General features: G+C 54.0%; 56 protein-coding genes, 1 tRNA gene and 1 riboswitch (1 of these 58 running past the window's edge). Of the genes, 40 read left to right on the plus strand and 17 right to left on the minus strand.

What is annotated here, in order from left to right:
- Positions 1-87: 87 nt before the first annotated feature.
- Positions 88-1011 (minus strand): AraC family transcriptional regulator, encoded by a 924-nt coding sequence (locus QZQ46_RS03830; RefSeq protein WP_296826984.1) that lies wholly within the window; start codon positions 1009-1011, stop codon positions 88-90.
- A 145-nt stretch (positions 1012-1156) separates the two neighbouring features.
- Between QZQ46_RS03830 and QZQ46_RS03835 the strand changes: the two genes are divergently transcribed.
- From QZQ46_RS03835 to QZQ46_RS03850, 4 genes are all read left to right on the plus strand, one after another.
- The gene (locus QZQ46_RS03835) at positions 1157-1393 is read left to right on the plus strand and encodes a hypothetical protein (RefSeq protein ID WP_296826986.1); all 237 of its coding nucleotides are present in this window, start codon (positions 1157-1159) and stop codon (positions 1391-1393) included.
- A 243-nt stretch (positions 1394-1636) separates the two neighbouring features.
- A complete protein-coding gene (gene rpsU, locus QZQ46_RS03840; RefSeq protein ID WP_020311403.1) occupies positions 1637-1816 on the plus strand; it encodes a 30S ribosomal protein S21 in 180 nt (59 codons plus the stop codon).
- A gap of 25 nt (positions 1817-1841) precedes the next feature.
- The gene (locus QZQ46_RS03845) at positions 1842-2291 is read left to right on the plus strand and encodes a GatB/YqeY domain-containing protein (RefSeq protein WP_296826989.1); all 450 of its coding nucleotides are present in this window, start codon (positions 1842-1844) and stop codon (positions 2289-2291) included.
- Between the two features lie 161 nt (positions 2292-2452).
- A complete protein-coding gene (locus QZQ46_RS03850) occupies positions 2453-4354 on the plus strand; it encodes a glutamine synthetase (RefSeq protein ID WP_296826991.1) in 1902 nt (633 codons plus the stop codon).
- A gap of 76 nt (positions 4355-4430) precedes the next feature.
- On the opposite strand, the gene QZQ46_RS03855 is transcribed toward QZQ46_RS03850, so the two are convergent.
- Complete coding sequence (locus QZQ46_RS03855) at positions 4431-5186, minus strand: exodeoxyribonuclease III (protein WP_296826993.1); 756 nt, start codon at positions 5184-5186, stop codon at positions 4431-4433.
- 202 nt (positions 5187-5388) lie between these two features.
- On the opposite strand from QZQ46_RS03855, the gene QZQ46_RS03860 reads away from it, so the two are divergent.
- The 24 genes from QZQ46_RS03860 to QZQ46_RS03975 all read left to right on the plus strand — a co-directional run bounded on the left by QZQ46_RS03860 (position 5389) and on the right by QZQ46_RS03975 (position 27523).
- Positions 5389-7026: a phosphoglucomutase gene (locus tag QZQ46_RS03860; RefSeq protein WP_296826994.1), complete on the plus strand. Its 1638-nt coding sequence runs from the start codon at positions 5389-5391 to the stop codon at positions 7024-7026.
- Between the two features lie 130 nt (positions 7027-7156).
- Positions 7157-7429 (plus strand): ACT domain-containing protein, encoded by a 273-nt coding sequence (locus QZQ46_RS03865; protein WP_062412024.1) that lies wholly within the window; start codon positions 7157-7159, stop codon positions 7427-7429.
- 11 nt (positions 7430-7440) lie between these two features.
- Entirely contained in the window at positions 7441-8799 is a 1359-nt protein-coding gene (locus tag QZQ46_RS03870; protein WP_296826998.1) for a PFL family protein, read from the plus strand.
- A 30-nt stretch (positions 8800-8829) separates the two neighbouring features.
- A complete protein-coding gene (locus tag QZQ46_RS03875; RefSeq protein ID WP_296827000.1) occupies positions 8830-9867 on the plus strand; it encodes a glycosyltransferase family 4 protein in 1038 nt (345 codons plus the stop codon).
- A gap of 40 nt (positions 9868-9907) precedes the next feature.
- On the plus strand, positions 9908-11053 hold the full coding sequence (wecB, locus tag QZQ46_RS03880; RefSeq protein WP_296827002.1) for a non-hydrolyzing UDP-N-acetylglucosamine 2-epimerase: 1146 nt from the start codon (positions 9908-9910) through the stop codon (positions 11051-11053).
- A 183-nt stretch (positions 11054-11236) separates the two neighbouring features.
- On the plus strand, positions 11237-11512 hold the full coding sequence (locus QZQ46_RS03885; protein ID WP_296827004.1) for an AtpZ/AtpI family protein: 276 nt from the start codon (positions 11237-11239) through the stop codon (positions 11510-11512).
- 21 nt (positions 11513-11533) lie between these two features.
- Complete coding sequence (locus QZQ46_RS03890) at positions 11534-11902, plus strand: ATP synthase subunit I (RefSeq protein ID WP_296827006.1); 369 nt, start codon at positions 11534-11536, stop codon at positions 11900-11902.
- A 19-nt stretch (positions 11903-11921) separates the two neighbouring features.
- Complete coding sequence (atpB, locus tag QZQ46_RS03895; protein ID WP_256179560.1) at positions 11922-12593, plus strand: F0F1 ATP synthase subunit A; 672 nt, start codon at positions 11922-11924, stop codon at positions 12591-12593.
- Between the two features lie 66 nt (positions 12594-12659).
- Entirely contained in the window at positions 12660-12917 is a 258-nt protein-coding gene (atpE, locus tag QZQ46_RS03900; RefSeq protein ID WP_044503966.1) for a F0F1 ATP synthase subunit C, read from the plus strand.
- 39 nt (positions 12918-12956) lie between these two features.
- A complete protein-coding gene (gene atpF, locus QZQ46_RS03905) occupies positions 12957-13454 on the plus strand; it encodes a F0F1 ATP synthase subunit B (protein ID WP_296827008.1) in 498 nt (165 codons plus the stop codon).
- Between the two features lie 4 nt (positions 13455-13458).
- The gene (locus tag QZQ46_RS03910) at positions 13459-14025 is read left to right on the plus strand and encodes a F0F1 ATP synthase subunit delta (RefSeq protein WP_296827010.1); all 567 of its coding nucleotides are present in this window, start codon (positions 13459-13461) and stop codon (positions 14023-14025) included.
- Entirely contained in the window at positions 14025-15560 is a 1536-nt protein-coding gene (atpA, locus tag QZQ46_RS03915; protein ID WP_296827011.1) for a F0F1 ATP synthase subunit alpha, read from the plus strand. The genes QZQ46_RS03910 and atpA overlap by 1 nt, the downstream gene beginning before the upstream one ends.
- 3 nt (positions 15561-15563) lie before the next feature.
- Positions 15564-16427 (plus strand): ATP synthase F1 subunit gamma, encoded by an 864-nt coding sequence (gene atpG, locus QZQ46_RS03920; RefSeq protein WP_296827013.1) that lies wholly within the window; start codon positions 15564-15566, stop codon positions 16425-16427.
- A 58-nt stretch (positions 16428-16485) separates the two neighbouring features.
- Positions 16486-17904, plus strand: coding sequence for a F0F1 ATP synthase subunit beta (gene atpD / locus QZQ46_RS03925; protein WP_296827015.1), 1419 nt, complete (start codon positions 16486-16488; stop codon positions 17902-17904).
- Positions 17905-17907: 3 nt separating this feature from the next.
- A complete protein-coding gene (locus QZQ46_RS03930; RefSeq protein ID WP_296827017.1) occupies positions 17908-18330 on the plus strand; it encodes a F0F1 ATP synthase subunit epsilon in 423 nt (140 codons plus the stop codon).
- 360 nt (positions 18331-18690) lie between these two features.
- The gene (gene glyQ, locus QZQ46_RS03935; protein WP_296827019.1) at positions 18691-19569 is read left to right on the plus strand and encodes a glycine--tRNA ligase subunit alpha; all 879 of its coding nucleotides are present in this window, start codon (positions 18691-18693) and stop codon (positions 19567-19569) included.
- 1 nt (position 19570) lies between these two features.
- The gene (glyS, locus tag QZQ46_RS03940; RefSeq protein WP_296827021.1) at positions 19571-21619 is read left to right on the plus strand and encodes a glycine--tRNA ligase subunit beta; all 2049 of its coding nucleotides are present in this window, start codon (positions 19571-19573) and stop codon (positions 21617-21619) included.
- Positions 21620-21753: 134 nt separating this feature from the next.
- Positions 21754-22314, plus strand: coding sequence for a hypothetical protein (locus QZQ46_RS03945; RefSeq protein ID WP_296827023.1), 561 nt, complete (start codon positions 21754-21756; stop codon positions 22312-22314).
- A 187-nt stretch (positions 22315-22501) separates the two neighbouring features.
- The gene (gene rplS, locus QZQ46_RS03950; RefSeq protein ID WP_296827026.1) at positions 22502-22843 is read left to right on the plus strand and encodes a 50S ribosomal protein L19; all 342 of its coding nucleotides are present in this window, start codon (positions 22502-22504) and stop codon (positions 22841-22843) included.
- A gap of 206 nt (positions 22844-23049) precedes the next feature.
- Positions 23050-24054: a biotin synthase BioB gene (gene bioB / locus QZQ46_RS03955; protein WP_296827028.1), complete on the plus strand. Its 1005-nt coding sequence runs from the start codon at positions 23050-23052 to the stop codon at positions 24052-24054.
- 334 nt (positions 24055-24388) lie between these two features.
- The gene (locus QZQ46_RS03960; RefSeq protein ID WP_296827030.1) at positions 24389-24949 is read left to right on the plus strand and encodes a shikimate kinase; all 561 of its coding nucleotides are present in this window, start codon (positions 24389-24391) and stop codon (positions 24947-24949) included.
- Positions 24946-25908 carry a 6-phosphofructokinase gene (pfkA, locus tag QZQ46_RS03965; RefSeq protein WP_296827032.1) on the plus strand — a complete coding sequence of 321 codons (963 nt, stop codon included), beginning with the start codon at positions 24946-24948 and terminating at the stop codon, positions 25906-25908. Before QZQ46_RS03960 ends, pfkA begins: the two co-directional genes overlap by 4 nt.
- Positions 25909-26151: 243 nt before the next feature.
- On the plus strand, positions 26152-26817 hold the full coding sequence (locus tag QZQ46_RS03970) for an amino acid ABC transporter permease (RefSeq protein WP_296827034.1): 666 nt from the start codon (positions 26152-26154) through the stop codon (positions 26815-26817).
- On the plus strand, positions 26804-27523 hold the full coding sequence (locus tag QZQ46_RS03975) for an amino acid ABC transporter ATP-binding protein (RefSeq protein WP_296827036.1): 720 nt from the start codon (positions 26804-26806) through the stop codon (positions 27521-27523). The genes QZQ46_RS03970 and QZQ46_RS03975 overlap by 14 nt, the downstream gene beginning before the upstream one ends.
- Positions 27524-27628: 105 nt before the next feature.
- Here QZQ46_RS03975 and hemL read toward each other — a convergent pair whose 3' ends face one another.
- The 7 genes from hemL to QZQ46_RS04010 all read right to left on the minus strand — a co-directional run bounded on the left by hemL (position 27629) and on the right by QZQ46_RS04010 (position 35010).
- Positions 27629-28918 carry a glutamate-1-semialdehyde 2,1-aminomutase gene (hemL, locus tag QZQ46_RS03980; RefSeq protein ID WP_296827038.1) on the minus strand — a complete coding sequence of 430 codons (1290 nt, stop codon included), beginning with the start codon at positions 28916-28918 and terminating at the stop codon, positions 27629-27631.
- A 12-nt stretch (positions 28919-28930) separates the two neighbouring features.
- Positions 28931-30202, minus strand: a complete 1272-nt coding sequence (hemA, locus tag QZQ46_RS03985) for a glutamyl-tRNA reductase (RefSeq protein WP_296827040.1) — start codon at positions 30200-30202, stop codon at positions 28931-28933.
- A 2-nt stretch (positions 30203-30204) separates the two neighbouring features.
- Positions 30205-31194: a porphobilinogen synthase gene (hemB, locus tag QZQ46_RS03990; protein ID WP_296827042.1), complete on the minus strand. Its 990-nt coding sequence runs from the start codon at positions 31192-31194 to the stop codon at positions 30205-30207.
- Positions 31191-32711, minus strand: coding sequence for a uroporphyrinogen-III C-methyltransferase (gene cobA / locus QZQ46_RS03995; protein ID WP_296827045.1), 1521 nt, complete (start codon positions 32709-32711; stop codon positions 31191-31193). The genes hemB and cobA overlap by 4 nt, the downstream gene beginning before the upstream one ends.
- A gap of 12 nt (positions 32712-32723) precedes the next feature.
- Complete coding sequence (gene hemC, locus QZQ46_RS04000; protein WP_296827047.1) at positions 32724-33659, minus strand: hydroxymethylbilane synthase; 936 nt, start codon at positions 33657-33659, stop codon at positions 32724-32726.
- On the minus strand, positions 33649-34296 hold the full coding sequence (locus QZQ46_RS04005; protein WP_296827049.1) for a bifunctional precorrin-2 dehydrogenase/sirohydrochlorin ferrochelatase: 648 nt from the start codon (positions 34294-34296) through the stop codon (positions 33649-33651). Before QZQ46_RS04005 ends, hemC begins: the two co-directional genes overlap by 11 nt.
- A gap of 150 nt (positions 34297-34446) precedes the next feature.
- Positions 34447-35010 (minus strand): flavodoxin family protein, encoded by a 564-nt coding sequence (locus tag QZQ46_RS04010; protein ID WP_296827051.1) that lies wholly within the window; start codon positions 35008-35010, stop codon positions 34447-34449.
- 286 nt (positions 35011-35296) lie between these two features.
- On the opposite strand from QZQ46_RS04010, the gene QZQ46_RS04015 reads away from it, so the two are divergent.
- The 6 genes from QZQ46_RS04015 to QZQ46_RS04040 all read left to right on the plus strand — a co-directional run bounded on the left by QZQ46_RS04015 (position 35297) and on the right by QZQ46_RS04040 (position 42506).
- Positions 35297-36862 (plus strand): gluconokinase, encoded by a 1566-nt coding sequence (locus QZQ46_RS04015; protein WP_296827052.1) that lies wholly within the window; start codon positions 35297-35299, stop codon positions 36860-36862.
- Between the two features lie 26 nt (positions 36863-36888).
- Positions 36889-38301 carry a decarboxylating NADP(+)-dependent phosphogluconate dehydrogenase gene (gnd, locus tag QZQ46_RS04020; protein ID WP_296827054.1) on the plus strand — a complete coding sequence of 471 codons (1413 nt, stop codon included), beginning with the start codon at positions 36889-36891 and terminating at the stop codon, positions 38299-38301.
- Between the two features lie 14 nt (positions 38302-38315).
- Positions 38316-39635, plus strand: coding sequence for a gluconate:H+ symporter (locus QZQ46_RS04025; RefSeq protein ID WP_296827056.1), 1320 nt, complete (start codon positions 38316-38318; stop codon positions 39633-39635).
- Between the two features lie 35 nt (positions 39636-39670).
- Positions 39671-40528, plus strand: coding sequence for a MurR/RpiR family transcriptional regulator (locus QZQ46_RS04030; RefSeq protein WP_296827058.1), 858 nt, complete (start codon positions 39671-39673; stop codon positions 40526-40528).
- 299 nt (positions 40529-40827) lie between these two features.
- Entirely contained in the window at positions 40828-41589 is a 762-nt protein-coding gene (locus QZQ46_RS04035; RefSeq protein ID WP_296827060.1) for a dihydroorotate dehydrogenase electron transfer subunit, read from the plus strand.
- Entirely contained in the window at positions 41589-42506 is a 918-nt protein-coding gene (locus tag QZQ46_RS04040; protein WP_296827062.1) for a dihydroorotate dehydrogenase, read from the plus strand. The genes QZQ46_RS04035 and QZQ46_RS04040 overlap by 1 nt, the downstream gene beginning before the upstream one ends.
- A 169-nt stretch (positions 42507-42675) precedes the next feature.
- Here the strand turns inward: QZQ46_RS04040 and QZQ46_RS04045 are convergent, their stop codons facing one another.
- The 7 genes from QZQ46_RS04045 to QZQ46_RS04075 all read right to left on the minus strand — a co-directional run bounded on the left by QZQ46_RS04045 (position 42676) and on the right by QZQ46_RS04075 (position 49491).
- Positions 42676-43329 carry a methionine ABC transporter permease gene (locus tag QZQ46_RS04045; RefSeq protein ID WP_044503940.1) on the minus strand — a complete coding sequence of 218 codons (654 nt, stop codon included), beginning with the start codon at positions 43327-43329 and terminating at the stop codon, positions 42676-42678.
- Positions 43310-44353, minus strand: a complete 1044-nt coding sequence (locus tag QZQ46_RS04050) for a methionine ABC transporter ATP-binding protein (RefSeq protein ID WP_296827064.1) — start codon at positions 44351-44353, stop codon at positions 43310-43312. The genes QZQ46_RS04045 and QZQ46_RS04050 overlap by 20 nt, the downstream gene beginning before the upstream one ends.
- 84 nt (positions 44354-44437) lie before the next feature.
- Positions 44438-44535: riboswitch (SAM riboswitch) on the minus strand.
- A gap of 60 nt (positions 44536-44595) precedes the next feature.
- Positions 44596-45828 (minus strand): aminopeptidase, encoded by a 1233-nt coding sequence (locus tag QZQ46_RS04055; RefSeq protein WP_296827066.1) that lies wholly within the window; start codon positions 45826-45828, stop codon positions 44596-44598.
- A gap of 24 nt (positions 45829-45852) precedes the next feature.
- A complete protein-coding gene (locus QZQ46_RS04060; RefSeq protein ID WP_296827068.1) occupies positions 45853-47187 on the minus strand; it encodes an MATE family efflux transporter in 1335 nt (444 codons plus the stop codon).
- Positions 47188-47250: 63 nt separating this feature from the next.
- Entirely contained in the window at positions 47251-47517 is a 267-nt protein-coding gene (rpsT, locus tag QZQ46_RS04065; protein WP_044503935.1) for a 30S ribosomal protein S20, read from the minus strand.
- 90 nt (positions 47518-47607) lie between these two features.
- Complete coding sequence (fba, locus tag QZQ46_RS04070) at positions 47608-48573, minus strand: class II fructose-1,6-bisphosphate aldolase (RefSeq protein ID WP_062412060.1); 966 nt, start codon at positions 48571-48573, stop codon at positions 47608-47610.
- 36 nt (positions 48574-48609) lie between these two features.
- Positions 48610-49491: an RluA family pseudouridine synthase gene (locus QZQ46_RS04075; protein ID WP_296827070.1), complete on the minus strand. Its 882-nt coding sequence runs from the start codon at positions 49489-49491 to the stop codon at positions 48610-48612.
- A 324-nt stretch (positions 49492-49815) separates the two neighbouring features.
- Between QZQ46_RS04075 and dnaG the strand changes: the two genes are divergently transcribed.
- From dnaG to QZQ46_RS04105, 6 genes are all read left to right on the plus strand, one after another.
- A complete protein-coding gene (dnaG, locus tag QZQ46_RS04080) occupies positions 49816-51609 on the plus strand; it encodes a DNA primase (protein ID WP_296827072.1) in 1794 nt (597 codons plus the stop codon).
- 27 nt (positions 51610-51636) lie between these two features.
- Complete coding sequence (rpoD, locus tag QZQ46_RS04085) at positions 51637-52887, plus strand: RNA polymerase sigma factor RpoD (protein ID WP_296827137.1); 1251 nt, start codon at positions 51637-51639, stop codon at positions 52885-52887.
- Between the two features lie 56 nt (positions 52888-52943).
- Complete coding sequence (locus tag QZQ46_RS04090; RefSeq protein ID WP_296827074.1) at positions 52944-53762, plus strand: RibD family protein; 819 nt, start codon at positions 52944-52946, stop codon at positions 53760-53762.
- Positions 53763-53774: 12 nt separating this feature from the next.
- Positions 53775-54149 carry a pyridoxamine 5'-phosphate oxidase family protein gene (locus QZQ46_RS04095; protein WP_296827076.1) on the plus strand — a complete coding sequence of 125 codons (375 nt, stop codon included), beginning with the start codon at positions 53775-53777 and terminating at the stop codon, positions 54147-54149.
- 585 nt (positions 54150-54734) lie between these two features.
- Positions 54735-57128 (plus strand): ferrous iron transport protein B, encoded by a 2394-nt coding sequence (gene feoB, locus QZQ46_RS04100; RefSeq protein ID WP_296827078.1) that lies wholly within the window; start codon positions 54735-54737, stop codon positions 57126-57128.
- Positions 57129-57149: 21 nt separating this feature from the next.
- Entirely contained in the window at positions 57150-57299 is a 150-nt protein-coding gene (locus QZQ46_RS04105; protein WP_296827080.1) for a FeoB-associated Cys-rich membrane protein, read from the plus strand.
- Between the two features lie 354 nt (positions 57300-57653).
- On the opposite strand, the gene QZQ46_RS04110 is transcribed toward QZQ46_RS04105, so the two are convergent.
- Positions 57654-57671, minus strand: a tRNA-Ile gene (locus QZQ46_RS04110) (it continues 57 nt past the right edge of the window).

Raw genomic sequence — 57671 nt, forward strand, 5'->3', positions numbered from 1 at the left:
AGATAGGCCCTTATAGGGCCTGAGCAAACCACCAGTTAAACTGGTGGTTTTGATTGTGTCTGTGAAATTATCGGCTTCAGCAGGCTGTTAGAGTGTCGAAGGTTTCCCTTCCGGGCGGTTTGAGCAGCGGTTTCGATATTCCCGCGGCGTATGGGTGTAAAAACGCTTAAAGGTCTTGGCGAAGTGGCTCTGACTGTCAAAGCCGCAGTCAGCTGCGATTTCTGCAATGCTTTTCGTATGGTCGTTCAAGAGTTCTTCTGCGCCCTGCATGACCCGGTATTTCAAAACGTATTGGATGGGTGACAGCTGAATCGTCTTTTGAAAGCAGCGCAGGCATTCCCGGTCGCTGATGGCGGCTTCTTTTGCAATGGCGCGGACTGTGAGCGGTTCTTTGAAGTGGCCGTGGATGTAGGCCAGCATCTGCTTGATGCGCTGTGTGTCAAGGCTTTTCGGCCCGTACTGAGGCTCTGTATCGAGACGCAGGGCTCGGTGGAGATAGAGGCAGATCTTCGACAATTGTTCCCGGACGGCAAATTCAAAGCCGTATTCGTCGGAAGCCATGGCCGTAAAGGCTTTTTGAAAGAGCTCGGCTAGGGCATGGTCTTGTTCACCGTCGCTGTAAAAGGCTGAAAAGGCGGGGCAGGAGAGTAGGGGGCGGATGTATTTGGCGGCTAAGGCCGAATCCTCGGCTCCGGTGACCAGGGACGGGCTGAAAACGAAGGAGCGCAGATCGCATTCGGGATCGGCTATGGCGTAGTGAAGGGTGTTGCCGTTGATGACCAAGATATCGCCTTTTTTCAACAAAAAGGTTTTAGAGGGGATCTTGGCCGTCATTTGCCCTTCGGCAATATAGATGATTTCCAGTTCGTCGTGCCAGTGCCAGGCGACGTTGTCCCCCTGGTCTTTCCGGTAGTGGACGGCGTAGCCGGCACAGGGAAAGGCCGTATTCCCATGGGGCTTCAGTTCTTGGGACAGGCCGTTGACGTGGATGGCGCAATCCTGTGACAGCATGAGGCATACCTCCTTATTTGGCTGTTTTGTTATAGTATACGGCTAAATCGGCGTTGTATCAAGTGGGATATGACGGTATCCTTATAATTAAGAAGACGATTAAACGATGACTCTCAAGGAGAACCGTCAGGGAGGTGCAGTCAGTATGGTACTACGATTTTACTTTATTCCCAATATGGAAAAATTTGCGGCCCTCGTCGCCGCAAGCTGCGGAAAGGTCCTGCTGCGGAAGGACGATGCCTTTTGCAGTCTCAAAGACGATGACCGGGCACTGGCCTTTATAAAAGGCGAAACGGCGAAGGGACGGCGGATAGAGATCCATGTGGCCGATACGCGGGATTATTTCGCTTTCGTCAACTTCATGGTCGGTGCCTGTCTTTAAGATCAAAGGTATATGCGTTTAGTAACGGATGAATGTATTGTGTAAAGAAACACCTAGCACAGCGTATAGTTTTAACCGACTTGGAGTGAGGTCTGATAAAAGACGCCTTTATGGGCATTGATGAATTTATGATAAGTCATATCAGAACCTCAGAAGTTATTGACAAACAGCCATAATCTGAGTATAATTTCATTGTGTGCAGTAACAGCACTCCCTATCATACCTTGGAGGGAGGGATAACAGATGGCAGAAATCAGAGTTGGTAAAAACGAAACGTTGGACAGCGCTCTTCGCCGTTTCAAACGTTCTTGCCAAAAGGCAGGTGTTCTTTCCGAAGTTCGGAAACGTGAACACTACGAAAAACCGAGTGTACGGAGAAAGAAAAAGTCCGAAGCAGCACGGAAACGGAAGTACAGAGCATAATCGTTAATGTAAGAAGGGTGATACCATGTCTCTTAAGAACGAACTTCTTCAGGACATGAAAGAGGCAATGAAAGCCAAAGAAGCCGGTAAAACGGCGTTGTCCGTCATTCGCATGGTCCGTTCGGCCATTCGCAACGCGGAAATCGACGGCGGTCATTGCGAACTCGACGATGCCGGTGTCGGCGCCGTCATTGCCAAAGAAATGAAACAACGCAGGGAGTCATTAGCTGAATTCGAAAAAGCCGGCCGCGCCGACTTAGTCGAAGAAACGAAGGCTGAAATGGCAGTGCTGGAAAAGTACATGCCCAAACAGCTTACGGAAGATGAAGTCCGCCAGATCGTCACAGACGCCGTCCGGGGCCAGGAAGGCCTGCAGATGGGTGCTGTCATGAAACTCGTCATGCCGAAAGTGCAGGGACGGGCTGATGGAAAAGTTGTTTCACAGATTGTTCGAGAAATTTTACAACATCGTTGATTGCCATAGATTCCTTAAAAATCTATTGACAAATAGACTGAATGATTGTATGATTTTACCATGATTTGAAAACAAAATAAATCATGAAACAAGAGTCAAGGAAGACTCCGAATCCCAGAACGGGATCGGAGTCTTTTTTTTCACCTAAAGGAGGAGTCATAATGACAAAAGATGAGTTGGTATACGTAATTCCGGCAGGTCAGTATGGTAAAGAAGGGGTGCTCGCTTTATTGGAACAGCATCCGGAAATCAAATTTGTGTCCTTGGTCGGGATCGATTTGGCAGGCAATGATACGGACGAAAAGATCCCTATCAGTGTCTTCTTCGATGACTACGATAAATTCTTCAATGCCACGGCCTTCCAGACCGACGGTTCGTCCGTTGTACTGCCGGGGATTGCCATCTTGTCCAATGCCCGTGTCGACATCAAAGCCGACCCGGCTGTCAACTGGTTTGTCGACTACAACGATGACAACATCGATCCGGAAACGGGAAAACCCGTCGGCACGCTCCGTATTCCCAGCTTCCTGCGTCACGCTACGGGCTTCATTGACTCCCGGTCGATCCTCCGCAATACCTGTGACTATGTAAGCGACCAGCTCTTAGCCCTCATTAAGCAGTACGGCCTGCCCGGCACGTCGGTCAATGTCGACGACATCGAAAAGATTGTCCTCACGACGGCGACGGAATTGGAATTCTGGGTCAAGACGCCGAGCCAGGACGTAGCGACCCGCCTCTTGTCGGCTTCGCAGAAACTGCAGGAACAGTACTGGCAGCGGACTCACGGCGTCGTCCGTACGGCCCTTGAACAGACTGTTGAACGCCTGGAAAAATACGGCCTCGAACCGGAAATGGGTCATAAGGAAGTCGGCGGCGTCAAAGCCCAGATCGACGATTCCGGTAAATTGACCTTCGTCCTCGAACAGCTCGAAGTCGACTGGAAGTTTGCCAACGACCCGGTTCAGACGGCAGACAATGAAATTGCAGCCCGTATCATCGTCCGCGAAGTATTCCGCGAAAACGGCCTCGAAGTTACCTTCCAGGCAAAACCGATTCACGGCGTTGCCGGCTCCGGTGAACACACCCACTTCGGCATCGGCGCCATCATGAAGAACGGCAAATTCGTCAACCTCTTCAACCCGGAAGACATGAAGCGCGACTTCTTATCCGTCGTCGGCTACGGCGCCATCATGGGCATGCTCAAGCACTATGAAGTCATGAATCCCTTCGTCTCGGCTACAACGGACTCTCTCAATCGCTTGAAACCGGGCTTTGAAGCTCCGGTCTGCATTGTAACGGCTCTTGGCGGCGATCGTCCGGACGTCCAGACCCGTAACCGTTCGGTCCTCATCGGCCTCATCCGCAATATCGCAAGCCCGGCGGCTACGCGTTTTGAACTGCGTTCGCCAAACCCCTTCACCAATACCTACATCGCCATTGCCATGGGTTATCTGGCTGCCCTTGACGGCATCAAGTACGCTATGGCCAGCGGCAAGACGACGGATGAATTGTTGGCTGAATTGTCCAAGAAGCCCGGTGAAGATGCCGATTACCTCGAAAAAGACCGGGCTTACCGCTCGGAAGTCGATGTCTTTGAAACCTATACCAGTGAAGAACGAGATGCCATGTTCGGCAAAGCTCCGCGCACGGTATGGGAAAACTTCAAGGCCCTCGATCTCCATCCGGAAAAAGTAGAAACCCTGGCCTGCGATGCCTTCCAGAAACGCCTCATGGAATCCTTTAGACTGGGCGCCCTCAACCGCTGGGCTCTCGAACTCCAGTACCGTCTCATTCCGGAAAACCTCTCCAAGGTCATTGCTGCCAAACAGCTCCATGCTGACGGCGACAGCAATGCCTTAGAAGTCGAACGCTGGACCAAGATCAACGCCTTGCGTACGGAATTGGGCCGCGATACGGAAAAGAGCCTGTCCATTTTCTCGAAGATCAAGGAAGCCTTGGCTGCCAAAGACTATGACACGGCTTCTGATTTGATGGTCGAAATGAGCGACAAGATGGACCTCCTCACGGATATGTACTACGAATATTCTTACAACGCTTTCTAAGGACCGACGTCCTTCCTAAACGAAACGAGCTGTTCCGCATTGGCGGGACAGCTCGTTTTTTGCTATTATATATGTTTTATTTTATAGTCAGGCCGACGGGGCAGTGGTCGCTGCCGAGAATGTCGGTATAAATCGACGCCGATTCCAGGCGGTCGTCGAGGTCGGTCGTCGTCAGGAAGTAGTCGATTCGCCATCCGGCATTGTTTTGACGGGCCCTGAAGCGATAGCTCCACCACGAATAGACGCCTTCCGTATCGGGGTAGAAGTAGCGCCACGTGTCGGTGAAGCCGGCGGCCAGAAGGTCGGTCATCTTCTGCCGTTCTTCGTCGGAGAAGCCGGCGTTCTTGCGGTTGGTCTTGGGGTTCTTGAGGTCGATTTCCGTATGGGCCACGTTGAGGTCGCCGCAGACGATGACCGGTTTTTCTTTATGGAGGGTCAGGAGATAGTCCTTGAAGTCGTCTTCCCACTGCATGCGGTAGGGCAAGCGGGCCAGTTCGCTCTGCGAATTAGGGGTGTAGCAGGTGACGAAGAAGTAATCGTCGAATTCGAGGGTGATCAATCGCCCTTCATGGTCGTGTTCGTCTTTATCCATGCCGTAGCGGACCGACAAGGGCTTGATGCGGGTGAAGATGGCCGTGCCGCTGTAGCCTTTGCGGTCGGCATAGTTCCAATACTGTTCGTAGCCCGGCAGGTCGATGTCGATCTGGCCTTCTTGGAGCTTCGTTTCCTGCAGGCAGAAGAGGTCGGCGTCGAGGTCGTTAAAGGTATCTAAGAAGCCTTTTTTCATGACGGCTCGCAGGCCGTTGACGTTCCAGGAGATAAATTTTGTCATAGAAACCACCTTTCTTTTTTAGATATCCTCGATGATGAGCCATTTTTATCTAGGATAATGATGCGATTTTTGTTATAATGGGAACAAACGAATTGCCGCGATGAGATGCTTTGATGGCAGTATCCGCAAGGGTATTGGCAGCACTCTTTCTTATTGTATAAAATCGTTGAATCCTTGTCAAAACAATGAAGCAGGTGATAGTATGGCAGTACATGAATCAGCAGGCACAAAAGTAAGACCCGAAGACTATATCGATTTGGACGCCATGACAAGGGCGTATCATTCGATTCATCCTGACGCAGCCGATCCTCATCAGCAGGTTCGTTTCGGTACGTCGGGCCACCGCGGCCAGGCCGGCAGCGGCAGTTTTACGGAAGACCACGTAGCGGCCATTGCCCAGGCAGTTTGCAATTTCCGCAGTCAGTTCGGAGCTGACGGACCCTTGTTCGTCGGTGCCGATACCCACTATTTATCGAAATTGGCCTTTGAAACGGTCTTATCGGTATTAGCCGCCAACAAGGTCACGGCCTATATCGATGCCGACGACGACTTCATTCCGACGCCGTCCGTATCGCGGGCCATCCTGCGTTTTAATGACCATCGAAAAGAAAACCTCGCTGACGGCCTGATCTTAACGCCGTCCCACAATCCGCCGGAACACGGCGGCATCAAGTACAATCCGACGACGGGGGGGCCTGCCGGCTCCGATATGACCAAGGCCATCGAAGCCGAAGCCAACCGCATCCTGGCCGGACACAATGCAGAGGTCAAATCCATGCCTTATGAAGAAGCAGCTAAAAGCGACTTTGCCGTTCCTTATGATTATAAGGAGTTATACGTCGCCGAACTGTCGTCCATCATCGACATGGAAGCCATCCGCGATGCCGGCCTTCCCATTTTGGTCAACGCTCTCGGCGGCTCAGGCATGAATTACTGGCATCGCTTGTCGGAACGGTACCATCTGAACCTGGATTTTGTCAACGATACGTACGACCCGCAGTTCACCTTTATGAATTATGACCACGACGGCAAGGTCCGCATGGACTGCTCGTCGGCTTATGTTATGTCGGCCGTCACCGGTCAGGCAGCGGACTACCGCCTGATCTTGGCCAACGACCCGGATTATGACCGCTTCGGCATCGTCTGCGGCACGGACGGTATGATTACGGCCAACGCCTTTTTGACCGTCGCCGCTCACTACCTCATGACCCACCGCCATTTCGATGGTCTGGGCATCGCCAAAACCGTCGTCACGACGGATATGCTGGCCCGGGTAGCGAAAAAACTCGGCGTGCCCCTCTATGAAGTGCCCGTCGGCTTCAAGTATTTCGGCCCCCTCTATGAAGGCGGACAGATTGCTTTTTCCGGCGAAGAAAGTGCCGGCGCCTCGTTCATCGCCAAAGACGGCAGCGTCTGGACGACGGACAAGGACGGCATCATCCTGTGCCTCTTGGCAGCGGAAATTTACGCCGTTACGGGAAAATCGCCCCTGGCTTACTATGAAGACCTCTGCAACGAACTGGGCCGGCCTTTTACCATGCGCAGCGACGCACCGGCAACGCTCGAAGAAAAGGACAAGATCAGTTCTTTGACGGAAAAAGACGTGACCGAAAAAGTCTTGTGCGGCAGCCCCATTACGGCCGTCCTGTCCCGTTCGCCTTATGGTGATTCGGCTATCGGCGGCGTCAAGATTACCACCGATGACGGCTGGGTAGCAGCCCGCCCGTCGGGAACGGAAGATATGTATAAGCTCTATGCCGAAAGCTTCGTGTCTGAAGAACAGGCCGGAAAGCTTCTCGAAGAAGGCAAGGCCCTCATCAGCAAGGCCTTGGATGCATAAATAATTATTAAAGCGAAACGATTTGTCAATTTTGGGTATCACGGGCCTTTTCATAGGCAGAAATTGGCATTTACTGCGTTACCTGTGCTATAATGGGGAGCGTAGAATCTAACTCAAAGGGGTGGCAGCTGTGAAAGTTGTAATCACGGTGGTCGGCGTGGACCGTACGGGTATCATCGCCGCCGTCAGCCAGATCATGGCGGAACATAAGGTAAATATACTGACCATTAATCAGGTTATTTTAGAGGGCATTTTTAATATGGCCATGATTGTCGATATGGACTCTGCCGATATTGACTTAGATACCCTTCAGGATCTGCTCAAGCAGAAGGGCGAAGCCCTCGGCGTCGAAATCAGAGCACAGAACCAGGCTATTTTTGACGCCATGCATCGTGTGGGCTAAGGAGATGGAATATGCTGACAATCCATGACGTACTTGAAACGAATCAGATGATTCAAAAGAACAACCTTGACGTCCGGACGATTACCATGGGCATCAGTCTCCTCGACTGCTGCGCCAGCGACGGCAAGACCTTGTGCAACAATATTTACGATAAGATTACGCGCTATGGGGAACACCTGGTAGAAACGGGGGAAGCCATTTCCCGTGAATACGGCGTGCCCATCATCAATAAGCGCGTTTCCGTAACGCCTATCAGCCTCGTCGCCGGGGCCAGCGATATGAAGAGCTATGTCGATATCGCCCGGACCCTCGATAAGGCGGCTAAGACGATCGGCATCAACTTTATCGGCGGCTTTTCGGCCCTCGTCGAACGGGGCATGAGTAAAGGCGACCGAATCCTCATCGACTCCATCGCTGAAAGCCTGGCTGTGACCGACCTGGTCTGCAGCTCTGTCGCCGTCGGCTCGACCAAGGCCGGCATCAACATGGACGCCGTCGCCGAAATGGGGCGGGTCTTTAAGGATTTGGCCGAACGGACGAAGGAACAGGACGCCTTAGGCTGTGCCAAATTGGTCGTCTTCTCCAATGCCGTTGAAGACAATCCCTTCATGGCCGGCGCCTTCCACGGCGTGACCAACGGCGATTCCTGCATCAGCGTCGGCGTCAGCGGCCCCGGCGTCGTAAAGGTAGCTCTGGAACAGGTAAAGGGCCAGCCCTTTGACGTCGTTTCCGAAACGATTAAAAAGACGGCCTTTAAGATCACCCGTGTCGGCCAGTTGGTCGCTATGGAAGCTTCGAAGCGGCTCAACATGCCTTTTGGCATCATCGACTTGTCCCTGGCTCCGACGCCGGCAGTCGGTGACAGCGTGGCCTCGATCCTTGAAGAAATGGGCCTTGAAAGCTGCGGTGCCTGCGGTACGACGGCAGCTTTGGCGCTCTTAAACGACGCCGTCAAGAAGGGCGGCCTCATGGCGTCGTCCCGTGTCGGCGGTCTGTCCGGCGCCTTCATTCCCGTCAGCGAAGACAAGGGGATGCTCGAAGCTGTCGGCCGCGGCAGCCTGAGCCTTGAAAAGCTCGAAGCCATGACCTGCGTCTGCTCTGTCGGTCTCGATATGATTGCCATTCCCGGCGATACGCCGGCATCGACGATTTCGGCTATCATCGCCGATGAAGCGGCTATCGGCATGATCAACAACAAGACGACGGCGGTCCGCGTCATTCCCGTACCGGGGAAGGGCGTCGGCGACAACGTCGAGTTTGGCGGCCTTCTCGGCCATTGCCCGATTATCAATGTCAATAAATATAAGTCAGATGAATTTATTGCCCGCGGCGGCCGCATTCCGGCGCCCATGCGCAGTCTGACCAACTGATGATAGATTAACGGAAAGTAGGCGTGTGTTGTGCTCCAATATGTTGTACCCTTTATCATTGCCTTGGTCGTTTCCTACATCTTGACGCCGGGCGTCAAAAAGGTAGCTATCAAGGTCGGGGCCGTGGACAGGCCCAATGCAAGAAAGGTACATACTCATGTCATCCCGCGGCTCGGCGGACTGGCAATCTATATCGGCTTTATGGCAGCCGTTCTGTTCTGCGTGCCCCTGCACCGTGAACTCATCGGGATGCTCCTGGGCTGTACGGCTATCGTCGCCATCGGCATTTGGGATGATATCTGCAACATTCCGGCCCGGGTCAAGCTCGTCGGCCAGATTGCCGCAGCCTGTATTCCCGTAGCCTTCGGCATTCAAATCGAATGGCTGACCAATCCTTTCGGGGATATCCTGGTCCTGCCGGAAATCATCGCCGTTCCGGTGACGATTTTCTGGATCATCGGCTTCACCAATACGGTGAACCTCATCGACGGCCTCGACGGCCTGGCAGCCGGCGTCGCCTTTATCGCGTCGATTTCGATGTTCCTCCTGGCCGTGAACCTCAATCAGTTCCTGCCGGCCCTCATCATCGTATCCATGGCCGGAGCAGCCCTGGGATTTTTGCAGTATAACTTCAATCCTGCCAAAATCTTCATGGGGGATACCGGGAGCATGCTTCTCGGATATACCCTGGCCGTCTCAGCCGTTCTCGGACTGGTCAAGACGGCGGCGACAGTGGCGCTGGTCGTGCCCATCATCGCCTTAGGCCTTCCCATTCTCGATACGACCTTCGCCATCATCCGTCGCCGGATGAGCGGCGTTCCTATATTTCAGCCGGATAAGGGTCACCTGCACCATCGTCTCCTGGCCCTGGGTATGACACAAAAGCAAGCCGTACTGATCATGTACTTTGTCAGCATGATCCTAGGCATCGTAGCCCTCTTCGTAGCCAATGTGAGCTATCAGACGGGGATTGTGACTGTCTTGGTCGTTCTTGCCGTTATCATCTACTCGGCAAAACGCATTGGCATACTGCGTAAATCAACGACCGATTCGACCCGTAAACCATGACGGGGAGAATCGGTTCGTCATATAAGGAGGAATTTTTATTATGATAAAGGTAATGACTGTATTCGGCACGCGGCCGGAGGCGATTAAAATGGCACCGGTCGTGAAGGAACTACAGAAACATGCCGACAGCATTCAGACGGTCGTTGCCGTCACGGCCCAGCATCGGCAGATGCTCGACCAGGTCTTGGAACTCTTCCGCATTACGCCGGACTACGACCTGGACATTATGGCCAAGGGCCAGACCTTATACGATATTACGACAAAATCGCTCATGGGCCTGAAAGATGTCCTGGCCAAGGAAAAACCCGACTTGGTCCTCGTTCACGGTGATACGACGACGACCTTTGCCGGCGCCCTGGCTTCTTATTACCAGCAGATTCCCGTAGGCCACGTCGAAGCCGGCCTGCGGACAGGGGACATCTACTCGCCCTTCCCGGAAGAGATGAACCGCAAGCTGACCGGTGCCATGGCAGCCATCCATTTTGCGCCGACCTCGACGGCTCGGGCCAATCTCGTCCGTGAAAATGTAGATCCGTCTCATATATATGTAACGGGCAATACGGTCATCGATGCCTTGATGACGACCGTTGCCGGAGACTATGACTTCGGCGACCAATTGAAATCGGTGGACTTCAAGAACCATCGGGTCATCCTCTTGACGACCCACCGCCGGGAAAATCTGGGCGAGCCCATGCGCCATATCTATAAGGCCCTGCGCCGCATCATCGAAGAAATTCCCGATACGGAAATCGTCTTTCCCGTCCACCGCAATCCCAAGGTTCGCAAGGTCGTCGAAGATGAGCTGTCCGGCATCGATCGGATCCATCTCATCGATCCCATGGAATATGAACCCTTTGCCAACCTCATGAGCCTCAGCTCTCTGGTGCTGACCGATTCCGGCGGCATTCAGGAAGAAGCTCCGTCTCTTGGAAAACCGGTCCTGGTCCTGCGCAACACGACAGAACGGCCGGAAGCCGTTGAAGCCGGTACGGTCCGCCTCATCGGGACGCATAAGGACGTCGTCTATGAAGAAACGAAGCGCCTCCTTACGGACAAGGCTGCTTACGAAGCCATGAGCAACGCCGTCAATCCCTATGGTGACGGCCAGGCATCGCGGCGTATCGTCGAAGCCATCCTCCACGTTTTTGCCGGTAAAGAAGCCGTTCCTGACGACTTCATCCGCTGAAAATAGTGGTTGATTATATTGAGAATAGCTTTTAGCTATGTACTCGTTTTTTCTTTCAATTTGTGTTGATTTTCCCGTTTTTCCGTGCTAAAATAAGCAATAATCGCGGCTGAACGCAGGTTTTCTATGTCTGCTGCGATTGAGGAAAGACTGCTATCGCCTGAGCAGGAGTGTGTGTGTGCTATGAGACGAAATAATAGTTCTCACAGTGACAAAGGGACTTCCATGAGGCTCCTGGATATGGTTGCCATCGCCGCATCTCTCGGACTGTCGCTTTTTGTCTGCATCTGCGTCGGCGTCGCCATCGGCCGCTTTATCGATGTCTACACGGGTACATCGCCGTGGGGCTTGATACTGTTTTCGCTTATCGGCGCCGTTTCCGGGTTTTGGACGCTTTATAAAAAAGCCCTGTCCTATGAACGGGACGAATCCCGCCGGAATCAGCAATCGCGCCGGTGAGAAACGCGGAGGATGGAGTCTATGGAAGCTTTTTACGCCTATGTGAAGGCAACAATTTGCAAACTCATTGGTTTTACATGTATCGTCACGGCCGTGCTCTTACTGGGCGGCTGGTGGCAGTACATAAGTGGCTGGTGTATCGGCAGCGGCTTGAACATCGTGTATTTTTTCATGCTCAGCAGCCGTTCGGTACGGGCCTTGAAATTGCCGCCAGAGCAGGCGGCGGCATTCATCCGCGGCGGTGCCGTGTTCCGGCTGATTTTCGTCTGCCTGGCCGTCATCGTTATCCTGCAGTTCCCGTCTATTTCCCTGGGAGCTGCCGTGGCCGGTATCTTTTCGTACCGCGTCCTGATCTTTGCAGATGTGTTGACCGCACGCTTCAGACGGTAAAGGAAAGGAGGTATTGCGTATGGAATTACATGCAGGGCATCATGTGGTCGTTCAGCTTCTGGGCTTGAATGTCAACCTGGATACGCTGATGATGACCTGGCTCGTCGCAGCACTGGTTATCATTGTCACAGTCTCTGCCACAAGGGGACGTTCCCTCGTGCCGTCGGGCCTGCAAAATGCCATGGAAATGGTCATCGAATCCCTCCTCGATCAGTTCAGGGAAACGTTGGGACCGAAATACGGCCAAGTCGTATCGGTCTTATTGACCATGTTCCTATTCATCCTCTTCGCCAACGAATTGGGCATGATTCCGAACCCGGAAATCCTGGCTTCGCCGACGAATGACTTGAATACGACTGTCGCCCTGGCACTGGTATCTTCTTTTATGGTCCACTTCATGGCCTTGAAGAACCAGGGGTTCAAAAAACATTTCAAGAGTTTCTTTAAACCCTTCGCGCCATTTGTTATCATCAATCTGATGGAAGAAATTACCAAACCGTTAACGTTGGCCTTCCGTCTATTTGGCAATATCCTGGCCGGGGAAATTTTGTTGGAAGTCCTGTACTTCCTCGTGCCTATCGGTATTCCGATCATCTGGCTGGTATTCAGCTTGGTCATCGGTCTCATTCAGGCATTTATCTTTACAATCCTGACCACGTCTTATCTGGCTCCGTCTTTTGCAGACGACTAATCGTGCCGGATACTGTTTTACATTGAAATTTTCATCTTATTCACAGAAACTAGGAGGTTATTTATTATGGAAAAAGCTATCGTATTGGCATTGTCCGCTTTTGGTGCATGCTTAGGTATTGGTTTGGCAGCTCTCGGCGCTGCTATCGGTGACGGTCATGCCGCATCGAAGATGCTCGAAGGTACGGCTCGTCAGCCTGAAATGGGCGGCAAACTCTTGGTCAACATGCTTATCTCCATCGGCCTGATCGAATCCATGCCGATTATCGCAGCTGTTATCTCCATCGTATTGGTATTCGCCAATCCGTTCGTCAGCCTGCTTTAATCTGAATGATTCTACTATACAGCCGGGGAGGGAAGTACATTGGTTAGTATTAATGGTACCTTGCTGTTCCAGTTTATCAACTTCTTCGTCTTAGTTGCTATTTTGGCGAAGTTCGCTTACAAACCGCTGCTCAAAGTCCTGGAAGACCGCCGCAATAAGATTGCCTCCGATCTCAGCGACGCAGCGAAAGCCAAGGAAACGGCTGAAAAGATGAAAGCCGATTATGAAGCTCAGATCCGCGATGCCCGTGCAGAAGCGCAGGAAATCGTCGATAAAGCTGTAAAGCAGGCCAATAAAGAAGCACAGGCCCAGCTCGAAGCCATTCGCGATCAGATCGCCCGGGAAAAACAGATTGCCCAGACGGAAATTGCGAATGAACGGGAAGCGGCTATTCGAGAAATGCGTAAGGAAGTAGTGACACTGTCGATGGCTGTGGCAGAAAAACTGCTCAAGAAAAATATCGATGACGATATGAACGCAAAACTCGTAGCCGACTGCATTGACCAGATCCAAACGCAGCGCGTAAAGGGGAACTGATCCTATGATACCCGAAACGATCTACAGCAAATACAGCCAGGCTATGTTTGACATTGCCAGCGAACAAAAGAAGCTTACCGAGTTCGGAACAGAATTAAAAAGCGTACGGGATACGTTCCAGGAAAACCCCGATTTGTGGAAATTCCTGAATCATCCCCTCGTACCGCAGCAGTCCAAAAAGGACACACTTAAAAAGATTTTTGGAGACAGCGTGTCGCCGATCGTCATGCAGTTCATGTACGTCATGATCGACCGGCGCCGTGAAGCGGCTCTGCTTTTGGGTATCGACGGGTTTATCGATTTGGCCCGCAAGGCTCAGAACATCGAAGTGGCCAAGATCCACGTCGTCAAACCGCTTTCCAAAAAAGAACAGACCAAGCTCGTAGCCAGCCTGGAAGCCATGACGGGTCAGCAGATCGAACCGCTGTACTACGTCGATCCGTCGCTTATCGGCGGTATGGTCATCCAAATTGGCGACAAATTAATAGACGGCAGCCTCAAGCGGCATCTGCAGGATATGCAGAATAGCCTGCTCCAGGCTGACGCGACGAATGGGGTGACGGACGAATAATGAATATGAAGCCAGAAGAAATTACGGCTATAATCAAAAAACAAATCGAAGATTATAACGTGGAAATGAACGTCGACGACGTCGGCACCGTCTTGGAAGTCGGGGACGGCATTGCCCATGTGTACGGTTTGGAAAAAGCCATGTCCGGGGAATTGCTGGAACTGCCGCACGGCGTTTACGGCATGGCCCTGAACTTGGAAGAAGATAACGTCGGTGCCGTATTGCTCGGCGATGACGCCCTCATCAAAGAAGGCGACACCGTCCGCCGTACGGGCCGCGTTATGCGTGTCCCTGTCGGCGAAAACATGGTCGGCCGCGTCGTCAATCCCTTAGGGATGGCTATTGACGGCAAAGGGGAAATCAAGACGACGGAATCTCGTCTTATCGAAGTCAAGGCCTACGGCATTGCCGACCGTCAGCCGGTCAAGGTGCCGCTCCAGACGGGGCTTAAAGCTATCGACTCCATGGTTCCGATCGGCCGTGGCCAGCGTGAGCTCATCATCGGCGACCGCGGCACGGGCAAGACGGCCATTGCCATCGATACCATTTTGAATCAGAAGGACACAGGCGTCATCTGCGTCTACGTAGCCATCGGTCAGAAATCGTCGACCGTTGCCCGCGTTGTCCGTACCTTGGAAGAACACGGCGCTATGGCCTATACCATCGTCGTCGCCGCTACGGCTTCCGATGGGGCTCCGCTCCAGTACCTGGCTCCGTATTCCGGCGTATCCATCGCTGAATACTTCATGCTCCAAGGGAAAGACTGCCTCTGTGTCTATGACGATTTGTCCAAACACGCTCAGGCATACCGCGCCATGAGTTTGCTTCTCCGCCGTCCGCCAGGACGTGAAGCTTACCCGGGTGACGTATTCTACTTACACTCCCGTCTTCTCGAACGCGCTGCCAAATTGTCTGATGAATTGGGCGGCGGCTCGATTACGGCTCTGCCGATCATTGAAACCTTGGCCGGTGACTTGTCGGCTTACATTCCGACCAACGTCATTTCCATTACCGACGGTCAGATCTTCCTCGAAACGGAAGCCTTCAACTCCGGTATCCGCCCGGCTATCAACGTCGGTCTCTCCGTATCCCGTGTCGGCGGCTCGGCTCAGATTAAAGCCATGAAGAGCATTGCCGGTACGCTGCGCCTGAATCTTGCTCAGTACCGCGAATTGGCAGCTTTTGCCCAGTTCGGGTCCGACCTCGATAAGAACACGAAAGCTCAGATCGACGCCGGCGAACGGACGATGCAGCTCCTCATTCAGCCGCAGTATAAACCGATGGCCGTTGAAGATCAGGTCATGCAGATTTACTTGGCCGTTAAGAACTACCTGATGCCTGTCCAGGTCGATGAAGTTGCTGAATTTGCCGACGGCTTCATTAAATTCATGCACAGTAACTATCCGGAAGTCGGCGAAAGCATCAAATCGACGAAGGAACTCGGCAAAGAAGCGGAAGAAACCCTCAAAAAAGCCATTGCAGAATACCTCAAGCAGTACGGTACTTCTCACGAACTGGTCAAAGAGGAGGAATAAGTTATGCCGAGTGCACGCGAAATAAATCGACGGATTAAATCCGTTACTAATACTCAGCAGATCACCAAGGCCATGAAGATGGTCTCTTCCGTGCGACTGCGCCGTGCACAGGAACGGGCGCTGGCTACGGCCCCGTATACCGAAAAAATGGAAGGCATGCTGCGCCGCTTGTCGGCGGCATCCCCCGATTCCGGGAATCCCTTGTTCCAGTCCCGTGATGACGTCAAGAAGACGTGCTATATCATCATCGGCGCCGACAAGGGCCTGGCCGGGGCTTTCAATGCCAACATCAACAAGACCATGGTATCCGTCTTAAAGGATAAGCCGCGCAGTGCGTCGGTCCTTTTCGTCTCCGGCCGCAAACCGGCAGAGTACTTAAAGCATCTGCGCATTACGCCGGACGAAAAATGGTCCGGTTTTTCGGATAAGCCGCAGCTGATCAACGCCCAGGAAATCGCCCACTTGGCGACGCAGAAGTTCCTCGACGGCGAAGTCGATGAAGTCTATGTCATCTATACGCACTTCAAAACGGCCTTGTCCCAGGAAGCGAAAATCGTAAAGATGCTTCCCATCGAAGAGGACGAACAGGGGGGAGACCACGCCCTGATGGAAGAATACTTGTATGCTCCCAACGCGGCCCATGTTCTCAATTCCCTGCTGCCTCAGTATTTAGATCTGTTTGTTTACAACAGCCTCCTTCAGTCGGCTGCCAGTGAACTCGGTGCCCGCATGACGGCCATGACGTCGGCTACGGACAACGCCGGTGAGCTGATTGAAAAACTGACTGTTACCTACAATAAAGTCCGCCAGGCTGGTATTACCAACGAACTGACGGAAATCGTAAGTGGCGCCAACGCCTTGAAATAAGACGTGATTCTCGTCACGCGCTGCTGTTACAATTCTTGAAAGAGAGGAGAACCTCTTCATGAGCAATAAAATTGGGAAAGTAGTCCAGGTCATCGGCCCGGTCGTCGACGTGCGGTTTGCTTCCGAAGCAGACCTGCCGGCCATCTACAACGCCATTCACATCACGGGCGGTGAAGGCGACCAAAAGATCGACCTCATTGTAGAAGCCATGCAGCACTTGGGTGACGACGTCGTCCGCTGCGTTTCCATGGACTCCACAGATGGCCTCGTCCGCGGCATGGCAGCCGAAAACACCGGCGACCCGATCAAGGTCCCTGTCGGCAAAGGCGTTTTAGGCCGTATCTTCAACGTCCTCGGCAATACCGTCGATAAGGTCGACGCGAAAGTCGAAGCCGATGATTACTGGCCGATCCATCGTCCGGTTCCGAAATTCGAAAACCAGGCGACGGAAACAGAAATCTTTGAAACGGGGATTAAAGTCGTCGACCTCATCTGCCCCTATGCTAAGGGCGGTAAAATCGGTCTCTTCGGCGGTGCCGGCGTCGGCAAAACCGTCCTCATCATGGAATTGATTCACAACGTTGCTACGGGCCACGGCGGTTACTCCGTCTTCACCGGCGTCGGTGAACGTACCCGTGAAGGCAATGACCTTTGGAATGAAATGAAGGAATCCGGCGTTATCGACAAGACGGCTCTCGTCTACGGTCAGATGAACGAACCGCCAGGAGCTCGTATGCGCGTCGGCCTGACCGGTCTTACCATGGCCGAATACTTCCGCGATAAAGAACACAAGGACGTTCTGTTGTTCATCGACAACATCTTCCGTTTCATTCAGGCAGGTTCCGAAGTATCGGCTCTGCTCGGCCGTATCCCGTCGGCCGTCGGTTACCAGCCGACCCTCGGTACGGACGTCGGCGCCCTTCAGGAACGCATTACGTCGACGAAAGACGGTTCCATTACGTCGGTTCAGGCCGTTTACGTTCCTGCCGACGACCTTACCGACCCGGCTCCGGCTGCTACCTTCGCCCACCTCGATGCGACGACGGTTCTGTCCCGTCAGATCGCCGAACTCGGTATTTACCCGGCCGTCGATCCTTTGGATTCTACGTCTCGTATCCTCGACCCGAACATCATCGGCGACGACCATTACAATACGGCCCGTGCCGTACAGGAAATCCTCCAGAAGTACAACGACCTGCAGGATATCATCGCCATCCTGGGCATCGACGAACTGTCAGAAGAAGATAAGCTGACCGTTGCCCGTGCCCGTAAAGTACAGCGTTTCCTCAGCCAGCCTTTCGCTGTTGCTGAACAGTTTACCGGTCAGGAAGGCCGCTATGTACCGCTGAAAGAAACGATTGAAGGCTTCAAAGAAATCTTGTCCGGTAAATGTGACGACATGCCTGAACAGGCATTCTACATGGTCGGCAATATCGAAGAAGCTTATGAAAAGGCTAAGACGCTGAAAGGGGAATAGTCCATGGCAGAAGCAGGAAAGACCCTCCATTTGGAAGTCATAACGCCCGATGCTGCCGTACTCTATGAAGACGTGGACTTCGTCCTCGTCCGCGCCTTGGACGGCGATTTGGGTATCATGCCCAACCATGCGCCGCTCATCGCGTCTCTGTCGATTTGGCCCTTGTACTACGATAAGGACGGAACGCGCGACTGCGTTACCGTCGCCGGAGGCTTCCTCGAAGTCCACGGCAATACGGTTACCGTCATTACGCCGGCTTCGGAAAAGCCGGAAGATATCGACATCGACCGGGCTATCGAGTCGGAAAAGCGTGCCGAAGCCCTGTTGGCCAAACACGCTGCCGACCTCGATGAAACCCGGGCCCAAGCGTCCCTGCAGCGCGCTTTGCGCCGCATCGACGTAGCCCAGAAATACGGCAAGCAATAGCTGGTACCAGAGTGAAAAGGATTGTCTCCTAAAGGTTTTATGCCTTTAGCGACAATCCTTTTTTGTTTCGCAGAAAGAATTGACTTTTACCCTTAAGTTTGCTATGATAAGGGACGTACAATTACATAGGCGATGCAAGAGAACAAGTACGTATCTTATCAGCGAGGCCGGGACAGTGTGAGCCGGCTGCCGATGCGGAAGGCGCTCTGAAGGCCGCGGCCGGAAGTCATTCGATGTGTATGGCCGATCAATCAAGCGGGTCTTTTGGACCAATCAGGGTGGAACCGCGGGTACGTATACTCGTCCCTGTAACATACTATCTATGTTACAGGGACTTTTTTGCATGTAGGAGGGAATACGATGAATTTTCAAGACATGATATTCGCATTGAAGAACTTCTGGTCTTCTCAGGGCTGTATCATTTACGAACCGTATGATGTAGAAAAAGGGGCAGGGACCATGAACCCGGCGACGTTCCTGAGAACGCTCGGCCCGGAACCGTGGCACGTAGCCTACGTCGAACCGTCGCGCCGTCCGGCTGACGGCCGCTATGGCGACAACCCGAACCGTCTCTATCAGCACCATCAGTTCCAGGTCATCTGCAAACCGTCGCCGGACAACATTCAGGAACTCTATTTGAAGAGCTTGGAAACGCTGGGCATCAACCCGGCTGAACACGACATCCGCTTCGTCGAAGACAACTGGGAATCGCCGACCCTCGGCGCCTGGGGCCTTGGCTGGGAAGTCTGGCTCGACGGCATGGAAGTTACGCAGTTTACTTACTTCCAGCAGGTCGGCGGCATCGACGTCGCTCCCGTATCGTCGGAAATCACATACGGCATGGAACGGTTGGCTATGTACATCCAGGGTGTAGAAAACGTCTACGATCTGCAGTGGAACGAAACGGCGACGTACGGCGACATCTTCCATCAGAATGAAGTCGAACAGTCGACGTATGCCTTTGAGCTGAGCAACGCCGACCTCTTGTTCCACCTCTTCGATGAATATGAAAAAGAAGCCATGCGGGTCATCAAAGCCGGCTTCGTCCTTCCGGCCTACGACTACGTATTGAAATGCTCGCACACGTTCAACCTCCTCGATGCCCGCGGCGCCATCAGCGTCAGCGAACGTGCCGCCTTTATCGGCCGCGTCCGCAACATGGCCCGGGCCTGCGCTAAAGCGTACCTGGAACAGCGTGAAAAATTAGGATTCCCAATGCTTGCCAAGGAGGAAAAATAAGATGAGCAAAGATTTGTTACTTGAAATCGGCACGGAAGAAATCCCGGCTCATTATATGCCGAGTATCCTTCGTCAGGTCAAAGACTTGGCGGAAACATCGTTTGGCGAAGCGAATATCGCCTATGAATCGGTCCGCACCTTGGGCACGCCGCGCCGCATCGCCCTGTTGATGAAAGGCGTTGCTGAAAAGCAGGCCGACGTATCAGCTAAGCACAAGGGACCGTCGGTCTCCATCGCCTATGACGGCGAAGGCAAACCGACCAAGGCTGCCATGGGTTTTGCCCGCGGTCAGAAAATTGACGTCGCCGATTTGACCGTTGAAGACGGCTACGTCTACGCCAACGTCACCAGCGTCGGCGCTGAAACAAAGGGCCTTCTGCCGGATATCATGAAGGGCATCGTAACGGGTCTTAACTTCCCGAAGAGCATGCACTGGGGGAGTCTCGACTTCCACTTCGTCCGTCCGATCCGCTGGTTCGTCGCCCTCTTCGATACGGAAGTCATTCCTTTTGAACTGGCCAACGTTCAGTCTGGCAAGGTCAGCCGCGGCCACCGCTTCCTCGGCACCGGCGACTTTACCATTGAAAATCCGGCCTCCTATGAAGCCGTCTGCGAAGAACACTTCCTCATCGTCGACCCGGAAAAGCGCCGCCAGCTCATCCTCGACGGCCTCCAGAAACTGGCTGACGAAAAGGGCGGGACGGTCATCATGGACGAAGACCTTCTCGAAGAAGTCGTCTACCTCGTCGAATATCCGACGGCTCTGTGCGGTGAATTTGATGAAGACTATCTGAAGCTGCCTGAAGCGGCCATCATTACGCCTATGAAGGACCACCAGCGTTATTTCCCCATGCGCGATGGGGAAGGCAAGCTCATGAACCTCTTCCTGACCGTCCGCAACGGCAACGACTACCACTTGGAAACGGTCCAGCACGGCAACGAACGCGTCCTGCGGGCTCGTCTCGACGACGCCAAGTTTTTCTTTGAAGAAGATAAGAAACATAAATTAGTCGATTACACGGAAAAATTGAAGAAGATCGTCTTCCAGGACGGCCTCGGCACGCTCCACGACAAGGCTCAGCGCCTGGCACAGATTACGGTATTCCTCAATCAGAAACTCGACCTCGGTCTCGATGACGCAAAACTCCGGCGGGCCTCGGAACTGGCAAAGGCCGACCTGGCCACTCAGATGGTCATGGAATTTACGGAACTCCAAGGCGTCATGGGCAAGGAATATGCCCTCATCGACGGTGAAGACGAAGGCGTTGCCGAAGCTATCAACGAACAGTATCAGCCGCGCTTTGCCGGCGACGAACTGCCGGCTACCGACATGGGCCGAATCCTCGGCATTGCCGACAAATTCGACACCATTACGGGCATGTTCAGCCGCGACTTCATCCCGACGGGCTCTCAGGACCCCTTTGCCCTGCGCCGTCAGACCATCGGTATCTTGAACATCGTCATGGATGCCGGCTGGAATATCAACTGCCACGAAGTCTTCGCCTTCATCCTGAACCTCCTCGGCGTTACCGGTGAAGATGCCGCGACGGTCATGGGTCAGCTCGACGATTACTTTACCCTGCGCCTGAAGAATATCTTTCAGGATAAGGGCATGGATTATCACATCATCGACTGCGTCCTCAGTTCTGACACCCTCAACGCCAATGAAGCTGCCCGCCGCGCTCAGGCCCTCATCGATGCCGACATCATGAGCAAGACGGATCTTCTCCAGGCCTTCACTCGTGTCAGCAACATGATCAAAGGCGCCGACGACATCGACGTCGATCCCGACCTCTTTGAAACCGACGAAGAACGGGCCCTCTACAGCGCCTGCCAGGCCATGCAGGTAAACTTGCCGCAGCAGTACGCCGTCTATGACTATCAGAGCGTAGCCGATACCTTGTCTGAAGGCATTGCCGTCATCAATGAATTCCTGGACAACGTCCTGGTCATGCATAAAGATGAAGCCGTCAAGGAAAACCGGCTCCACCTTCTGGCCTTGACCTACAGCCTCATTCAGCCTATCGGTGATATCAAGAAATTATCGTAAGCTGCCTTTCTTGTACAGCGAATTTTGAATATGGTATAATAGATAACAGATGCAGCCCGCCTGCATCTGTTGTTTATTTTTGAAAGCCCTCTTTTCAAAGCTCTATCGCACAAGAAAATAAAGGAGTGATATCCATGAAATTAAAGAACGTTGCCCTCTTAGTCGCTGCCCTGACCTGTATCGCAGGCTCTACGGCATTGGCTGCTGAAAAAGTCAGCATCAAGAGTGCCAATACCGATAGCTATGACGTCGTCCAGGTCATGACGACTAAGGACAAGAACTATTACCAGTATTACAACAGTAACTATCAGTATGCCGTCGACATCCCGCGCAGCGCGACGACAGCCGATATGACTGTTGACGGGGACGGAGCTTATTTCCAGGACTCCAAGGATGATGCCGTGTTCCGGACCTATGCCGCTAAGAATACCATGAACTTTTCCATCGACGAATTGTACAACATGGCTGTCGGCATGAACGAATCACCGGAACTGACGACCAACATCAAGACCAAAGACAGCTATGCCATCGGCTGGACTGACGGCAAGACGTCTTACTATCACGAACTTTACATCAACGACAAGAATAAGACCTATGTGGCCTTTACCGTAACCTATCCGACGGATAAGCGCGATAAGTACCAGGCCATCATCTCCCACATGTCCCGCACCTTCCTGCCTAACGTACAGATGTAGGCCCTAAGGGTCAGTTTGTTTTTTGGCGATTTGCGAGAAAAAAGGCTTTACACAAGGGATTTTTTATGATATAATTCCCTTGTTATTTTAGGCAGTCCGCTGCCCGATATGATCGGTATCATATGACGATTGCCGCGTACCATGGCGGCAACGGGGTAAGAATGTCTTATTAGGAGGAAAAAGAGCAATGAACATTATCAGCGTACTTGAACAGGAACAGCTTCGTGACGATATCCCGGCATTTCGCCCTGGTGATACTGTCAAAGTTCACGTAAAGGTTGTCGAAGGCAATCGTGAACGTATCCAGATTTTTGAAGGTGTCGTTATCGGCCGTCAGAACGGCGGTGTCCGCGAAACTTTCACTGTCCGCCGTATTTCCTATGGTGTCGGTGTTGAACGTACTTTCTTGGTACACTCGCCGCGCCTGGCTAAAATCGAAGTCGTTCGCCACGGTATCGTTCGCCGTGCAAAACTGAATTACCTCCGCGGTCTTACCGGCAAAGCTGCCCGTATCCGCGAACGCCGATAAGCTATTGGCAAGAACACTTGGAAAAAGGTCTGTCGCAACTGCGACGGGCCTTTTTTTTTGGCCTTGAAGGGGAGGCCGCCTTGTCGGTGCGGCGATTTTTGGCTATATTGTTAACCTTATACTGTGAAATAATCGGTTGACTAGAGGAGCTTCAACGCGTATAATAATCCCATAGTCACTAAAAGAAAGAGGGGCATTGGTTAACAATGAATACAATTGCTGGTTTGACCGAAAAAATTTTACAGGGATACCGCATCAAACGCGGTGACGATATGAGCCTTTTGTTGACGGCACCGCTTGCCGAACTGCAGCAGGGGGCAGGCGAACTGCAGCACCATTTTTGCGGCAATCACGTCGACTTCTGTACCATCATCAACGGCCGCAGCGGCCGCTGCAGTGAAGACTGCAAATACTGTGCTCAGTCGGCCTGTCACCATACGGGCTGTGATGAATACGATTTTCTGCCGAAAGAAGAAATCATGGCCAATGCTAAGGCCAACCAGGATGCCGGCGCCAACCGCTTCGCCATCGTAACCTCCGGCAGAGCCTTGTCGGGGAAGGACTTTGCAAAGGCCCTCGATACGTATCGGGCCATGAAGGGCGAGCTTCGCATCGGCCTCTGCGCGTCTCACGGCCTGCTGACGAGGGAACAGCTCCATGCCCTTCGGGAAACGGGCGTCACCAGCTACCATCACAACATCGAAACGTCGCGGCGCTTCTTCCCGCAGATCTGTACGACCCATACCTATGACGACCGCATCCGGACGATTAAGGACGCTCAGGCCGAAGGGCTCTGCGTCTGTTCTGGCGGCATCATCGGCATGGGGGAAACTTGGGAAGACCGCCTCGATATGGCCATCAGCCTTTCTGAGCTCGGCATCGAATCCATCCCCATCAACGCCTTGATGCCCATTCCCGGCACGCCTTTTGAAGGGCGGCAGGAACTGTCCGGCGACGATATCCTGCGGACCATCGCCATTTTCCGCTTCATCAATCCTGAAGCCAACATCCGCCTGGCTGCCGGCCGCAAGCTCCTTCCTGAAAACGGGGCTACAGCCCTCCTCTGCGGCGCGTCGGCGTCGATTACGGGAAATATGCTGACGACGTCGGGCTCGACCATCGTCGAAGACATGGCCATGATCAAGCGCCTGGGTCTCACCAACGATGCCGGTGAAGCAGGGGGGAACTGCGGCACGACCTGTGCTTCGTAAGTAACAGTTAGCGGTCCTCTTCAAGAGACGCCTTTTGAAAAGAGATTTGTCGGTGTCCGGCAGATCTCTTTTTTACGGCCCTCCCGGGACCGGAATCGTCCCGAAAGAAGCACCTGTTTTTGTATAAAATGGATAAAATTACCTTAAACAGCAGTAATATGGGCTCGGGCACGCATGGCTTATAGGAAGAATTAGCGCCTTTTTTTGACTGTCCCGTTCTGTTTATAGTAATATGAAGAAAAAGTACGGCTTTTTTTGTGTCAACAAGAAAGAAGTATGATAAAATAAGAAGGTACATATGCAGAACAGACTACTTGGAGGAGGTGTGCCGATCATGATGAAGCGGAATATCGTCCTCGTCGGGATGATGGGGAGCGGCAAGAGTCATATTGGACGCAAGCTGGCTCAACGCCTCAATTGGCAGTTTGTCGACACCGACCGGCGTATCGAGCGGGCCGTCGGGATGACCATTGCCGATTTCTTTGCCAGCTTTGGAGAAAAGGCGTTTCGAGAGCGGGAGCTCAATATCTTACAGCAAGTCAGCCGCTATCATGAAGCGGTGATTTCCTTTGGCGGCAACTTTCCCATGAACGTCGATACGTACCGTATCTTGCATCGTCATGGATTCATCGTTGCCCTCTTATCCGAACCGTTCCGCGTGGAAGAAAGAGTCAGCCGCCATATTGGAAAGCGGCCGACGGTGGACTACGACAATCTTCATGATTTTGTCCATACCATGATGAAACAGTGGGAAGAGATCTATCCGTACTGCGACGGCGTCGTCGATACGACACGTGGGGGAGCGTCACAGATCGTCGAATCCATTGTCCATAAAATCAATGAAAGGCATGTGCAGTTTATTGCCAGGGAAAAGAAGGAGACTGATGTAAAATGATCAACAAAATCGGAGTATTGACCAGCGGCGGGGATGCGCCGGGAATGAATGCGGCTATCCGCGGTGTCACGCGGTACGCTATTCAGCGCGGCCTGACTGTCGAAGGTATTATTCGCGGTTATGAAGGTTTGCTGCGTCATGAAACGCGTCCCTTAGGCCGACGTGATGTCGGTGCGATCATTCATCATGGGGGGACCGTGCTTCGAACAGCCCGCTGCTTAGAATTTAAAGAAAAAGAAACGCAGCAGAAAGCTGCTGAATATTTACGGGAACAGGAAATCGATGCCCTGGTCGTCATCGGCGGTGACGGCTCCATGCGCGGTGCTGAAGCCTTGGCCGGCTTTGGTTTTCCGACGGTTACCATTCCCGGGACCATCGACAACGATATGGTTGGGACCCAGTATACCCTGGGCTTTGACACGGCTGTCAATACGGTCCTCGAATCGGTCAATAAGATCCGCGATACGGCCTTTTCCCATGACCGCGTCGCCGTCATTGAAGTCATGGGCCGCGAAGCCGGCTTTATCGCCCTCAATGCCGGCATGGCTTCCGGTGCCGAAGCCGTCTTAGTCCCGGAACACAAAGTCGATCTTCAGGCCCTCTGCCAGCATCTGGAAGAATCGCACCGCATGAAGAAACTGAGCAGTATCGTCATCGTCGCCGAAGGGGCTGCTAAAGGCTCTGACGTCGTCGACTATATTAAGGAACATACGTATCTGTCTCCGAACCTGACCGTCCTCGGCTACGTACAGCGCGGCGGCGCTCCGTCGGCATACGATGCCATCATGGCCGGCCGTTTTGCCCAGAAAGCCGTTGACAGCCTCTTGGACGGCACCTACAACAGCGTCATCGGCCTCATCGACAACAAGGTCGTTGCTACGCCCTATGAAGAAGCGGCAAAGCTTCGCTATCCCATTGACGAAAACCTCTTTGAACTGGTTCATTTCTTAGGCCGATAGATATCTTCTCACAGCGGCTGCCCGTCGGCTTTTGCCGCTGTGCCTGCAAATAGGGGAATACATAAGGGACCCTTCCTTTATGCATTCCTTTTTTTGTCGTTTTCTGTCAAATGCAGGCAAAAAAGGGACTGAAGATGAAGAGAATTTATTAAATTTGAATTGACATCACATAAATATGCAAGTATAATAAGATAGCATGTGTATTTGTATATTTATCTGAATCATCTAAGAGGAGTGTTATTCATGTCATTTGATTTTAGCCTGATTTGGAATTCATTGCCTCTGCTGTTGGCAGGTGCCGGTGTTACCATTGAAATCACGGCGATTGCCGTCGGCTTAGGTTTTGTTTTCGGCCTGATTACCAGTGTGTGCCGCTTGTCAGGAGTCAAAATATTGAACATCCTGGCTGTCTGCTACGTCAATATTATCCGTGGGACGCCGCTCTTGGTCCAAATCTTTTTGATTTACTTCGCCCTGCCTATGATCATTGGCGAACGGATCAACCCCTTTGTTGCTGCCGTCGCCGCCTGTTCCGTAAACAGCGGTGCTTATGTGGCAGAAATTTTCCGTGCCGGCATTCAGTCCGTCGATAAGGGCCAGATGGAAGCCGGACGGTCCCTGGGTCTGTCGTGGATGCAGACCATGCGCTACATCATCTTGCCCCAGGCCTTCAAACACGTCATTCCGCCGCTGGGCAATGAATTTATTTCCATGACTAAGGAAACATCCCTGGTTTCGGTCATCGGCTTTGAAGAATTGACCCGCCGTGGCCAGCTGATCATTGCCAAGACCTACGGTTCTTTTGAAATTTGGTTGACTGTCGCCTTTATTTATTTGATCATGACCTTTACCATCGCCCAGTTGGTAAGCTATTTGGAACGGAGGTTTGCAACGGATGATAGAAATTAAAGGGTTGAAAAAAAGCTTTGGCAAACACGAAGTCCTCCGGGGCATCGATTTGACCATTCAAGATAAAGAAGTCGTCGTCATCATCGGCCCGTCCGGGTCCGGCAAGAGTACGATTCTCCGCTGCATCAACTACTTGGAAGAACCGACGGCCGGCGAAATCATCGTCGACGGCATCAGCATGAACGACGCCAAGAGCATCAACAGCGTCCGCAAGGAAGTCGGCATGGTCTTCCAGCGCTTTAATCTCTTCCCGCACATGACGGTCTTGGAAAACATCATCCTGTCGCCCATGAAGACCCGTGGGGAAAGTAAGGAAGCGGCGACGGAAGTAGCTATTCAGCTTCTCGAAAAAGTCGGCCTGGCCGATAAGAAGGATGCTTATCCGGAAACCTTGTCCGGCGGCCAGCAGCAGCGTGTGGCCATTGCCCGCGCCTTGGCTATGAAACCGAAATTTATCCTCTTCGACGAACCGACGTCGGCCCTCGACCCGGAAATGGTTCGTGAAGTTCTCGACGTCATCAAAGACCTGGCTCATGACGGCATGTCCATGGCCATCGTCACCCATGAAATGGGCTTTGCCCGCGAAGTGGCTGACCGCGTCTTATTCGTCGACGAAGGCAAAATCTTGGAACAGGGGAAACCGGACGATCTTTTCTCCCATCCGAAGGAAGAACGGACCCAGGCTTTCTTGTCGAAAATCTTATAAGATCCAAGAACTCTGAAAAGAGGTCCTGCGAAAAACGCCCGTCTGAGCGATTACGGCTCAGACGGGCGTTTTGTGTTAGGCCATATTTTTTTAGCAGTTCACAGCTTAGAGGGAGCGGAAGGCTTTCTCTGCAGCTTCGATGGTCTTTTCGATGTCAGCATCGCTGTGGGCACCGGAGACGAAGTTCGTTTCAAAGGGCGACGGTGCCAGATAGATGCCGTCACTCAGCATCGATAGGAAGTATTTCTTGAAAGCCTTGCCGTCGCAGGCTTCGGCTGTGGCGTAGTCCGTGACCGGTACATCGCTGAAAAAGACGCTGAACATGGTGCCGGCCTGCGGTACCTGGACGGCTGCGCCGGCTTTTTTTGCAGCCTGGCGGATTCCTTCGGTGAGGATCGACGTCTTGGCCGAGACTTTTTCGATATAGTCTGCATCTTCGGTGATGATGCGCAGCGTTTCAAGGCCGGCGGCCATGGCCAGGGGATTGCCGCTTAAGGTCCCTGCTTGGTAGACCGGACCTTTCGGTGAGACCCAGTCCATGATATCCTGTCGGCCGCCGTAGGCTGCGACGGGCAGGCCGCCGCCGATGATCTTACCGAGGGTCGTCATGTCCGGCTTGATATGGTAGATACGCTGGGCACCGTGGAGGGCCGAGCGGAAGCCGCACATGACTTCGTCGAAGATGAGGACCGTGCCGTGTTTCTTCGTTTCTTCCCGAAGGAGGTCGAGGTAGCCTTCCTTAGGAAGGACCAGTCCCATGTTGCCGGCAATGGGTTCGACGATGACGGCGGCGATGTCGTCGCCGTGTTGATCCATCAGGGCTTTAAAGGCAGACGCGTCGTTATAGGGGACAGTCAGCGTGTCTTTGGCCGTTCCGGCCGTAACGCCCGGGCTGTCGGGCTGGCCGAAGGTAGCAGCGCCGCTGCCGGCTTTGACTAAGAGGCTGTCGCCGTGGCCGTGGTAACAGCCGATGAATTTGACAATCTTGTCGCGGCCCGTATAGCCTCGGGCGACTCGGATGGCACTCATCGTCGCTTCCGTACCGGAATTGACCATGCGCAGTTTTTCGATGGACGGGTAGACCTGGCGGACGAGCTTGGCCAGTTCCGATTCGACGAGGGTCGGGGCGCCGTAGCTCGTACCCCGTTCGGCTGCTTCCTGAAGGGCTTTTACGACGCGGGGATGGGCGTGGCCGACGATCATCGGGCCCCAGGAACCGACGTAGTCGATATACTCATTGCCGTCGATGTCACAGATGGTGCTGCCCTTGGCTCGGGCGATAAACGGCGGCGGGCAGCCGATGCGGCTGTACGAACGGACCGGGCTGTTGACGCCGCCCGGCATGAGGGTCTGGGCTTCAGCAAAGGCTGCTTTTGATTTATCTAAGGGAATCATGGAAAGGCCTCCTCATTCTTTGATATCTAAGTTGAATACGTTCCGCAGTTCGCGAACGACCCGTTCTTCATCGGGCGTATGGGCCGCTTCGACGGTGCGCCGCAAGGGGGCACGCAGGATTTTGCGGACTAAGATGTGAGATAAGTTTTCGACGATGCGGAACTGGTCGTCCGTCAGTTCCGGAAGCTTGTTGCGGGCCCTCTTTACGAAGTGGCGCCGCGTCTGTTCGGCCTGCTGAGACAGGCTGACGATGACCGGACGGACCGACAGGTAGCGGTAGCGCTCGACCATGGCCGTGACGGCTTCGTCGACGATGGCTCTGGCGGCGACGGCTTCGCGCTGCCGGGCGGCTTCATTGTCGTGGACGATGCCTTCCAGGTCGTCGATGTTGTATAAGGTTACGCCGTCGATGGCGGCGGCGTCGGGCGAGATGTCGCGGGGGACGGCGATGTCGATGAGCAGGAGGGGCCGACCTTGGCGCCGTTCTTGGAAGCGGCGCAGGCGGGGGACGGTGACCACGTAGTGGGGGGCTCCCGTCGAGGCGATGATGATGTCTACGTCGTCGACGACGGTTTCGGCCTCTTTATAATGGACGGCCCGGCCGCCGACGTCGCGGGCCAGCTCCTCGGCCCGTTCCAGGTGACGGTTGACGATGTAGAGCTTGTCAGCCCCTTTGCCGAGAAAGTTCTGGGCCGTCAGGCGGGCCATTTGGCCGGCACCGTATAAGAGGAGCCCTTTTCCTTTCAGGGAACCGCCGAAGACTTTTTCCGCCATTTGGACGGCTGTATAGCTGACCGATACGGCGTGGTAGGCAATATGAGTCTCTGTCCGGATTCTTTTCCCGACGGCGATGGCCTGTTGAAAGAGCATATTTAAGATAGCCCCGGTGGCGCCGTTTTCATGGGCCAGGACGTAGGCCTGTTTGACCTGGCTTAAGATTTGGCCTTCGCCGACGACGAGGGAGTCGAGGCTGGCGGCGACGGTGAACAGGTGGTCGATGCAGGCCTTTCCCGTGTAGCTGTAGAAATAGGCCGGTTCATAGACAGGTTTTCCCGCCAGGTCCAAAAAGAAATTGCGTAGGGCCTGTTCGTTGTCCCGGACGTCGTCGACGACGGCATAGACTTCGGCGCGGTTGCACGTCGACAAGACGACGACTTCGCGCAGGCCGCCGTAGTCGTCGAGGCGCGAAAGGCCGCTTCGGATGGCGTCTTCCGTCATGGCAAAGCGTTCCCGAACGGCGACGGGGACCGTTTTATGGTTGAGGCCGAGAATGACGAGATCCATGGCTAAGCCTCGACGTCGCCGTTTTTCAGCCACCGGGCCACGTCGATGGCGTGGTAGGTGATGATGATGTCCGAACCGGCTCGTTTCATGCTGGTCAGGGATTCCATGACGATGCGCTTTTCGTCGATCCAGCCCTTTTGAGCGGCGGCCTTGACCATGGCGTATTCGCCGCTGACGTTGTAAGTGGCAATGGGCCGCTGGCAGCGTTCCCGGGCCTGATGGACGATGTCGAGGTAAGCCAGGGCCGGTTTTACCATGATGATGTCAGCCCCTTCTTCAAGGTCTAAATCGATTTCTTTCATAGCTTCGCGGCTGTTGGCCGGGTCCATCTGGTAGCCCCGGCGGTCGCCGAAGTGAGGCGCCGAATCGGCAGCATCCCGGAAGGGGCCGTAATAGGCCGAAGCATATTTTGCGGCGTAGGACATGATGCTGATGTCGGTGAAATCGTGGTCATCCAGGGCCTTTCGGATGGAGGCGACGCGGCCGTCCATCATGTCCGACGGGGCGATGATGTCGGCACCGGCTTCTGCCTGGCTGACGGCGACTTTGTTCAGCAGTTCCAAGGTGGCGTCGTTGTCGACTTCATGGCCTGTCAGTTTGCCGCAGTGGCCGTGGCTCGTATACTGGCAGAGGCAGACGTCGCCGACGATGACCATGTCGGGAACGGCTTTTTTGATGGCTCTCATGGCGCGCTGGACCGGACTTTCCGGATTCCAGGCACTGGAACCGATGTCGTCCTTATAGGCCGGCAGGCCGAAGACTTCGATGGACCGGATGCCGAGCTGCCAAATGTCTTCGGCTAAGGCGACGGCCTTGTCGACAGACAGGTGGTAACAGTCGGGCATGCTGGGAATCTCTTCTTTGACGCCGGTCCCGGGGACGACGAAAATGGGGTAAATGAGGTCACTCAGGGAAAGGTGGTTTTCTCGTATCATAGCCCGCAGCGGTGCCGAACGGCGCAGACGGCGCGGGCGGAGGGTATTTACGTTCATCGTTTTTCTAATCTCCAATCTTTTATGCAGTCAGCTAAGCCGGCCGTCGTATAGGTCGCAGCTGTTATAATCTGTGTGAGGCCCTGTTCGCGGCAGGTTTGAGCCGTAATGGGGCCGATACAGGCAAAGGTCATCTTGTCGAGGGCCGAAGGGGCATCGGCTGTAAGTTCCAGGAAGTGGCGGATTGCCGACGAGCTGGTCACGGTGACGACGTCGACGGCGCCGTCTGCTAACAGTTTTGTCAGGCGTTCCTTGTTTTCGTCGGCGCCGACAGTACAGTAGGCTTCACAGATGTCAACGGAGACGCCTTTTTGGCGGAGCGTATCCGGTAAGAAGGACCGGGCTTCCCTGGCCCTGGGAATGAGGATATGTTCGCCGCCGGAAAGACAGGGTTCCAAGGCTTCGGCCAGTCCTTCGGCGCAGTAGGCCCTGGGGACGACATCGGCGGTCAGGCCGTGTGCTGAGAGGGCTTCTGCCGTAGCGCTGCCGATGGCGGCTAATTTGGCCCGGCCTAAGGCGCGGCTGTCCAAGCCTTTTCGGGACAGTCGGCGGAAGAAGGCGTCGACGCCGTTGGTACTGGTGAAGATGAGCCAGTCGTACTGGGAAATCTTGTCGATGGCCGCGTCGAGGGCAGTATAAGCGTCGCTCGGCGGCTCGATACGGATCGTCGGGACTTCGATGCACGACGCGCCCAGATCTTCCAGCTGTCGGGTCAGGGCCGGTGCCTGGGCATGGGTCCGGGTGACGGCGATGCGAAGCCCAAAGAGGGGCTTGGTATCGAACCACTGCATGGACGGCCGAAGGGTTACGACGTCGCCGACGATGAAGATAGCCGGCGCTTTAAATTGGCGTTCCGCTGCCTTTCGGGCGATGTCGCCGACGGTAGCCACTAAGGTTTCCTGACTGGGCTTGGTGCCCCAGCGGACCAGGGCTGCCGGCGTGTCGGCCGGTCTGCCGTGGGCCATGAGCTCTTTGGTAATCAAAGGCAGGTTGTGGACGCCCATGAGAAAGACCAAGGTGTCGACGGCTGTGGCCAATTTATCCCAGCGGATGGACGATGCTTTTTTCGTCGGGTCTTCGTGGCCGGTGACGACGGCAAAGGATGAGGCTGCCGTCCGGTCGGTGACGGGGATGCCGGCGTAGGCCGCAGCGCCGATGGCTGAGGTCACGCCGGGGATGATTTCAAAGGGAATGCCGGCGTCGTGCAAGGCTCGGCTTTCTTCACCGCCTCGGCCAAAGACGAAGGGGTCGCCCCCTTTGAGGCGGACGACGACCTTGCCGGCACGGGCTTTTTCAATCAGTAAGTCGATGATCTCTGCTTGGGGCAGGGTGTGGTCGGCGGCTTTTTTGCCGACGTATATTTTTTCGGCATCAGGCCGGGCGAAGTCGAGGAGCCGTTCGTCGGCCAGGTAGTCGTAGATGACGACGTCGGCTTGACCGAGGACGTCGCGCCCTTTTAAGGTCAAGAGGCGGTAGTCGCCGGGGCCGGCGCCGGTGAGATATACAATGCCGTTCATGGAAAACCTCCTTTATTCGGCAGGGGTGATGCCGAGGTCTGTCAAAATTTGCCGGCCTCCTTCGTCGAGGAGGGTCCGGGCTGCTGTTTGGCCGAGGGCGGCGCTGTCAGAAAGGGGCCCCGTTGCCTGGTGGCGGAAGACGCGGCTGCCGTCGGGGGCAGCGATGATGCAGGACAAGGTGAGCTCTTCGCCTTTGGCGCTGCCGTAGACGCCGACAGGGACTTGGCAGCTGCCGTTGATGGCCGCTAAGAAGGCCCGTTCGGCTGTGGTGGCTGCCGTCGTTTCTTCGTCGCTGAGAAAGGACAGGGCCTGTTTCAGGTCCTCGTCGTCGGACCTGGTTTCAACTGCCAGGGCTCCTTGGCCGACGGCGGGAATCATAGTCGCCGTCGAGAGGAGTTCGGTAATGCGGTCGCCTCGATTCAGGCGGTTTAGGCCGGCCTCGGCTAAGATGATGGCGTCGTACTCGCCGTCGTCGAGCTTTTTGAGCCTCGTATCGACGTTGCCCCTAAGGTCACAGACCGTAAGATCGGGGCGAAGGGCCAGGAGCTGAGCCTTTCTTCTCAGGCTCGACGTGCCGACCCGGGCTCCTTGGGGAAGGGCGGCGAGGGATTTATAGCGGTTCGATACCAGGGCATCGTGGACCCAGGTCCTGGCCGTGACGGCAGCCAGGCAGAGGCCGTCCGGTAAGGCGGCGGGCAGATCTTTCAGGCTGTGGACGGCTAAATCGATGGTACCGGAGAGAAGGCGCGATTCCAATTCCGACGTAAAGAGTCCTTTGCCGCCGATGCGGGCTAAGGGGACGTCGAGAATCTTATCGCCTTGGGTGACGATGTGTTCCAGGCGTACGGAAAGGTCCGGGTCGTGAAGGATAAGGGCCTCTTTGATGTATTCGGCCTGCCATAAGGCCAGTGGACTTCGCCGGGTGCCGATGACTAAGTTACGTTTCATGACGTCTCCTTTCAAATTCACTCAGACGACGGGCTAAACGGCGGCTGGCCTCATCGATGTCATTTTGTTCGACGAGGGCCATGATGTCGTCGGTCAACGCGTCACGCCAAAAGTCGTGGCGGTCCCTGGGGGAGGACAGGGCGGATCTGGCGGCTGAACGGATGCGGGCCACTTCATCGAGCCAGCGGCCGTAGCGTTCGTCAAAGCATTTTTCTAATCGCTGCCGCAGCCAGCGCGAGAAGGCCGGCCCCTTGCCGTTCGTCGAGATGGCGAGCTGCAGGTCGCCTTGACGGACGACGGCCGGCACGGTGAAATTACATAAATGGGGGACGTCGCAGACGTTGATCAATTTGCCCGCTTCTTCGGCAGCCTGTGACGCCATCAGACTGACGGCTTCATCGTCGGTGGCGCAGATGATGAGGAAGAAAGGCTTTTCGTCGCCTCGCTCATATTTTTTTGCCTTCCAGATTAAACGGCCGGCAGCGGCCCGGTTTTTTATCGTCTCCGTCGCTGTCGGAGCGATGACTGTGACGGCTGCCCCTTCATCGAGGAGGCCGGCTATTTTTCGTTCGGCGACGGTACCGCCGCCGATGACCAGACAAGGCCGGCTGCGGAGATCTACGTTGATGGGATACATAGGGAATCCTCGCTTTTTTATAATATATTCCTTATTATACACAATTCTCCGGAAAAAAGCGTGGCAATGACAACACTTTTAGAAAGACCGCCATATGAGAAAATCCGTACAGTGCGGGACTGTACGGATTTGTCGGCTGTCAAACCGAAATCAGCGGATGAAGTTGGTCATGATCTTGGCTTCGGTCTCCGGTGCTGCGATACCGGCTTTTTTCCCGGCTTCGATGCACTGCAGGATCCAGGCCATGTTGCGGCCTAAGGTGCGCATGATCTGAAGGCCTTCTTCGTCGCGTCTGACTTCGTCCGGCGTATTGCCGTGGACCATGGGCCAGTAGCTCGAAGCGACGCTGATCATCTGGTGGTAGGACAGGTATTTATTGAGGACGTCCAAGGTCGCCGTCGTGCCGGCCCGGCGGGCAGAGGCGACGGTGGCGCCGACTTTATGGACCAATGCGTTTCCGGCCATACCGGCTAATTGGTCCATAAAGGATACGATTTCACCGGTCGGCGAAGCCCAGTAGACAGGGGAACCGATGACCAGACCGTCGGCGGACTGCATTTTTTCAGCAACCGCCGTGACGACGGCTTTGTCAGGGACGGCGTGGATGATTTCCGCGTCGATGCCATTTTCACGGAGCGTATCGGCGACGACGGACAATGCCGTATAGGTGCAGCCTTTTTCGCGTCGGCTGCCGTTTAATAAGATAACTTTCATGGGAATGCCTCCTCTATGGAAGATGACTGTCTGCAGACAGCTAGTGAAATAATTATATACATCTATATATATCAAGATAACTATAGCACAGGAAGGCCCGAAGAGCAAGGCAGTCATCACTGAAGGTGACTCTTGCTCTTTTTGCATAGAAATAGATGAACCTATGAAATTAAAATATCAAAATAGATAATTAAAAATGATATTTTTATTGCATTTGAGGGTTGGCCGTGGTATCATAAGGGCATCAAAAAAGACTAGCCATGATTCATGAAAGGAAGTATGACTTATGAATACAAATACGCCGATGGATTCAGCCAACCAGGAAGTTTGGATTGGCGTCGATGTCGGAACGACCGGTGTCCGTGCCATTGCCTATACGGAAGAAGGCATCAACGTCTGCTCGTCCGAAGCGTTCTATCCCTTGTTGACGCCCCGTCCCGATTGGGCTGAAGAAAGCCCGCTTCAAATTCTCGAAGCCGTTCAGGATGTCATCCGCAAGACGACGGAACAGCTCCGCTACCGGAATAAGGAATTGGCCGGCATCGCCTTGAGTACGGCCATGCACAGCTTTGCCGCTCTCGATGAAGCCTATGAACCCCTTCACGATATGCAGACCTGGGCCGACAGCCGCAGTGCTGCCATCGTCCGGGACATGAAGAAAGACGAAGCCTTATGCCGCTCCTTCTACGAACGGACAGGCTGCCCGATTCACGCCTGCTACCCCTTTGCCAAGATTATCTGGCTCCGTCAGAACCAGCCCGAACTGTTCCGCCAAATGCGCTTTGTCGGTTCTCTGAAAGATTACTTATACTATCATCTGACCGGTGAGTGGCTCGTCGATAAGTCGACGGCCAGCACGACGGGCATGTACAACGAACAGACCCTCGCATGGGACGATGAAATCATCGCCTATGCCGGCATCACCAAAGATCAGCTGCCGCCCGTCGTTTCGACGACCTACAGCCACGGACTGTGCGAAAAGGCCGCTAAGATCCTGCGCCTGCCGGCCAATCTTCCCGTCGTCATCGGTGCTACGGACGGCGTCTTGGTCAACGTCGGCATCGGTGCCGTCGAACCGGGACAGATCAGCGGTACCATCGGCACCAGCGGCGCCTTGCGCATGCTGACCCGTCAGCCTAAGGTCGACCCCCAGATGCGTACTTGGTGCTACAACCTGACTGACGACATGTGGGTCGCCGGCGGAGCCATCAACAACGGCGGCATGATCCTGCGCTGGGTCCGCGACAAGATTTGCCATTACGGCGGAAGCGCCTTGGAAACGCTGGACATCGACCCGTATGACCTGATGACCATGAAGGCCGAACACGTCGACGCCGGTGCCGACGGCCTCATCTGCCTGCCTTGCTTTACGGGCGAACGGGCACCGCACTGGAATTCGGAACTGCGGGGCATGTTCTTCGGATTTTCTCTCAATCACAGCCGATCCCATATGATCCGTGCCGTCATGGAAGGCATCTGCTACAGCTTAAACAGCGTCATGGCAGCCCTTCGGGAATTTGGCGATGTCAAGGACATCCGGGTCAGCGGCAGCTTTACGAAATCGAAGCTCTGGCTGCAGATCATGTCGGACGTCTTCAATGAACCGATTACCCTGCCCGACAACAGTGAAGGTGCAGCCTTCGGCGCTGCTGTCTTAGGCTTCATTTCAAGCGGCAAGTTAAAGAGCATTGCCGATACGGCTAATTTGGTCCACGCCAAAAAAGTCTATACGCCTATTGAGGAAAATGCCGCCGTATACCGTGAGCTCTACGATATTTTCACTCGCCTCTACCAAAAATTACAAGGTGAATTTGCCGATATTGCGGCATACCAACAGCAATTAAAATTATAATTTTCAGCAGAAAAGGGGATGTACTTATGATGCTTCACGATATTGGTGTCGTCGGCATGGCCGTCATGGGCAGCAACCTGGCCCTCAATATGGCCGACCACGGCTATGACGTCGCTGTATACAACTATACGCCGGATTTGACGGAAAAATTCCTGAAAGAACGGCCTCACGATAAGATTCACGGATTTTTGGAACTCGATGAATTCTTGGCCTCTCTCAAACGGCCGCGGAAGATCATGCTCATGATCATGGCCGGCGCTCCTGTCGACAGCATGATCGACCAGCTCCTCACGCGCCTCGATGAAGGCGACATCATCATCGACGGCGGCAATTCTTACTTCGGCGATACCCAGCGCCGCTGCGAACGCTGCAAGGAAGCGGGTATCCACTTCTACGGCATGGGTATTTCAGGCGGGGAAACGGGAGCTCGCCGCGGTCCGGCTATCATGCCCGGCGGCAATAAGGAAACCTACGCTGAAATCCAGCCTATTTATGAAGCCATTGCGGCCAAAGCTTCGGACGGCAAGCCCTGCTGCACTTACATCGGCGCTGACGGTGCCGGTCATTACGTCAAGATGGTCCACAACGGCATCGAATACGCCGACATGCAGCTCATTGCCGAAGCCTACCTACTGCTGAAATACGTCGGCGGCTATGACAATGCTGCCATGTCTAAGATTTTCCATGAATGGAATCAGGGAGAACTGAAGAGCTTCCTCATCGGCATTGCAGCTGACATCTTCGCCGAAGACGATGAAGAAGGCGGCCAGGTTCTCGATAAGATCGCCGACGCTGCCGGTCAGAAGGGGACCGGCCGTTGGACCAGCATCGAATCGATGAAACAAGGCGTCGATATCTCTATGATTACGGCAGCCTGCAACGCCCGCGTCATGTCCAATGCACCGAGCCGCACCCAGGCTCAGCAAGCCGTCGTACGACCGGATATTACGCCGCAGCGCGGTGACGACTTCGTCGAAGCCGTTCGCCAGAGCCTGTACGCCGCTAAGATCGTCGCTTACGCTCAGGGCTTCTCCCTCTATAAGAGTGCCTCGGAAACCTATGACTGGCACCTCGATTACGGCGCCATCGCTTCGATTTTCCGGGCCGGCTGCATCATTCAGGCCGAATTTTTAAACAAGATCACCGAAGCTTACGGAAAGAATCCCGATCTTGACAACCTCTTGTTCGACGATTTCTTTCTCCAAAAAATCAATGACAACCAAGGCGCTCTGCGCCGTATCATCGGCCTCGCCGTCAGCCAGGGACTTCCCATTCCGGCCTTCTCGGCAGCCCTTCAGTACCTCGATGCCTACAGCAGTCCCCAGGTAGGGGCCAACCTCATCCAGGCCCTGCGCGATTACTTCGGGGCCCATACCTTTAAGCGCGTCGATAAAGAAGGAATCTTCCATCATCACTGGAAAGAACATTATACGAAATAAAGGAGGTTTATATCATGCCCCTCGTCATTCTTGCCGTTGGCATTCTCATACTGTTTTTCCTCATTGTAAAAGTAAAACTCAATAGTTTTCTGGCCCTGCTCCTCGTCGCCGGCCTCGTAGGTCTTGCCGAAGGCATGCCCATCGATCAATTGATTCCGACCATTGAAAAAGGTCTCGGCGGTACCCTCGGCGGCCTTGCCATCGTCGTATCCTTCGGGGCCATGCTGGGCAAACTCATGGCCGAAAGCGGCGGCGCCCAGCGCATTGCCACGACGCTGATCAACGTCTTCGGACGGGAAAAAGTAAAATGGGCCGTCTGCCTGACAGGCTTCATCGTCGGCATCGCCTTGTTCTATGAAATCGGCTTCGTACTCCTCATCCCCTTGGTATTTACCGTCGCTGCCGAAGCCAAGATTCCTCTTCTTGAAGTCGGGATCCCCATGGCAGCGGCCCTGTCAGTCACCCACGGCTTCCTGCCGCCTCATCCCGGTCCGACGGCCATTGCCATTATCTATAATGCCGATATCGGCACGACCTTACTGTATGGCGCCGCCATCGCCATTCCGACGGCTATCGTAGCCGGTCCCTTGTACTGCAACTTGACCAAGGATATTAATCCGGAAATCCCTAAGGGCATGTACAATCCGAAAATCTTTAAGGACGACGAAATGCCGAGCTTCGGTATCTCAGTCTTTACGGCCCTGGTTCCGGTCATCCTCATGGCAGCTTCGGCGATTGCCAAATTGACCATGGATGCCGATTTGCCCCTGCGCCACGTCCTGACCTTCTTCGGTCAGCCTGATATTGCTCTGACCATTTCCGTCGCCATCGCCATTTATACCTTCGGCATCGGCCGCGGCAAATCCATGGAAGACGTCATGAAAACCGTCCAGGATGCGGTCCTGGCCATCGCCATGATTCTCCTCATCGTCGGCGGCGGCGGTGCCTTGAAGCAGGTCCTCATCGACAGCGGTCTCGGTACCTATATCGGGGAACTGGTAGCAAATTCCGACCTTTCGCCGCTCTTTTTGGCCTGGCTGGTAGCCGCCGTCATCCGCACGGCCTGCGGTTCGGCCACCGTCGCAGCCCTTACAGCCGGCGGTATTGCCGCTCCGATTGCGGTTGCTACCGGTGCGAATCCCGAACTGATGGTCCTGGCGACCGGTGCCGGGTCGCTCATCTTCAGCCCGCCCAATGACCCCGGATTCTGGTTATTTAAAGAATTTTTCGGCCTGACCATTAAAGAAACAGTCCGCACCTGGTGTGCCTTGGAAACGATTATCGCCGTCATGGGCCTCATCGGTGTCCTTGTATTAAATGTATTTGTAGGGTAAAATAAGGAAGTAAATAATGAGTAGGAGAGAATCTTATGGAAGAAGCAAACATCCAACGATTTCCCGGCCTGCGCAGTGTATACGGCGGTCTGACTAAGTCAGAGCGCCGTATTGCCGATTATATCGCCAATCATGCCGGTGTCGTCATGGAACAGACCGTAGCCGACTTGGCGGCGCAGACGGATAGTTCAGAAATTACGATTTCCCGGTTTTGTAAGAAATTAGGCTTCAGCGGTCTGAAAGGATTGAAACTGATGCTGGCAGCCGGCATGTCGACCGTACCGGCCAAGGCCTTTCACGATATCGACTCCGGTGACGGCAGCCACGACGTAGCCTCCAAGGTCTTTGCCAACATCGCCGAAGGGCTGCAGGATACGCTGAGCCTCCTCGATTACGAGGCCCTTGATAAGGCAGCGGCCATGATTTTGGCGGCTAAAAGGGTCTATGTCTTCGGGTTCGGCAATTCGGCCACCGTTTGTTCCGATATGGAGACCCGGTTCCTGCGCCTGGGCCTGGCCATCCGGGCCGATGCCGATTCCCATATGCAGGTTACGGAAGCGGCCTTGATGACGGCTGACGACGTGGTCATTGCCGTGTCCCACAGCGGGGCCACCAAGGAGCTCCTTCAATCTGTTCGGGCGGCTAAGAAGGTCGGAGCCGGCATCATCGTCATTACCAGCCACGGTCGATCCCTCTTGGCGGAAGAAGCCGATATCTGTCTCTGCGGCATGGGCCGCGAAGTCCAATTCACGTCGGAAGCCGGGGCCTCGCGCCTGATTCACATGGCCATTGGCGACGTCCTCTACACGCGGATTGCCATGCAGGAAAAAGGATTGTTCAAGGGCAATATGGAAAAGATGCGCAAAGAAATCGGCAAGAGACGGCAATATTGATTTAATACCTGACAAGCAGCCTGCTTTCCATTATCGAGCAGGCTGTTTTTACGACATAAAAAAGACCCATGCCCATCCCATACGCCACAAGTGACGTACATAGGATGGCAAGCCCGTAAAGGCTTGTCTGCCGTTCAACAGCAGAACATGGTTCCTGGTACTGTAAGTATAGCCGAATCGTGGGATGGCGTCAAGGATAGGGTAAGAGATCTAAAAGGTGTCAACTCAGATGTGGACTTTTTGAGCGATTTGTGGAATAATAGAATCGCTATATAGAAATGAGGAAGGATGATCAGAGGGTGAAAAAATTTGTGGAAATGGCGACGATTGTCGAAAATACAGCCATAATTCCGGAAGTCTGGAAAATGGTCTTCAAAGCGCCGAAGACGGCCCGAGAAGCCAAGGCCGGTCAGTTTGTCAATGTCCACCGCGATGGGGGACAGACCTTTTTGCGCCGTCCTTTCGGCATCGTCGATGCCGATATTGATGCGGGAACGGTGACCATTATTTACCGCTTGGTCGGTATCGGTACGGAAGAAATGAAGGATCTCCGTCCCGGCGATGTGATCAACGTCGAAGGTCCCTTAGGCGACGGCATCTTTACGACGACGCCGGGGAAGGTCCTCCTGGCTGGCGGCGGTGTCGGTTTGGCGCCGCTCATCTTCCTGGCGAAACAGCTCGATCATCCCATCGTGCTCGTCGCCGGCAAGACGGCAGCGGAAACGTTTTGGACTGAGTTTTTTGAACCCTACGCCGAAGAAATCTATGTCACTACCGATGACGGCTCGAAGGGCATCAAAGGCTTTGCTGTCGATGCCCTGCCTAACATCTTTTCGGAACATCCTGTCGACCGCGTATCGGTCTGCGGCCCGACGATGATGATGAAGACCATTGCCGAAGCATCGGCCAAGGCCGGCATCGACTGCGAAGTCTCCATGGAAAAGCGGATGGCTTGCGGTATCGGCGTCTGCCTGGGCTGCACCTTTGAAAGCAAGCTGGACGGCAAGCGCTATAAAGTCTGCACCGACGGACCCGTCTTTTCGGCAAAGGAGGTCTTCTGATGATCAGTGAACGAATTGCTGTCGAATTCGCCGGCATCTCGATGAAAACGCCCGTCATGGGGGCATCGGGAACCTTCGGATTCGGCATCGAATACAGTGACTTTCTCGACCTCGATGCCGTCGGGGCCATCATCTCCAAGGGCATTACGCCCTTGCCGCGGCCGGGCAATCCCGGTGTCCGCGTCGCTGAAACGCCGGCAGGGATGCTCAACTGCATCGGCTTGGAAAACCCCGGCGTCGACGCCTTTAAGCGGGATATCCTGCCTAAGGTAACGTCTGCCTGTCAGACGCCGCTCATCGTCAACATCTCCGCCGGCAGTGTGGAGGAGTACGGGAAACTGGCGGCCGACCTCGACGTCGACGGCGTCGCAGGCTTAGAAGTAAACATTTCCTGCCCTAACGTCAAGGAAGGGGGCATCGTCTTCGGAACCCAGCCGGATGCTGCTGCTGCCGTAACGCGCAGCGTCAAGGACAATACGAAAAAGCCGGTCATCGTCAAATTATCGCCGAACGTCACCGATATTACGACCATGGCCAAGTCCGTCGAAGCAGCCGGTGCCGATGCCATTTCCCTGATCAACACCCTGACCGGCATGGCCATCGACATCACGACGCGCCGTCCCATTTTGGGCAACATCACCGGCGGCTTGTCGGGCCCGGCTGTAAAACCTATTGCCCTGCGCATGGTTTGGCAGGCCTCGAAGGCCGTATCCATTCCCATCTTGGGCCTCGGCGGTATCGTAACTTGGCAGGATGCCGTTGAATTCATGCTGGCCGGCGCCAGTGCGGTCGCTGTCGGCGCCCATAACTTCGTCGATCCCCGAGCCGTCGAAACGGTAGCCGAAGGCCTCGACCAGTACTGTAAAGACCAGGGCATCGCTCATATCAGCGACATCGTCGGTCAATTAGAAGCATAAAAAGAGTATACATTAGCGTCTTGTGGACATAGTCCGTTCACAAGACGTTTTTTGTTGTCATGAAATATTGCCGCAGCATGATTGTGCCGCCTTATTTTTATCTTCAAGGCGACATAAAAAAGACATGAACAAGAGATAACCCTGTTCATGTCTATGGTTGGCAGATGTTTTATTTCTTATTCTTTTTATGCGATGCCAGGTCTCCGCCGTACTGGATGAGGTTGACGACGACGATGAGGATGATGATCGTCGCCAGCATGACGTCGGGACGGAAGCGCTGGTAGCCGTAGCGGATGGCGATATCACCGAGACCGCCGCCGCCGATAGCACCGGCCATGGCCGATGCGCCGATGAGGTTGACGATGAGGACCGTAACGTTGTTGATGATCGTCGGCAAAGCTTCCGGCAGGAGGACCTTGCGGATGATCTGGAAGGGCGTAGCGCCCATGGATTCAGCGGCTTCGACGAGGCCGTAATCGACGTCGCGGATCGACGTTTCGACGAGGCGGCTGAGGAAGGGGATAGCGACGATGGTCAATGGGACGCAGGCCGCTGCTGTGCCGATAGACGTGCCGGCAATGAGACGGGTCAAGGGGATGATGGCCACCATGAGGATGATAAAAGGCACGGAACGGATGATGTTGACGATGGTGCCTAAAATCCGGTTGATGAAGAGGTTTTGCAGGATGTGCCCCTTACTGGTCGTAACCAGGGTGACGCCCAGGGGGATGCCGATGATGCCGGCGATGACCGTGGCCACGGCGACCATATAGAACGTTTCTTCAATGCCTTGGAGCATTAACTTAATGATTTCTTGGGACATAACCTAAAACCTCACTTCCTATCGGTAATGTTTTAATATACGAGAAGGCCTTGGCCTGGGTTTCCATATCACCCATGATGACGATGATCAAGTAGCCGAAAGGTTCGTCTTGGATGTAGTCGATGTTGCCGTAGAGGACGCTGACCTTAACGTGGAAGGTGCTGACGATTTCCGAGACGACCGGTTCGTGGGTAGCCTTGCCTTTAAAGCGCAGGCGGACCAGCATGTCGTGGTCCGGCGTCGGCTGGTCGGAGACGCCGAGATTCTTGATGCCCGTCGGCAGTTCCATGTTGATGACCGACGTGACGAAGTCCTTCATGGTCTGGGACTGGGGATTGGTGAAGATGTCGACGACGCGGCCCATTTCCTTGATGACGCCGCCTTCGATGACGGCTGCCCGATGGCAGATGTTTTGGACGACGGCCATTTCATGGGTAATGATGACGATGGTAATGCCCAGGCGCTGATTGATGTCCTGGAGGAGTTCCAAGATGGATTTCGTCGTCTGCGGGTCGAGGGCCGATGTCGCTTCGTCGCAAAGGAGAATTTTGGGATCGCTGGCAAGAGCGCGGGCGATGCCGACGCGCTGTTTTTGACCGCCTGAGAGCTGAGACGGATAGTTGGCGGCGCGGTCGCTGAGGCCGACCAGTTCCAACAGGGACTCTACTTTTTTATGGATGACGTCTTTCGAGGCGCCGACCAATTCCAAGGGGAAGGCGATGTTTTCAGCAACCGTCCGCGATGAAAGGAGGTTGAAGTGCTGGAAAATCATGCCGATATTTTTGCGTTCGGCCCGAAGCTGGGATTCGCTCATTTTGCACAGGTCTTTGTCGTCGATGATGACTTCGCCGCTGGTCGGTTTTTCCAGCATATTGATGCAGCGGACGAGGGTCGATTTGCCGGCACCGCTCTTGCCGATGATGCCGAAGATCTCGCCGTCTTCGATGGTCAGGTTGATGCCCTTTAAGGCTTGGATTTGGGCAGCGCCGCCGTAGGTTTTGGTAATGTTCTTTAAGGTAATCACAGTATCACTCCTTGAGCCAGGCGTACAGGGGAAAAAGACAATAAAAAAGGCCGTCATGCAGATGACGGCCGTCAATACGGAGTTACTTCATCTGTCGGAATGTTCCGGTGGACTTGGCACCTTCCCGAATGGGGGTTGCCGCAGCGTCATCGGGCCAGTCCCTCAGCTGCTCTGGATGAAAGGTATATCGTTTGTTGCAACTTATAATAGCACGGCTTTTTGCCGTTGTCAATAAGTAATCTTTACTCGGCCCAGTTTCCGTTAGTGAATACCGGAACGACAGTGCCGTCTTTTTTTAGGCCTGTAATGGTAAGGTCCTTCGAGCCGACCATGAAGTCGACGTGAATCATGGAGTCGTTGAGACCGGCTTTAGAAAGGCCTTCTTTGTCGAGTTCCGTGCCGCCTTCAAGGCAGGTCGGGTACGACGCGCCCAGGGCTAAATGGCAGGAGGCATTTTCATCGAATAAGGTTTCGTAGAATAAGATGCCCGACAGGGAAATGGGCGACGCGTAGGGGATGAGGGCAACTTCGCCGAGGCGGCCGGCTCCTTCATCGACGGCGACGAGTTTCTGTAAGACATCTTCGCCGATTTCGGCAGCGGCGTCGACGACTTTACCGTCCTTAAAGGTCAGGCGGAAGCGGTCGATGGTATTGCCGTTGTAAACGAGGGGCCGCGTGCTGTACACCGTGCCGTTGACGGCGTCGGCTTTCGGCGCCGAATAGATTTCTTCCGTCGGTACGTTGGCGTTGAATAAGATGCCCGTTTCCGTTTTTTCCATGCCGCCCTGCCAAATATGGTTATCCGGAAGGCCGACGGTGAGGTCCGTTCCCAGGCTGTTGGTGTAGTGGAGGCTGGTGAAGTGCTGGTTGGTCATCCACGTCCGGCGGTTTTTGAGATTCGAGAGGTGTTCGTCCCAGTCGGCCAAGGGGGCTTTTCCGTCGGCTCGGGACGATTGGAGAATCTGATTCCACAGGGCGTTATAGGCCTTGTCTGCGTCAAGATCAGGATATAGGAGCTTGGCCCAAACGGCACTCGGTACAGCGGCGACGAGCCACGTCGTCTTGGAGGCCATCATGCCGTCGATATATTCTTTTAAGGCGGCGTTGTGGGCCTTTTGCTGGGCGAAGATCTTCTTCGTATCGATGCCGCTCAGGAGTTTGGGATTGGCCGAAATGAGACTGAGGAAGGCGGCTTTTTTATGGTAGTAATGGAGGCTGAAGTCGCGGCGCCAGTCCGGCAGGGACTCGAAGGACGACAGGTCTTCGTGTTCGTAGCGAAGGCGGGTCATGTCGTCCGAGCGCCAGTTGGCGACGACTTCCGAGGCTCCGGCCGCATAGGCTTCCTTTGTCAGCAAGGTGACGAAGTCGTGGGCTTCGACGGGGGCATTGATGACTAAGGTCTGCCCTTTCTGTATATTGAGGCCTTTTTGCAGTAAGACCTTGGCATAGGCCGTTAATTGTGTCGTAGTTGGCATATGAATCAACTCCTTATAGATGTATTATAGACGCCAGGCGGTATGTTTCCACAGGCGCCAGTTGAGGGCGGCGGCGTTGATGGCCAGGCTGATGATCAGGCTGAGCCAGTAGCCGTACGGGCCGTAGGGCGTGAGATGGGCCATGGCGTAGCCCATGGGGATACTGATGAACCAGTAGGTGATGAAGGCTACGTAGGTGATGATGCGCACGTCTTTATAGCCGCGCAGGATGCCTTGGACCGGCGTCCCCATGGCATCGCAGAAGGCGAAGGCTACGGCGCATAAGATGAAGCTGCGCAGGGCCCAGAGGGTATCCTTATCGGTCGTGAACAAGGCGGCAATGTCGTCGACGAAGACGTAGGTGAAGAGGGTGACGCCGACGGCGATGATGAGGGCCGTGAGCTGACAGAGGACGGCATACTGCCGGGCACCGTGGTAATTTTTAGCACCGACTTCATAGCCGATGACGATAGTCGCTGCCAGGCTGATGCTCCAGGGAATGGTATAGGTCAACGTCGTGAAGCTGATAGCAGCCTGGTTGGCGGCCAGATATAAGGTGCCGAATTCGGTCATCAACAGGCCGACGATGGAAAAGAGGCTGGTCTCACAGAAGACGGCGATGAAAATGGGAATGCCGAGTTCCAATTGATGGTAGGCGTGATGCCAGCTGAAGGGCCTCAGGTGCTTCCACAGACCGTATGAGCGAAAGGGTTCCATAAAGGTCAGGACGGCGACGAAGAGGAGAAAAGAAATCCATGACGCAATGGTGATGGCATAGCCCGTTCCGATGCCGCCCATGGCCGGAATGGGACCGGCGCCGAAGATGAGAAGCCGGAAAAGAATGATCGTGAGAACCAAATTGGTCATGAGTATGGCCATCGATACCTGGGTCTTGCCGTGGGCGTCGACGACGTAGCGCATCGTCGCTTGGAGACAGATGGGAACGAGTCCTAAGGCCAGGGCCTTGAGGTATTCCCAGGCAATATAGTGAACCTTGGGCTCAAGGGTCAGAAAGTCGAGGAAGGGCGGCAGCAGGAGATAGCCTGCCAGGAAGATGAAGGCCGTAAAGGCCAAGCTCAGGTAGAGACTCTGCATGATGTAGATGGGAATCTCTTCCGTCTTCTTGGCGCCCCTTAGCTGGGCGATGATCGGCGAGATGCCGAAGAAGATGCCGCACAGGCCAGCAAAGACGGGAATCCAGACGTTGACGGCGACGGCGACGCCGGCCAAATCGACGGTACCGGCGCGGCCGCTGAAAATGGAGCTGAAGACCGACGTGCCGACTTGGGCCATCTGGGTCAGGAGCAGGGGAAAGAATAAGGTCAGGAAATGACGCCATTGGTGAAGCTGGGGGAACATGAATACCTCCTTATACGAAAAAAGCGTTGCCCTTAAATGACAACGCTTTTTCTACAGTTCAACTTATTTGCCCATCGCATTGACTTTGGAAGCCAAACGGGATTTTTTACGAGCTGCCGTATTTTTATGGAGAACGCCTTTACGTGCGGCGCTATCAATTACGCTGCTAGCTTTATCAAATGCCTGTTTTACAGCATCAGCGTCACCACCGAGGATAGCTTCGTTCGTACGGCGGATAGCGGTATGAACCGAAGATTTTACTCGAGAGTTAGCTGCATGACGAGCTGCGTCTTTTTCCATCGTTTTCATGTTGGATTTAATCTGCGGCAATGGATTCACCTCCCTAATTTACAAGAACACTAGAAAAAATTTTACCATATGCCACAGAAAAAATCAATAGTTTTTTTGCAGGACATGCGATTAGGCTTTACCTTCCGAACCGAGGACGGCTTTGATCTTATGCGCTACGATGTCGTGAACGAACTGACGGCCGTCGGTCAGGTACTGACGCGGGTCGAAGTGGTCCGGATGCTGAGCCATGTGCTGGCGGATGCCGGCAGTCAGGCCGAGACGGAGGTCGGAGTCGATGTTGATCTTGCAGACCGACAGGGAAGCAGCTTTGCGGAGCTGATCTTCAGGGATGCCGACAGCATCAGCCAGGTCGCCGCCGTTGGCATTGATGATTTTGACGTATTCCGGTACGACCGAGGAAGCACCGTGGAGTACGATCGGGAAGCCAGGCAGGCGTTTGGAAACGTCTTCGAGGATGTCGAAGCGAAGCGTCGGCGGTACGAGAACGCCGTCTGCGTTGCGCGTGCACTGTTCCGGAGTGAATTTGAATGCGCCGTGGCTGGTGCCGATAGCGATAGCCAAGGAATCGACGCCCGTGCGGGATACGAATTCTTCGACTTCTTCCGGACGGGTGTAGTGAGCTTCTTCAGCCGAGACGTTGACATCGTCTTCGATGCCGGCCAGCTGACCGAGTTCGCCTTCGACGACGACGCCCTTGGAATGAGCGTATTCAACGACTTTTTTCGTCAAAGCGATATTGTCTTCGAAAGAATGTTTGGAGCCGTCGATCATAACGGAGGTAAATCCGCTGTCGATGCAGTCTTTGCAGGTTTCAAAGTCAGCACCGTGGTCGAGGTGAAGGGCGATGGGGAGATCGTAATCTTCCAGGGCTGCGGCTACGAGATGTTTCAAGTACGACGGTTTCGCATATTTGCGGGCACCGGCCGAAGCCTGAAGGATGATCGGGGATTTCAATTCAGCAGCGGCTTCTGTAACGGCCTGGACGATTTCCATGTTGTTGATGTTGAATGCACCGATGGCATAGTGGCCTTCATAGGCTTTTTTAAACATTTCTGTAGTTCCAATTAATGGCATGTTTACATTCCTCCTACAAATACGTATATAATAGTTTTAGTGTATATAATTCCAGCCGGCCTGGCGGACGAGGGCGTCCATATCTTCAGGCAGCCGGGAATTAACGGTAATGAAGCGATGGGTCATGGGGTGGGTAAACTGCAGACAGTAGGCATGGAGAGCCTGGCGCTGCATGAGGCGGCGGGAACCGCCGTAGAGGTCGTCCCCTAAGAGAGGATAGCCGAGATAACTGCTGTGAACCCGAATCTGATGGGTCCGTCCGGTGTGTAAAAGGACCTGGAGCAGACTGTAGTCGTCGCCAGCGGCGAGACAGGTAAAATCAGAGTGGGCCGGCTTGCCGTCTTGGCGGACGCAGCGGGTAATGATGCTGTCGGGACATCTTCCGATAGGGGCGTGTACAGTTGTGACCCGCGCAGGGTATCGTCCCTGACAGAGTGCGAGGTACAAGCGCCTGTAACTGAGGTCCTGCTTGTCAAAGGCGTATTGAATTTGCGGCTCTTTGGCGACCATGCATAAGCCCGACGTGTTTTTATCCAGGCGGTGCATGGGATGGTACGAGCAGTGCTGACCGGTCCGCTCATAATGATAGGCCACGGCGTTGGCCAAGGTCCCGTCGCGGACGGACGATGTCGGATGCATCAGGATGCCTGCCGGTTTATCGATGACCATGAGGTAATCGTCTTCGTAGACGATGCCGATAGGAATCTCCTGTGGGGCGAACTCGTTTTTGACGGGAATGACGATGGAGACGACATCTCCTTCATGAACGAAGTCGCGCGTTTCAGCAGGCTGGCCGTTGATGGTACAGCTGCCGCTGTGTTTGATGCGGCGTCTTAATGTGGATGAGACGCCGAAATGTTTCATCGCGCCGCCTACGGTCGTAGGCCGGTGCAGCGGACCGACTGTAAAATGAATCATTGGCATATTCCCCTGTGTTGGCATTGTCTACCCTTATTATACCCAATAGAAATAAATAAATCCACATATTTCAGGAAAAGATGTGGGCTATATTTTAGCCCGCAAGCAAGGAAATATGCTGATTATGGAGAAAAGCGCGAAAAAAATGGCTGTTGCGAAAAGGAAACTTGACGCTATGCGTCGAAATAGTATAACATAGAAAGGCTATGTATCCGTTTTTGGCATTTACGCCAAAATGGTCTTTCAAAAAGAAGGAATTGGACAGGTTGATAGAGAATATATAAATACATCAGCTTATTATTGAAATGAAGCAGGTGATAGTGAGTGAAACGGTTTTCCAGCGAATTTATTGAACAGGTTCGCCAGGCGAATGACATCGTCAGCGTCATCTCGGATTATGTCTCGCTGAACCGGCGGGGCCGCAATTTTTGGGCCTGCTGTCCTTTTCATAATGAAAAGACGGCGTCCTTCAGCGTCACAGCCGATAAGGGATTTTTCTACTGCTTTGGCTGTCATGCCCACGGCGATGTCTTTCAGTTTATCATGAAAAAAGAAAACCTTTCCTTTTCAGACGCCGTCGAACGGTTGGCCGAACGGGCCCATATAGCCCTGCCCGTCGTCGAACGGTCGGCTGAAGAAATAGCCCGCGATAAACTGCGGGACAGGCTCTATGAAATCAATGAAATGGCAGGGAATTTCTTCCACAACTGCCTGGTTAAGACCCATTACGGCGAGCCGGGGCTGGCCTATTTCCATAAGCGTCATGTATCGGACGATACGATTGACGCCTTTAAGCTGGGCTTCGCACCGGACAGCTGGGACAAGCTGACCGGCGCCTTTATGAAAAAGGGCGTCACCGGCAAAGAATTAGTCGCCCTGGGTCTGGCAAAAGAAAAAAACGGGCACTTTTACGACGCTTTCCGCGGCCGGGTCATGTTTCCCATCCGCGACGGCCGCAGCCGCATCGTCGGTTTCGGCGGCCGCGTCCTCGACGACAGCAAGCCCAAATACCTCAATTCACCGGAAACGCCGATCTTCAACAAAAGACGGCTCCTCTTTGCCATGGATATAGCCCATAAGGCTATCTATGAAGAGGGGCGGGCCGTTCTGGTCGAAGGTTATATGGACGTCATTTCGGCTCACAACCGGGGCATTCACAACGTCGTCGCATCCTTGGGGACATCCTTTACAGATGAACAGGCACGGCTCCTGCAGCGTCAGGCCAAAGAACTCGTCCTGGCTTACGATATGGACGGCGCCGGCCGTCAGGCAACGCAGCGGGCCATGACCATCGTCAGAGGCCTCGGCATGCACATCCGCATCCTGTCCCTGCCCCAGGGCAAGGACCCCGATGAATACATCAATGCTGCCGGGCCGGAAAAATTCCGCGAAGCCGTCGTCGACGCCCCCAATGTGCTGGACTACATGCTCCAGCGGGCCCTCTCCCTTTATGATGGGACGACCCTTGAAGGGAAGTCGTCCATTACGGCTATGGTCCTGCCCGTCGTGGCAGCCGTCGACAACCGGGTCCTCTTAGAGGCTTTTTTGAAAAAGTTGGCCGGCCAGCTGCAAATCGGTGAAGACGCCGTTCGCAGTGAATTTAATAAATACGTCGCAGCCCATCCGGAGGCGGGACAACAGCAGGTCGTCATCTCGCCGTCCGTATCGAAGCACAACGCCGCTGCCCGCGGTACGGGATCGATGGCAGTCGCTGAAGAAAACATCCTGCGCTTTCTTCTGGAAAAGCCCGCTGCCTGTGACCGCATTGCCGCCAAAGTGGATGCGTCGGTCTTTTCCGATGAACGGCGCCGCCGTATTTATCAAATTATATTAGATACATATGCACACCAAGGGATGTACACACTACATGACATCCAGCAAAAATTAACTCCTGAGGAGGCCGAAGAAGTTGCACGAATTATGGTTCTGCAAGATGTCCCGTTGGACGAAGCTGTCTTGATGGATTACGTCAAGCGATTTCGCCTGGCGGACTTGCAAAAACAGTACCTCGAACACAGCCGCCTGGCTGCCGGGTACAGCCGCACCGGCGATGCAAGATTGGCAGCTGAACTTGCCATCTGCAAAAAAATTAATGATGAAATGAAGCAATGGTCTTAAGGAGCAGAAAGGAGCCTGTACACCATGGTGAATAATAACACGACAGACGATATGAACGAAACGAAGAAAACGACAAAAAAAGTGGTCCGCCGCAAGACGACGAAGAAAAAAGAAACGTCGACTAAGCCGAACCTGACGGAAAAAGAACGTCGGGAACTGGCCCTGCAGCATATCCAACAGCTCCTGCAGACAGGACAGAAGAAAGGCAGCCTGACTTATACGGAAATCATGAACCTCATGGAAGAAGACGACTTGACGCCGGACCAGATCGACAAGATGTATGAACTCTTTGCCGATAAGGGCATCGACATCATCGGCGAAGAAGACTCCATGCGCGATCGTGATGACATAGATGATGAAGATACCGAAAAAGTACCGGACCTGCACAACGTCGACCTCAGCGTGCCTGAAGGCATCAACATCGACGACCCGGTCCGCATGTACTTAAAAGAAATCGGCCGCGTGCCCCTCTTGTCGGCAACGGAAGAAATTACCCTGGCCAAGGCCATCGAACAAGGGAACGCTCCCGATGCGACGGAAGAAGACATCAAAGCCGGCACCATTGCCAAGAAGAAACTGACCGACGCCAACCTGCGTCTCGTCGTCAGCATTGCTAAGCGCTACGTCGGCCGGGGCATGCTCTTCCTGGACCTCATTCAGGAAGGCAACTTGGGCCTTCTCAAAGCCGTCGATAAATTCGACTACAGTAAGGGCTATAAATTCAGTACTTATGCTACCTGGTGGATCCGCCAGGCCATTACCCGCGCCATTGCCGACCAAGCCCGGACGATCCGAATCCCGGTCCACATGGTTGAAACGATCAATAAATTGATCCGCATTTCCCGCCAGCTCCTTCAGGACAAGGGCCGCGAACCCCTTCCGGAAGAAATTGCCGAAAAGATGGACATCCCCGTCGAACGGGTTCGGGAAATCATGAAGATTGCCCAGGAACCGGTTTCCCTGGAAACGCCGATCGGTGAAGAAGAAGATTCCCACTTAGGCGACTTCATCGAAGACTCGGAAGCCGTAGCTCCCGATGACGCTGCATCCTTCATCCTCCTAAAAGAACAGATCGAAGATGTATTCTCGTGTCTGACCGACCGCGAACGGAAGGTCCTCTACCTTCGCTTCGGCTTGAAAGACGGCCGGCCGCGGACTTTGGAAGAAGTAGGCCAGCACTTTAACGTCACCCGCGAACGAATCCGTCAGATCGAAGGCAAGGCCTTGAGCAAGCTTCGCAACTGGGGTAAGCGGGAAAAAATCAAGGATTTCCTCTAAGCCGCTTTATTCTATTTATATATGCTGTTGTTGTTCCATCCTGAGGAGGTAGATTCATGGATAAAGCCAATCGGCCCCACATCTTCTGCCACATGGAGACGTCTCTTGACGGCAAGATCATGGGCAAGTACCTTTGGATTGAAGAAACAAACGCCGAAGAAGACTCGTTCTATACCTTATTTTCAGGGCCCAAGGCTTACTTTAAACCCCAGGCCATGCTCAACGGGCGGACGACGATCGAAGACAACTTCACCCTGTATAAGACGCCGGCTGTCGATGAAAAGGCAGCCCCCGTCCCGGCCGGAGACTTTCTTGCCGATGACGGCAAGACGGGTTTCTACCTCATCGTTACCGACTCCAAAGGCCGCGTAGCTTGGGAAGAGGGCGGACTGCTTGAAGACTTCTACGGCCACGAAAAAGCACAGGTCGTCGAAGTCCTGTCGGAACAGGCGTCCAATGCCTATAAAGCCTATCTGCGGGATAAGGGCGTCAGCTATTTGATCTGCGGCAAAGACAGCATCGATTTGGAACTGACGTGCCGCAAATTGAAAGACGTCCTTCACCTCGATTCGGTCATGCTCGGCGGAGGCGGGGCCATCAACTGGAGCTTTCTCCAACAGGGCTTATGTGACGAAGTCAGCGTCGTCATCGCGCCGGCAGCCGACGGCAGTGCCGATACGCAGACCTTGTTCATGGCCCGTCCCGGTTTCTCCGACGACCAGCCCGTCGTCTTTTCCGTCAAACACTGTCAGGTCATGGACGACGGCAAGGTGTGGCTGCGCTATGATGTAAAGGGGAAGAGCCGTCATGATTTTGACCATGACAGTGAATATAAAGCCGTTCAGGATATGCTGGCCAAAGCCGGCAGTCAGTAAAGGAGGTTCCCCATGTTAACCGAGATTTTCTTCGAGTGCATCAAGCACGACGGCATCGTGTCCGTCGCCTCAGCCGGGAAAGACGGCCGGCCGCACATCGCCAATACGTGGAATAAGTACCTCATCATAACCGACGATGAAAAGATCCTCATTCCTTGCTTTGGCTTCATCAAGACCGAAAAGAACGTCAAGGATAATCCCTACATCGAAGTCACCCTCGGAAGCCACGAAGTACGGGGCAAGATGGGCATGGGTACGGGCTGCCTGCTCACCGGGAAGGCCGAATTCTTTAAAGAAGGCGACCTCTTTGACGCCATGAAGGCCAAATGCTCCTTTGCCAACCGGGTTCTGGTCTTTACGCCGGACACGTGCAAACAGACGATTTAAATCATAAAACTCCTCAGGCAGGACCTGTTTTACCTGCCGTGAGGAGCTTTTTTTTGCCCGGTTGACGCGAGGATCGGAAATTTATTCTATGATATAATGAATTATATAGAGTCAGCAGGAATTTTTCACGGTGCCCTTCTCCGGTAATGCCCGCTCCCTTCAGGACGTCCGGCTGATGATTCGACCATTGACGGAGGTCTATACTCGGCTTATACGGAGGGAAAGGCAGCCGCCGGAAAAAGAGCGGTAGGATATGGAGATTTCCTGACAGTGTAAAACCGTGTCAGTAAGGGGAATGCATTGACTTTATTCTCATATAGCATCATACTACAGATATAACGATTAAACGATTTATGTGATGGCTGCCTGAATACGATTTATAAGCTGTTTAATCCTATACCTATAGGACGCAGGCGTCTGACCTGCGATCCTTGAAAGAAAGGGGATTGCCGCAGCCATACTGAAAGCAAGCCCTTTGATAAAAAACACAGTGTCGGCCGAAAATCTACGATCCGTTGGCTGACAGGCAGATATGCCCTGTGATTGAGAAAGGCCGGGAACACATTGCAAAAGAGTAGAAATACGATGAACGAAATGATAACCATGGATCAATTAAGGCCTAAACAGAGTGCCTATATCCGTGCCATTGGCGGCAGCGGTGCCCTTCGGCATCATTTATTGGATATGGGGCTGACGCCGAAGACCGAGGTTACGCTCCGTAAAATCGCGCCCCTGGGAGATCCGATCCAAATTGAACTGCGCGGCTATGAATTGACCCTGCGCCTCGATGAAGCGAAAAAGATAGAGGTAGAGGATATTCATCAAAAGGCACAGCCCAAGAGCCAATCGGAATCCTATCGCCCTATTGCCCATCCCGGGGTGGGGGAATTGGGAACGGACGGGGACTACCATGTCCATGAGCGAGACGATGCCATTGCCAAAGGGCAGCCCTTGACCTTTGCCTTAGCGGGGAACCAGAATTGCGGCAAGACGACCTTATTTAATCAATTGACCGGTGCCAAGCAGCATGTCGGGAATTTTCCCGGTGTCACCGTCGATCGAAAAGACGGGACCATTCGCCATTATCCAGAAGCTACGGTTACCGATTTGCCGGGGATTTATTCGCTGTCGCCCTATTCCAGTGAAGAAATTGTAACCCGGGATTTTCTGATGAAAACCAGGCCTTCGGGGATTATCAACATTGTCGACGCCTCCAACATTGAGCGCAATTTGTACCTGACCATGCAGCTCATGGAGTTGGGAATTCCCATGGTCCTGGCGCTGAATATGATGGATGAGGTACGGGCCAATGGCGGGTCTGTCCGCATCAACGAATTAGAGCAAACCCTGGGCATTCCGGTAGTGCCTATTTCGGCTGTAAAAAATGAAGGGATTGACGAGCTCATTGACCATGCCGTTCATGTGGCAAGGCATCGGGAAAGCCCGGCCAGAATTGATTTCTGTGCCGAAAGCGACATGCCGGGAGATCAGGTCGGCGCCGTGCATCGAGCCATTCACAGCACGGTTCATCTCATCGAGCCCTATGCGAAAGCAGCCGATCTTCCGGTCCGTTTTTCGGCGACCAAGGTGATTGAGAATGACCCTTTGATCGGGAAAGCGCTGGCCCTGCCGCCGGAAGCCCAAACGGCGTTGGAACAAATCGTACGTGTCATGGAGGCGGACAGCGCCCTGGACCGGGAAGCGGCCCTTGCCAACATGCGCTTTACTTTCATTGAAAATGTATGCGCTAAGACCGTCGTAAAGCCTCATGAAAGCCAGGAGCACCGACGCAGCGTCGCCCTGGATCGGATATTGACCGGCAAATATACGGCTATTCCGGCTTTTCTTGGAATTATGGCCTTCATTTTTGTCATGACCTTCAACTTTATCGGAGCCGGTCTGTCGGAGGTCATGGCCATGGGCGTAGATGCCGTGACGGGATTGATCGACGCGGGACTGACGGCCGCCGCCATCAATCCCCTGGTCCATGCCCTGGTCATCGATGGGATCTGTAATGGTGTCGGCAGCGTCTTGAGTTTTCTTCCCACCATCGTCACCTTGTTTTTCTTTCTCTCTATCCTCGAGGACAGCGGCTATATGGCCCGCGTGGCCTTTGTCATGGATAAACTGCTGCGGCGCATCGGCTTGTCCGGTCGAAGTTTTGTGCCCATGCTGATCGGCTTTGGCTGTTCCGTCCCGGCGATTATGGCCACGAGGACCTTGTCCAGTGAACGGGATCGAAAAATGACCATCCTTCTCACGCCCTTTATGAGCTGCAGTGCCAAACTGCCGATTTACGGGCTGATGGTCAGTGCCTTTTTCCCGAAACAGTGGCAGGCTGTGGTCATGATCGGCTTATATTTCTTCGGAATTTTCTGCGGCATCCTCTATGCGCTCCTCTTGAAAAAGCGTGTGTATAAAGGCGAACCGGTACCCTTTGTCATGGAATTGCCGAACTATCGGCTGCCATCAGCCAAGAGTGTCGTCCGCCTCATTTGGGAGAAGGCCAAGGGCTTCATTCAGAAGGCCTTTACCATTATTTTTGCCGCGACGATCATCATCTGGGCCCTGCAGACCTTTGATACGCAGCTTAACGTGGCCGCCTCGCCGGATACCAGTCTGTTGGCCATGATTGGCAGCCTGACAGCACCGATTTTCAAGCCTCTGGGCTTTGGCGATTGGCGGGTGGCGACGGCTCTCATTACCGGGTTTACGGCCAAGGAGAGTGTCGTTTCGACGTTGTCCGTATTATTGGGGGATGATGTGTCGGCCCTGTCGACGTTGTTTACGCCCTTTACGGCCCTTATATTCCTGATTTTTACCCTGCTTTATACCCCCTGTGTGGCAGCGGTGGCGACGGTTCGTCGGGAGATGGGGTCGGCCCGGTCAGCCGCCGTTACCGTCGTGGTACAGTGTGCCATTGCCTGGATTGTCGCTTTTATTGTCCGTGAAATCGGACTCCTCATCGGGTTCGTCTAGCGAAAGAGAGGTGAAATACGCATGAATGCGGCGAGTTTTCTGTTATTGGCCGTCATCGGCCTATTATTCGTCCTTGCCGTTCGCAACGTTCTAAAAGGCAGCGGAAATTCATGCGGCGGCAACTGTTCCGAATGCTCGATGCGCTGCAAGGAACCGAAACGAAAAGAGTGAGGAATGTTGCCGAACACTGCCGGTGACAGGTCATCCGATAACGTCGTTTCCGCGCGCCCTTTAAGGCGTCCTTGAAATTATGGACGCCTGCGGCGATAGGGATGCGTCAGATATCGCTTATGGACCGCGTCGGCTAACAGGAAGTACACATATTATTGATTTATATGAAGAGGGAAGCCTCAAGGGTGCCTGACGGCAGCTTCTTGGGAGCTCGCCTCAGGTGCCGCGGCGAGGCCCTTTTAACGGCATAAAAAGCAAAAAAATACGACGACCTGCTATCTCCGGGATAGGGTCGTCGTATTTTTTGTGTGCTGCTGCAAGGCCTTCGTCTTTGATAACGAAGGTTTTGTAATCTGGTGGGCCCACTTGGGA

The sequence above is a fragment of the uncultured Megasphaera sp. genome (genome assembly GCF_900539295.1).
GTDB lineage: Bacteria > Bacillota > Negativicutes > Veillonellales > Megasphaeraceae > Megasphaera.

Bases quoted from the DNA above. Each gene is read 5' to 3' on its own strand.
- QZQ46_RS03945 (WP_296827023.1), top strand. From the start codon at position 21,754: ATGAAATTAAAGAACGTTGCCCTCTTAGTCGCTGCCCTGACCTGTATC.
- pfkA (WP_296827032.1), top strand. From the start codon at position 24,946: ATGATCAACAAAATCGGAGTATTGACCAGCGGCGGGGATGCGCCGGGA.
- QZQ46_RS04055 (WP_296827066.1), bottom strand. From the start codon at position 45,828: ATGCCAACTACGACACAATTAACGGCCTATGCCAAGGTCTTACTGCAA.
- QZQ46_RS04030 (WP_296827058.1), top strand. From the start codon at position 39,671: ATGGAAGAAGCAAACATCCAACGATTTCCCGGCCTGCGCAGTGTATAC.
- hemB (WP_296827042.1), bottom strand. From the start codon at position 31,194: ATGAACGTAAATACCCTCCGCCCGCGCCGTCTGCGCCGTTCGGCACCG.
- QZQ46_RS03835 (WP_296826986.1), top strand. From the start codon at position 1,157: ATGGTACTACGATTTTACTTTATTCCCAATATGGAAAAATTTGCGGCC.
- QZQ46_RS03930 (WP_296827017.1), top strand. From the start codon at position 17,908: ATGGCAGAAGCAGGAAAGACCCTCCATTTGGAAGTCATAACGCCCGAT.
- glyS (WP_296827021.1), top strand. From the start codon at position 19,571: ATGAGCAAAGATTTGTTACTTGAAATCGGCACGGAAGAAATCCCGGCT.
- QZQ46_RS04105 (WP_296827080.1), top strand. From the start codon at position 57,150: ATGAATGCGGCGAGTTTTCTGTTATTGGCCGTCATCGGCCTATTATTC.
- QZQ46_RS03845 (WP_296826989.1), top strand. From the start codon at position 1,842: ATGTCTCTTAAGAACGAACTTCTTCAGGACATGAAAGAGGCAATGAAA.
- atpG (WP_296827013.1), top strand. From the start codon at position 15,564: ATGCCGAGTGCACGCGAAATAAATCGACGGATTAAATCCGTTACTAAT.
- feoB (WP_296827078.1), top strand. From the start codon at position 54,735: ATGAACGAAATGATAACCATGGATCAATTAAGGCCTAAACAGAGTGCC.
- QZQ46_RS04090 (WP_296827074.1), top strand. From the start codon at position 52,944: ATGGATAAAGCCAATCGGCCCCACATCTTCTGCCACATGGAGACGTCT.
- QZQ46_RS03870 (WP_296826998.1), top strand. From the start codon at position 7,441: ATGCTGACAATCCATGACGTACTTGAAACGAATCAGATGATTCAAAAG.
- QZQ46_RS04045 (WP_044503940.1), bottom strand. From the start codon at position 43,329: ATGTCCCAAGAAATCATTAAGTTAATGCTCCAAGGCATTGAAGAAACG.
- cobA (WP_296827045.1), bottom strand. From the start codon at position 32,711: ATGAACGGCATTGTATATCTCACCGGCGCCGGCCCCGGCGACTACCGC.
- QZQ46_RS04015 (WP_296827052.1), top strand. From the start codon at position 35,297: ATGAATACAAATACGCCGATGGATTCAGCCAACCAGGAAGTTTGGATT.
- QZQ46_RS03975 (WP_296827036.1), top strand. From the start codon at position 26,804: ATGATAGAAATTAAAGGGTTGAAAAAAAGCTTTGGCAAACACGAAGTC.
- hemA (WP_296827040.1), bottom strand. From the start codon at position 30,202: ATGGATCTCGTCATTCTCGGCCTCAACCATAAAACGGTCCCCGTCGCC.
- glyQ (WP_296827019.1), top strand. From the start codon at position 18,691: ATGAATTTTCAAGACATGATATTCGCATTGAAGAACTTCTGGTCTTCT.
- hemL (WP_296827038.1), bottom strand. From the start codon at position 28,918: ATGATTCCCTTAGATAAATCAAAAGCAGCCTTTGCTGAAGCCCAGACC.
- atpD (WP_296827015.1), top strand. From the start codon at position 16,486: ATGAGCAATAAAATTGGGAAAGTAGTCCAGGTCATCGGCCCGGTCGTC.
- QZQ46_RS04010 (WP_296827051.1), bottom strand. From the start codon at position 35,010: ATGAAAGTTATCTTATTAAACGGCAGCCGACGCGAAAAAGGCTGCACC.
- QZQ46_RS04040 (WP_296827062.1), top strand. From the start codon at position 41,589: ATGATCAGTGAACGAATTGCTGTCGAATTCGCCGGCATCTCGATGAAA.
- atpA (WP_296827011.1), top strand. From the start codon at position 14,025: ATGAATATGAAGCCAGAAGAAATTACGGCTATAATCAAAAAACAAATC.
- rpsU (WP_020311403.1), top strand. From the start codon at position 1,637: ATGGCAGAAATCAGAGTTGGTAAAAACGAAACGTTGGACAGCGCTCTT.
- QZQ46_RS03830 (WP_296826984.1), bottom strand. From the start codon at position 1,011: ATGCTGTCACAGGATTGCGCCATCCACGTCAACGGCCTGTCCCAAGAA.
- QZQ46_RS03850 (WP_296826991.1), top strand. From the start codon at position 2,453: ATGACAAAAGATGAGTTGGTATACGTAATTCCGGCAGGTCAGTATGGT.
- QZQ46_RS03960 (WP_296827030.1), top strand. From the start codon at position 24,389: ATGATGAAGCGGAATATCGTCCTCGTCGGGATGATGGGGAGCGGCAAG.
- wecB (WP_296827002.1), top strand. From the start codon at position 9,908: ATGATAAAGGTAATGACTGTATTCGGCACGCGGCCGGAGGCGATTAAA.
- QZQ46_RS03970 (WP_296827034.1), top strand. From the start codon at position 26,152: ATGTCATTTGATTTTAGCCTGATTTGGAATTCATTGCCTCTGCTGTTG.
- QZQ46_RS04025 (WP_296827056.1), top strand. From the start codon at position 38,316: ATGCCCCTCGTCATTCTTGCCGTTGGCATTCTCATACTGTTTTTCCTC.
- bioB (WP_296827028.1), top strand. From the start codon at position 23,050: ATGAATACAATTGCTGGTTTGACCGAAAAAATTTTACAGGGATACCGC.
- QZQ46_RS04075 (WP_296827070.1), bottom strand. From the start codon at position 49,491: ATGATTCATTTTACAGTCGGTCCGCTGCACCGGCCTACGACCGTAGGC.
- QZQ46_RS03860 (WP_296826994.1), top strand. From the start codon at position 5,389: ATGGCAGTACATGAATCAGCAGGCACAAAAGTAAGACCCGAAGACTAT.
- atpB (WP_256179560.1), top strand. From the start codon at position 11,922: ATGGAATTACATGCAGGGCATCATGTGGTCGTTCAGCTTCTGGGCTTG.
- atpE (WP_044503966.1), top strand. From the start codon at position 12,660: ATGGAAAAAGCTATCGTATTGGCATTGTCCGCTTTTGGTGCATGCTTA.
- rplS (WP_296827026.1), top strand. From the start codon at position 22,502: ATGAACATTATCAGCGTACTTGAACAGGAACAGCTTCGTGACGATATC.
- gnd (WP_296827054.1), top strand. From the start codon at position 36,889: ATGATGCTTCACGATATTGGTGTCGTCGGCATGGCCGTCATGGGCAGC.
- QZQ46_RS03890 (WP_296827006.1), top strand. From the start codon at position 11,534: ATGGAAGCTTTTTACGCCTATGTGAAGGCAACAATTTGCAAACTCATT.
- QZQ46_RS04095 (WP_296827076.1), top strand. From the start codon at position 53,775: ATGTTAACCGAGATTTTCTTCGAGTGCATCAAGCACGACGGCATCGTG.
- QZQ46_RS03910 (WP_296827010.1), top strand. From the start codon at position 13,459: ATGATACCCGAAACGATCTACAGCAAATACAGCCAGGCTATGTTTGAC.
- fba (WP_062412060.1), bottom strand. From the start codon at position 48,573: ATGCCATTAATTGGAACTACAGAAATGTTTAAAAAAGCCTATGAAGGC.
- QZQ46_RS04060 (WP_296827068.1), bottom strand. From the start codon at position 47,187: ATGTTCCCCCAGCTTCACCAATGGCGTCATTTCCTGACCTTATTCTTT.
- QZQ46_RS03855 (WP_296826993.1), bottom strand. From the start codon at position 5,186: ATGACAAAATTTATCTCCTGGAACGTCAACGGCCTGCGAGCCGTCATG.
- QZQ46_RS03885 (WP_296827004.1), top strand. From the start codon at position 11,237: ATGAGACGAAATAATAGTTCTCACAGTGACAAAGGGACTTCCATGAGG.
- QZQ46_RS04005 (WP_296827049.1), bottom strand. From the start codon at position 34,296: ATGTATCCCATCAACGTAGATCTCCGCAGCCGGCCTTGTCTGGTCATC.
- hemC (WP_296827047.1), bottom strand. From the start codon at position 33,659: ATGAAACGTAACTTAGTCATCGGCACCCGGCGAAGTCCACTGGCCTTA.